General features: G+C 66.3%; 47 protein-coding genes (1 of these 47 running past the window's edge). 29 read left to right on the top strand and 18 right to left on the bottom strand.

From position 1 onward, the window contains the following. The 5 genes from VGK32_01590 to egtD form a co-directional block, all read left to right on the top strand. Nucleotides 1-1,823: multicopper oxidase domain-containing protein (locus tag VGK32_01590; protein ID HEY3380425.1), on the top strand; the 1,823-nt coding region annotated here is incomplete at its 5' end. A 25-nt stretch (nt 1,824-1,848) separates the two neighbouring features. Then, nucleotides 1,849-3,747, top strand: a complete 1,899-nt coding sequence (locus tag VGK32_01595) for an efflux RND transporter periplasmic adaptor subunit (protein ID HEY3380426.1) — start codon at nt 1,849-1,851, stop codon at nt 3,745-3,747. Nucleotides 3,748-4,004: 257 nt separating this feature from the next. Beyond that, nucleotides 4,005-6,770, top strand: coding sequence for a PKD domain-containing protein (locus VGK32_01600; protein ID HEY3380427.1), 2,766 nt, complete (start codon nt 4,005-4,007; stop codon nt 6,768-6,770). A 182-nt stretch (nt 6,771-6,952) separates the two neighbouring features. Beyond that, nucleotides 6,953-8,170, top strand: a complete 1,218-nt coding sequence (locus tag VGK32_01605) for an SUMF1/EgtB/PvdO family nonheme iron enzyme (GenBank protein HEY3380428.1) — start codon at nt 6,953-6,955, stop codon at nt 8,168-8,170. 25 nt (nt 8,171-8,195) lie between these two features. Further along, the gene (gene egtD / locus VGK32_01610) at nt 8,196-9,185 is read left to right on the top strand and encodes an L-histidine N(alpha)-methyltransferase (GenBank protein HEY3380429.1); all 990 of its coding nucleotides are present in this window, start codon (nt 8,196-8,198) and stop codon (nt 9,183-9,185) included. A 271-nt stretch (nt 9,186-9,456) separates the two neighbouring features. Here egtD and VGK32_01615 read toward each other — a convergent pair whose 3' ends face one another. From VGK32_01615 to VGK32_01635, 5 genes are all read right to left on the bottom strand, one after another. After that, nucleotides 9,457-9,729 (bottom strand): UBP-type zinc finger domain-containing protein, encoded by a 273-nt coding sequence (locus tag VGK32_01615; GenBank protein ID HEY3380430.1) that lies wholly within the window; start codon nt 9,727-9,729, stop codon nt 9,457-9,459. A 2-nt stretch (nt 9,730-9,731) separates the two neighbouring features. Next, on the bottom strand, nt 9,732-10,667 hold the full coding sequence (locus VGK32_01620) for a DUF5996 family protein (protein ID HEY3380431.1): 936 nt from the start codon (nt 10,665-10,667) through the stop codon (nt 9,732-9,734). A gap of 214 nt (nt 10,668-10,881) precedes the next feature. Next, on the bottom strand, nt 10,882-13,968 hold the full coding sequence (locus VGK32_01625) for an efflux RND transporter permease subunit (protein HEY3380432.1): 3,087 nt from the start codon (nt 13,966-13,968) through the stop codon (nt 10,882-10,884). A gap of 15 nt (nt 13,969-13,983) precedes the next feature. Then, nucleotides 13,984-15,606, bottom strand: coding sequence for an efflux RND transporter periplasmic adaptor subunit (locus VGK32_01630; GenBank protein HEY3380433.1), 1,623 nt, complete (start codon nt 15,604-15,606; stop codon nt 13,984-13,986). A 393-nt stretch (nt 15,607-15,999) separates the two neighbouring features. After that, nucleotides 16,000-16,473 (bottom strand): hypothetical protein, encoded by a 474-nt coding sequence (locus VGK32_01635; protein ID HEY3380434.1) that lies wholly within the window; start codon nt 16,471-16,473, stop codon nt 16,000-16,002. A 352-nt stretch (nt 16,474-16,825) separates the two neighbouring features. On the opposite strand from VGK32_01635, the gene VGK32_01640 reads away from it, so the two are divergent. From VGK32_01640 to VGK32_01650, 3 genes are read left to right on the top strand one after another with little or no spacing between them, the layout of a single operon-like run. After that, nucleotides 16,826-17,893: a hypothetical protein gene (locus VGK32_01640; protein ID HEY3380435.1), complete on the top strand. Its 1,068-nt coding sequence runs from the start codon at nt 16,826-16,828 to the stop codon at nt 17,891-17,893. 14 nt (nt 17,894-17,907) lie between these two features. Further along, on the top strand, nt 17,908-18,813 hold the full coding sequence (locus tag VGK32_01645; GenBank protein HEY3380436.1) for a pirin family protein: 906 nt from the start codon (nt 17,908-17,910) through the stop codon (nt 18,811-18,813). A gap of 19 nt (nt 18,814-18,832) precedes the next feature. Continuing rightward, on the top strand, nt 18,833-19,099 hold the full coding sequence (locus VGK32_01650; GenBank protein HEY3380437.1) for a hypothetical protein: 267 nt from the start codon (nt 18,833-18,835) through the stop codon (nt 19,097-19,099). Between the two features lie 7 nt (nt 19,100-19,106). Here the strand turns inward: VGK32_01650 and asnS are convergent, their stop codons facing one another. Next, nucleotides 19,107-20,495, bottom strand: coding sequence for an asparagine--tRNA ligase (gene asnS, locus VGK32_01655; protein HEY3380438.1), 1,389 nt, complete (start codon nt 20,493-20,495; stop codon nt 19,107-19,109). Between the two features lie 159 nt (nt 20,496-20,654). Between asnS and VGK32_01660 the strand changes: the two genes are divergently transcribed. The 3 genes from VGK32_01660 to VGK32_01670 are packed head-to-tail and all read left to right on the top strand — an operon-like array spanning nt 20,655 to nt 27,482. Then, complete coding sequence (locus VGK32_01660) at nt 20,655-22,976, top strand: alkaline phosphatase family protein (protein HEY3380439.1); 2,322 nt, start codon at nt 20,655-20,657, stop codon at nt 22,974-22,976. A 7-nt stretch (nt 22,977-22,983) separates the two neighbouring features. Further along, nucleotides 22,984-25,233, top strand: a complete 2,250-nt coding sequence (locus VGK32_01665) for a sulfatase-like hydrolase/transferase (GenBank protein ID HEY3380440.1) — start codon at nt 22,984-22,986, stop codon at nt 25,231-25,233. Nucleotides 25,234-25,262: 29 nt separating this feature from the next. Then, nucleotides 25,263-27,482, top strand: a complete 2,220-nt coding sequence (locus tag VGK32_01670) for a sulfatase-like hydrolase/transferase (protein HEY3380441.1) — start codon at nt 25,263-25,265, stop codon at nt 27,480-27,482. On the opposite strand, the gene VGK32_01675 is transcribed toward VGK32_01670, so the two are convergent. Next, complete coding sequence (locus VGK32_01675) at nt 27,479-30,304, bottom strand: carboxypeptidase regulatory-like domain-containing protein (protein ID HEY3380442.1); 2,826 nt, start codon at nt 30,302-30,304, stop codon at nt 27,479-27,481. The two genes, VGK32_01670 and VGK32_01675, sit on opposite strands and share 4 nt — an antisense overlap. A gap of 382 nt (nt 30,305-30,686) precedes the next feature. Between VGK32_01675 and VGK32_01680 the strand changes: the two genes are divergently transcribed. Continuing rightward, entirely contained in the window at nt 30,687-31,769 is a 1,083-nt protein-coding gene (locus tag VGK32_01680) for an ATP-dependent 6-phosphofructokinase (protein ID HEY3380443.1), read from the top strand. Nucleotides 31,770-31,834: 65 nt separating this feature from the next. On the opposite strand, the gene frr is transcribed toward VGK32_01680, so the two are convergent. From frr to rplM, 6 genes are all read right to left on the bottom strand, one after another. Next, entirely contained in the window at nt 31,835-32,404 is a 570-nt protein-coding gene (frr, locus tag VGK32_01685; GenBank protein HEY3380444.1) for a ribosome recycling factor, read from the bottom strand. 142 nt (nt 32,405-32,546) lie between these two features. Beyond that, nucleotides 32,547-33,278, bottom strand: a complete 732-nt coding sequence (gene pyrH / locus VGK32_01690) for a UMP kinase (protein ID HEY3380445.1) — start codon at nt 33,276-33,278, stop codon at nt 32,547-32,549. Between the two features lie 326 nt (nt 33,279-33,604). Further along, entirely contained in the window at nt 33,605-34,237 is a 633-nt protein-coding gene (locus VGK32_01695; protein HEY3380446.1) for a translation elongation factor Ts, read from the bottom strand. A gap of 121 nt (nt 34,238-34,358) precedes the next feature. Further along, nucleotides 34,359-35,144, bottom strand: a complete 786-nt coding sequence (rpsB, locus tag VGK32_01700) for a 30S ribosomal protein S2 (GenBank protein ID HEY3380447.1) — start codon at nt 35,142-35,144, stop codon at nt 34,359-34,361. A 46-nt stretch (nt 35,145-35,190) separates the two neighbouring features. Further along, entirely contained in the window at nt 35,191-35,583 is a 393-nt protein-coding gene (gene rpsI, locus VGK32_01705; protein HEY3380448.1) for a 30S ribosomal protein S9, read from the bottom strand. Between the two features lies 1 nt (nt 35,584). Continuing rightward, the gene (rplM, locus tag VGK32_01710; GenBank protein ID HEY3380449.1) at nt 35,585-36,016 is read right to left on the bottom strand and encodes a 50S ribosomal protein L13; all 432 of its coding nucleotides are present in this window, start codon (nt 36,014-36,016) and stop codon (nt 35,585-35,587) included. 382 nt (nt 36,017-36,398) lie between these two features. Between rplM and pilM the strand changes: the two genes are divergently transcribed. The 17 genes from pilM to VGK32_01795 all read left to right on the top strand — a co-directional run bounded on the left by pilM (nt 36,399) and on the right by VGK32_01795 (nt 53,947). Further along, on the top strand, nt 36,399-37,457 hold the full coding sequence (pilM, locus tag VGK32_01715; GenBank protein HEY3380450.1) for a type IV pilus assembly protein PilM: 1,059 nt from the start codon (nt 36,399-36,401) through the stop codon (nt 37,455-37,457). Beyond that, a complete protein-coding gene (locus VGK32_01720; protein HEY3380451.1) occupies nt 37,454-38,059 on the top strand; it encodes a PilN domain-containing protein in 606 nt (201 codons plus the stop codon). The genes pilM and VGK32_01720 overlap by 4 nt, the downstream gene beginning before the upstream one ends. A gap of 94 nt (nt 38,060-38,153) precedes the next feature. After that, nucleotides 38,154-38,786, top strand: a complete 633-nt coding sequence (gene pilO, locus VGK32_01725) for a type 4a pilus biogenesis protein PilO (GenBank protein HEY3380452.1) — start codon at nt 38,154-38,156, stop codon at nt 38,784-38,786. Between the two features lie 11 nt (nt 38,787-38,797). Then, entirely contained in the window at nt 38,798-39,328 is a 531-nt protein-coding gene (locus tag VGK32_01730; GenBank protein ID HEY3380453.1) for a hypothetical protein, read from the top strand. Then, nucleotides 39,329-41,740 (top strand): type IV pilus secretin PilQ, encoded by a 2,412-nt coding sequence (gene pilQ / locus VGK32_01735; GenBank protein ID HEY3380454.1) that lies wholly within the window; start codon nt 39,329-39,331, stop codon nt 41,738-41,740. A 33-nt stretch (nt 41,741-41,773) separates the two neighbouring features. Continuing rightward, the gene (locus VGK32_01740) at nt 41,774-42,415 is read left to right on the top strand and encodes a hypothetical protein (GenBank protein HEY3380455.1); all 642 of its coding nucleotides are present in this window, start codon (nt 41,774-41,776) and stop codon (nt 42,413-42,415) included. 81 nt (nt 42,416-42,496) lie between these two features. Then, on the top strand, nt 42,497-43,522 hold the full coding sequence (locus VGK32_01745; protein ID HEY3380456.1) for a PKD domain-containing protein: 1,026 nt from the start codon (nt 42,497-42,499) through the stop codon (nt 43,520-43,522). Nucleotides 43,523-43,546: 24 nt separating this feature from the next. After that, nucleotides 43,547-44,287, top strand: coding sequence for a tetratricopeptide repeat protein (locus VGK32_01750; GenBank protein ID HEY3380457.1), 741 nt, complete (start codon nt 43,547-43,549; stop codon nt 44,285-44,287). Nucleotides 44,288-44,351: 64 nt separating this feature from the next. Beyond that, nucleotides 44,352-45,500, top strand: a complete 1,149-nt coding sequence (locus VGK32_01755; GenBank protein ID HEY3380458.1) for a Xaa-Pro peptidase family protein — start codon at nt 44,352-44,354, stop codon at nt 45,498-45,500. Further along, entirely contained in the window at nt 45,500-45,973 is a 474-nt protein-coding gene (gene accB / locus VGK32_01760; protein HEY3380459.1) for an acetyl-CoA carboxylase biotin carboxyl carrier protein, read from the top strand. Before VGK32_01755 ends, accB begins: the two co-directional genes overlap by 1 nt. Nucleotides 45,974-45,986: 13 nt before the next feature. Next, complete coding sequence (accC, locus tag VGK32_01765) at nt 45,987-47,360, top strand: acetyl-CoA carboxylase biotin carboxylase subunit (GenBank protein HEY3380460.1); 1,374 nt, start codon at nt 45,987-45,989, stop codon at nt 47,358-47,360. 22 nt (nt 47,361-47,382) lie between these two features. Beyond that, nucleotides 47,383-48,036, top strand: a complete 654-nt coding sequence (gene thiE, locus VGK32_01770; GenBank protein HEY3380461.1) for a thiamine phosphate synthase — start codon at nt 47,383-47,385, stop codon at nt 48,034-48,036. 4 nt (nt 48,037-48,040) lie between these two features. Continuing rightward, nucleotides 48,041-49,423, top strand: coding sequence for a hypothetical protein (locus VGK32_01775; GenBank protein HEY3380462.1), 1,383 nt, complete (start codon nt 48,041-48,043; stop codon nt 49,421-49,423). A 136-nt stretch (nt 49,424-49,559) separates the two neighbouring features. After that, on the top strand, nt 49,560-50,576 hold the full coding sequence (locus tag VGK32_01780) for a TrkA family potassium uptake protein (GenBank protein HEY3380463.1): 1,017 nt from the start codon (nt 49,560-49,562) through the stop codon (nt 50,574-50,576). A 57-nt stretch (nt 50,577-50,633) separates the two neighbouring features. Further along, nucleotides 50,634-51,557: a bifunctional 5,10-methylenetetrahydrofolate dehydrogenase/5,10-methenyltetrahydrofolate cyclohydrolase gene (locus VGK32_01785; GenBank protein HEY3380464.1), complete on the top strand. Its 924-nt coding sequence runs from the start codon at nt 50,634-50,636 to the stop codon at nt 51,555-51,557. Further along, nucleotides 51,539-52,162, top strand: coding sequence for a dephospho-CoA kinase (gene coaE / locus VGK32_01790; protein ID HEY3380465.1), 624 nt, complete (start codon nt 51,539-51,541; stop codon nt 52,160-52,162). Before VGK32_01785 ends, coaE begins: the two co-directional genes overlap by 19 nt. Nucleotides 52,163-52,261: 99 nt before the next feature. Further along, nucleotides 52,262-53,947: an amino acid permease gene (locus VGK32_01795; protein ID HEY3380466.1), complete on the top strand. Its 1,686-nt coding sequence runs from the start codon at nt 52,262-52,264 to the stop codon at nt 53,945-53,947. 77 nt (nt 53,948-54,024) lie between these two features. Here the strand turns inward: VGK32_01795 and VGK32_01800 are convergent, their stop codons facing one another. The 5 genes in view from VGK32_01800 to VGK32_01820 are tightly spaced (at most 52 nt apart) and all read right to left on the bottom strand, a layout consistent with a single transcriptional unit that may run on beyond the window. Beyond that, a complete protein-coding gene (locus VGK32_01800; GenBank protein HEY3380467.1) occupies nt 54,025-55,248 on the bottom strand; it encodes a tetratricopeptide repeat protein in 1,224 nt (407 codons plus the stop codon). After that, nucleotides 55,245-55,793: an HAD hydrolase family protein gene (locus tag VGK32_01805; protein ID HEY3380468.1), complete on the bottom strand. Its 549-nt coding sequence runs from the start codon at nt 55,791-55,793 to the stop codon at nt 55,245-55,247. Before VGK32_01805 ends, VGK32_01800 begins: the two co-directional genes overlap by 4 nt. After that, nucleotides 55,793-56,764 (bottom strand): KpsF/GutQ family sugar-phosphate isomerase, encoded by a 972-nt coding sequence (locus tag VGK32_01810; GenBank protein ID HEY3380469.1) that lies wholly within the window; start codon nt 56,762-56,764, stop codon nt 55,793-55,795. The genes VGK32_01805 and VGK32_01810 overlap by 1 nt, the downstream gene beginning before the upstream one ends. Nucleotides 56,765-56,789: 25 nt before the next feature. After that, nucleotides 56,790-57,614, bottom strand: a complete 825-nt coding sequence (gene kdsA, locus VGK32_01815; GenBank protein ID HEY3380470.1) for a 3-deoxy-8-phosphooctulonate synthase — start codon at nt 57,612-57,614, stop codon at nt 56,790-56,792. Nucleotides 57,615-57,666: 52 nt separating this feature from the next. Continuing rightward, a protein-coding gene (locus VGK32_01820; protein HEY3380471.1) for an EamA family transporter crosses the window boundary here: on the bottom strand, nt 57,667-57,671 show its 3' portion. The gene runs 931 nt beyond the window's last position; the window shows 5 of its 936 coding nt (coding positions 932-936); the start codon falls outside the window, past its right edge — the gene reads right to left on this strand; the stop codon is at nt 57,667-57,669.

Genomic DNA, 57,671 nt, shown 5'->3' on the forward strand with positions numbered 1-57,671 from the left:
CCGTCCACCTGCACGGGGGGTTCATTCCGTGGGTGAGTGATGGCGGCCCGTTCCATTGGTTCGACGCCCAGGGCAACGAAGGCCTGTCGCGCGTGGCCTGGCTTCCGATATCCCCAGGCGATCCGCGCTACGTCCGAGGTCCGAAGGCCAACAACCTCTCGAAGGACTACTGGTACCCGAACGACCAGAGCATGCGCCTGATGTGGTACCACGACCACGCGGTCGGCATCACTCGCCTCAACGCGTATGCCGGGCTTGCGACCGGATACCTGCTCCAGGACGCGTGGGAACAGGCCCTGATCAAGATCGGTGCGATTCCGGCCATGGACCGGCTCGTGCCGCTGATCATCCAGGACAAGACCTTCATCGGCCCGGAGGGCAATCCCGATGGTGGCCGGGGAAGGCCTGGTGACCTGTGGTACCCAAACCTGTATGAGAAGAACTCCGTCGGACCGTCGGGCCGCTGGGACTGGGGCGGGGACAGCTTTCCGGGTACGTTCAGCACCGATCCGCCGAACCCCTCTTGCGTGCCCGAGTTCTTCGCGGACACCCCGGTCATCAACGGGATGGCGTATCCGTACCTCGAGCTCGAACCGCGCCGCTATCGGTTCCTGTTCCTGAACGGCTCGCAGGCGCGCTTCCTGAACCTGCAGCTCTACTTCGCGCGGTCGATGGACACGAACAACCCGGCATCGGGGGAACCGGACCTGAAGCACACCAAGGGGATTCCGGCGTTCGTCCAGATTGGCGCCGAGGGCGGCTTCCTGCCGGCGCCGGTCGTGTTCCCGAACGATCCCCCGATGCAGATGGCGTTCGATACCGACCCGACGAGCCCCACCAACGGGAACGCCACACAGTACAACCTGTTGATGGCGCCCGCCGAGCGTGCCGACGTGATCGTCGACTTCTCGAAGGTCAAGCCGGGCTCGGTGATGGTCCTCTACAGTGATGCGCCGGCGCCATTCCCGGGCGGCGATCCTCGGAACGACTACTTTACGGGCGATCCGGACTACACCAGCGCCGCGGCGAATAAGGACGGCCTCGCCGGCGGGGCGGCGACCACCCTCGACGGGGCTGGGCCGAACACCCGTACGTTGATGCAGATTCGAATCGTGCCGCGCGTCGGCGCGGCCGACCCGGTCCTGCCGCTACCCCTGCTGCCGCCGATGGATCCCCCTCCGCTCATCAGGCCCGGCCATGTTCCCGCGTGGGTATCGAATCCGAATCTCAAGAATGAGCCCCCCGCCCGTGTCGATGTCGTCCGTGATCTCACGCTCAACGAGTACTTCGACGAGTATGGCCGCCTGATCCAGATGCTCGGCACCACAGAACCGACGGGGGTGGACGGCGGCGGAGCGCGACTCTATGGCGCCGAGTATTTCGACCCAACGTCGCTCCAAAGCGCCGCGTTCCAGTCGCCGACGGTCGGCGCCGTAGAAGTGTGGCGGATCTTCAACACGACGGGAGACACCCACCCGATGCACTTCCACCTGGTGAACCTCCAGGTGATCTCGCGGCAGGCGTTCGACGAGGGCGCGTTCATGAAGACCGGAGCCATCACTTTCATCGGGCCGGCAAGGCCCGCGGATCCGAACGAGCGCGGCTGGAAGGAAACGATCCGGATGAACCCTGCCGAGTGCATCACGCTCATCACCCGGTTCAGCCTGCCGGCCGACCCGGTCGTCGATCACAGGCGCGTGACGGTGCCCTACAGTCCGCGATTCGAGGTGATGGGCATCAAGGGGTACGAGTACGTGTGGCACTGCCACATCCTGGAGCACGAGGAGCACGACATGATGCACTCGCTCCTCGTGACCAGGTAGCGCGGGGTCTGCCAGGAGTGAACCGATGAGAAAGGCTGCTGCCTTTTCACTGGTGTGCGTCGTGGCCGGCCTGGCCTTCGTGGCGGGTTCCTGGGTGACGTGGCACATGTCCGCCCGGGGACGGGAGCCCGGACGAGCGCGGACGGTCCTGTATTGGGTGGATCCGATGCACCCGTCCTACAAGTCCGACAAGCCGGGCATCGCTCCCGATTGCGGCATGCAGCTCGAGCCGGTGTACGCCGACGAGCGCTCCGCAGTCGGGGGCCGAGTGTTGCCGCCCAACGCGATTCAGGTGTCCGTCGATCGGCAGCAGTTGATTGGCGTAAGGCTCGGCCATGCGGAACCGGCGCCGACTGCACGCACGGCGACCACAGTCGGACGGGTGGCGGTGGATGAGACGCGCGTCTTTCGCGTGGCGACGGGGGTGGATGGCCTCGTCCACGACGTCGCGCCGGTCTCCACGACGAACCTCGTCCACAAAGACGAACTGCTGCTGCGCATCACCGCTCGCGACATTCTCACGGCCGAACAGAGCTTCTTCTACGGCCTGGCGGCGGTCGAGCGGTACCAGAAGGAAGGATCCGCGGGGCCGGATCAGATGAAGATCGCTGAGGCACAAGTGAAATCCGGCGCCGATTCACTTGCTGCCTATGGCGTCGGCGCACGCCAGATCGAGGACCTGCGCCGCACGAGAGTGCCGACGACCGACGTGGACATCCGGTCTCCTGTGACGGGCTTCGTCCTCTCGCGCACGGTATTCTCCAACCAGCGCTACGACCGGGGCGCGGAACTGTTTCGCATGGCCGATCTTCGACGAGTGTGGGTGCTGGCCGACGTCTTCGCCAACGAGGCGACCGCGTTGAGACCGGGCATGGCTGTGCGCCTCATCCTGCCCTATGGCGGCGGCCGGCGCCTCCACGGGCGCGTGGCCAATGCACTGCCGGCCTTCGATACCGCCTCCCGCACATTCAAGGTTCGGATCGAGGTCGACAATCCTGACTACCTCCTGCGGCCGGACATGTTCGTGGACGTGCAATTCGACGTCGCCCTGTCACCTGGTCTCACGGTTCCGGCCGACGCGGTGGTGGATTCCGGCGCGCGCGCGACGGTCTTCGTGGACCGAGGCAATGGGTACTTCGAGCCACGGACGGTCGAAACCGGTTGGCGGGACGGCAATCGCGTCCAGGTGCTGAGCGGCCTGACCGAGACGGACGCCATCGTCGTGTCGGGCAATTTTCTGCTCGATTCCGAATCGAGGATGCGAGCGGCAACGACCGGGGTGAACCCCGCGACGAGTCAGATCGACCCGGTGTGCGGCATGTCCGTGGATCCCGAGCGCGCTCGCGGTGCCGGGCAGACGCTCTCGCACGCCGGCCGCATGTACTACTTCTGCTCCCGCCAGTGCCGGGAGCGATTCGAGACGAACCCAGGCTCGTACACGTCGGAACACGATCACCTTCTGCCGTCATCGGCGCCGCGCCAGGTCGACGGTTCTCGACGGTCGCCGCCGATTGGTCGAAAGACCGAGCCGGCATCCACCGCGCCGGCTGGGATGGCGCAGCAAGACACGGTCGACGCGGGAATCGGTGCGCCCGCCAATGCGGTGATGATGGCGCAGGAGAAGGAAACGGAGCGGCCGGCTGCCTTCGATCATCAACAATACGCGCCGAAGAACAGGCTGCTTCGCCGTTCACATGTCGGGGCGTCATCCTCGATGGTTGAGGCGAAAGCCGACAGCGTCGCGTCAGCCGGGATCGCCGAAGACAACGTGCAACTCGACGTCGCGTGCGCTGCCATCGTCAACAAGATGGAGGCCTCGAGCAAAGGGCTCTTCGCGGTCTACAAGGACAAGACCTACTATTTCTCGAACGCTGACTGCAAGACCCGGTTCGACAAGGAGCCCGAGAAGTTCATCGGCAGGTGAGCGTCGGGTTCGACGACGAAGTCGTTACACGGTTTCTCCCAGGGGCGTGTCGCGTCGTCTCTCGCTCGATGACGGATTGTGCCTGGTTCCCGCCCAATCGTCGCCTCGACGGTTTCGGCGCCCGCCGGCCCGGGCCTTGCTCTCGCTCCAATCCTCGACACACGTTGCCCCCCCAAGTGACATCGAACAGCGCGAGGTCGCCGGTACACCGGTGCCACGGTTCACGAGTATCCCGACCTCTGCCGAGAAGGGGCTTGATGATGGTCCATCGATTCCGTCTGTTGCAGCGGCCGCGAATGACGCTCATTGCCCTGGCGATCCTGGCTGGTGTCTTTGTGGCCGGGGCGCCGCGAATCTCCGGGCAGGCCGGCACGACCGGCTGGAAGGTCGTTGCCTGGAACAACCTCGGCATGCACTGCATGGATGCCGATTTCAGCGTATTCGCCATCCTTCCCCCGTACAACACGATCCAGGCCCAGGTGATCGACGCGGCCGGCAATCTGGTGACGAGCCAGGCCGGCGTGAACCTGAGCTATCAGGGCATCGCGGATCCTACGGGGTCCATCAACACCACCTCGGCGGGCAAGACCAACTTCTGGTCGTTCGTCGCTCCGATGTTCGGCGTGACCCTGCCGGCAGACGTCGGCCTGCTCAACCACAACATGCCCGGGCTGGCCAACACTGCGCAGCCAATGGTTTTCGACCCGGCATTCAACTGGTTCATCGCCGAGGGCATCCCGATCACGCCCTACGACAATGCCGGCGCCAAGAATCCCTACCCGCTGATGAAGGTGACGGCGAGCGACGCGGCCGGCGCGCCGCTCGCGTCAACGAACATCGTGTTGCCGGTCTCCGATGAGATGGACTGCTCAGCGTGTCACTCTTCGGCCTCTGGCCCCGCGGCGCGTCCACGGGCCGGCTGGGTGAATCTCGCGGACGCGCAGCGCGACTATCGCTTCAACATCTTGCGGCTGCACGACGACCGGCAGCTTGGCAATCCAGCCTTCCTCAGCGCGCTTGCTGCCAAGGGCTACCGAAGCACCGGCCTGGAAGCCACTGCATCGGGAGGCAGGGCGATCCTGTGCGCCGCGTGTCACAAGTCGGAAGCACTGGTGGGCAGTGGCATGACCGGGATTCCGCCGCTCACGACTGCCGTCCATGCCCTGCACGCCAGGGTCGTGGATCCGACGAACAACTTCACGCTCGACTCGAGCAGCAACCGGTCGGCATGCTATCGGTGCCACCCAGGGTCGGTGACGCGGTGTCTGCGTGGGGTGATGGGCAACAGCGTGGCCGCGGACGGCACGATGGCGATTCAGTGCCAGAACTGCCACGGCCCGCTGAGCGCGGTCGGCAATCCCAACCGCACGGGTTGGTTTCAGGAGCCGACCTGCCAGAACTGCCACACCGGCACCGCCGTCTCGAACAGCGGGCAGATCCGGTTCACGTCGGCGTTCGGCTCGACTGGCTTGCCGCGAGCGGCGGCCGATCCGACCTTCGCCACCGTCGCCAACGCTCCTGCCGCCGGGCTGAGCCTCTACCGTTTCTCGGCTGGCCACGGCGGCCTGCAGTGCTCGGCGTGCCACGGATCGACGCACGCGGAATATCCGTCCGCCCACCCGAACGACAACCTTCAGAGTGTGGCACTTCAGGGACACGTGGGCACGATTGCCGAATGCACGGCGTGCCACCAGACGACGCCGACGACGACCAATGGCGGTCCGCACGGAATGCACGCGGTGGGGCAGGTCTGGATCTCCGGCCACCCGGATGCCGTCAACAATGGCGGGCAGTGCCAGGCGTGCCATGGCGCGGACTACCGGGGGACGGTGCTGTCGCGTGCGTTCGGCCCGCGAACGCTGACGACGTCGTTCGGCACGAAGACACTGTTCCGCGGTGCGCAGGTGAGCTGCTACATGTGCCACAACGGGCCCGGGGGAGGCGATTCGAATCCCAACCGGCCACCGGTGGCGGGCAACCTCTCGGCCTCGACCAGCGTCGGTGCGGCGGTCGCCATACCGTTGGCCGCGACCGATCCGGACGGCAACGCGCTCACTCTGCGAATCGTCTCTCAGCCGACGAACGGGACGGTCGGGCTTTCGGGCACGGTGGCGACATACTTCCCGTACGTCGGGTTCTCGGGTGCCGACACGTTCACCTACGCTGCCTGGGATGGATCGATTGACTCGAACCTGGCCACTGTGACGGTCCAGGTGGGCAGTGGAACAGGCGGGTGCTCGGTGGCGACAACGGCGTCTGCGCCCGGCACCGCGGCCGCTGGTGTGGCGGTGTCGTTCACCGGATCCGCAACGACGTCGGGGTGCACGGGTACCCTGACCTACGCGTGGAACTTCGGTGACGGCAGCGCGCTGTCCACGGCGCAGAGCCCGACCCATGTCTACGCCATCGCGGGTCCTTACACCTGGACGATGACGGCGTCGGACGGCGGGGTCTCGAGCGCTAAAACCGGCACCATCGTGGTGAGCGCCAGCGCACCCGCGTGTTCTCTGACCACGACGGCCTCGGCGCCGGCAACGGCTACCGTTCTGTCACCCGTGTCGTTCGGCGCAACGGCGACCGCCACCAACTGCACAGGCACCGTGGCGTATGACTGGGACTTCGGCGATGGCGCCGCGCACTCCACCTCGCGCTCGCCGAGCCACACGTACTCGTCCGCGCGCACGTTCCAGTGGACGATGACCGCGTCGGTTGCGAGGGTGTCGAGCGCGAAGCGCGGCTCGATTGTCGTCACGAGTACGGCCGACTCCGCGCCGCAGATCTCGACGGTCACGGCGTTGTCGGATCCGTTCCGGATTCGGATCGACGGCGCGAACTTCCAACCGGGCGTCCGCGTGTTCATCGGCGGCAGCACCGTCGCCTCGGCGGACGTTCACCGGGTGAGTTCCACGCGGATCGACCTCAGCGGCGAGGGGGTGTCCAGCCGCTTCCCGCGGGCAACCCCGGTCTCGATCAGAGTGGTGAATCCGGACGGGCGGTCCGCGACCACCAGCTTCGCCAGGTGACAGACAGCGAGGTGGCGCCGGTGTCCGATGTGATCCCGGCGCCGACCCTCGAGAACCGATTCGGTTTCGGACGAGTTGCGGAGGGCCGGGGGTCGTGGGCGCCGGCCAATCGCGTTGATCTACTTGGCGCCGATCTTGCTTCGGATAGCTCCGGGCTTCCCTGAGAACAGAAAGGCGCCGAGATGCTCGCAGCCATTGATCGAACGCTTGAGCTCCATCGGGCACGGCGACTCACAGATTCCTTGTTCGCCGAAGTCCAGCCTGAAGCCCTCTATGACCGTGGGATCCCTGAGCGTCACCGCGTGCTGTTCTACCTCGGCCATCTCGAGGCGTTCGACTGGAACCAGATTGGCCGCGCGGCGCTGAGCCTCCCACCCGTGAGCGAGTCGCTCGATCAACTCTTCGCGTTTGGCATCGACCCTCCCCCCGGCCAGTTACCGACGGATCGACCGGAGGACTGGCCGACGGTCGGGCAGACGCTCGACTACGCGAAGCGGGTCCGTGCCCACGTCGATGCCGTCATCGAACAGGCGCCTGACGTGGCGGCCAGCATCGCCGTCGAACACCGTTTGATGCACGCGGAGACGTTTGCCTACATTCTGCACAACCTGCCGCTCGACCGACGGGTTGCGGCACCAGCGGTCGTCGCGACATCTCGTGCCTCTTCGCCGATCCCCCGATTCATCGAGATTCCTGCCGGCACTGCCACGCTCGGGCGGGCTTCGGGCACAGGGTTCGGCTGGGACAACGAGTTCGGCGCCCACTCCGAACGGGTACCGGCCTTCTCGATCGGCAAGCACAAAGTGACCAACGGCGACTACCTGGCGTTTGTCGAGGACGGCGGGCCGGTGCCCCATTACTGGTTGCGCGCCGGGCTCGGGTGGAAGTACCGCGCTTTCGCGAGTGAGCTGCCGCTTCCGCTCGACTGGCCGGTGTATGCGAGCCACAACCTGGCCGCTGCATACGCGGCGTGGGCCGGCAAGCGACTGCCGACCGAAGCCCAGTTTCAGCGGGCAGCGTTCGGCACGCCTGATGGTGACTGGCGCCGCTACCCGTGGGGCGATCAGCCGCCCGATCATGGTGGCCGTGGGAACTTCGACTTCGACCGCCGTGATCCGGTTTCGGTGACCGCCACTCCCCAAGGAGACTCCGCCTTTGGCGTGTCGCAGTTGGTCGGCAACGGCTGGGAGTGGACGCGGAGCGTGTTCGCGCCATTCCCGGGGTTCGAGCCGTTCCCCTCGTACCCCGGCTACTCGGCCAACTTCTTCGACGACGGCCACTTCGTCCTGAAGGGGGCCGCGCCGGTCACCGACCGCGCGCTGATCCGCGCCACGTTCCGCAACTGGTTCCGGCCGCACTATGCGTATGCCTACACGACCTTCCGCCTCGTTGAAGACTGACCCGTCCGACGACCTCGTACGCCCCGTGGACGCAGTGGCCCACGCGATGGAGGCCGCGCGCCTTGCGGCGTTCACGTTTGAGGTGCACGCGGGCCTCCGCCAGCGTCAGAAGACGCTTCCCTGTAAGTACCTGTACGACGATGTCGGGAGCGCACTGTTCGACGCAATCACCCATCTGCCAGAGTACGGCGTGACGCGAGCCGAGGAGGGCCTGCTGGTCGAGCAGGCGCCACGAATCGTGGAAGCGCTCGTGCCCGGCGTGATGGTGGCGGAACTCGGAAGCGGCAGCGGCCGGAAGACCACGACGATCCTGGATGCGATCCTGCGCTACCAGCGGGAAGTGGCCTACTACCCGATCGACATCTCGGCGGGCGCGCTCGAAGCCTGCCGGCTCCGAATCGGCGCCACGCAGGGCGTTCGCGTTCACGGGGTTGAAGGTCAGTACCTCGAAGGGTTGCAGCGTCTGGACGCGGGCCGCGAGGCATGGCCGCCGGCGCTCGTCCTGTTCCTTGGCAGCAACATCGGGAATTTCGGCCGGGCCGAGGCACTCACATTTCTTGCGGGCGTGCGGCGCCAGCTGAGGGCCGGTGACGCGCTGCTCGTCGGCGCGGATCTGCGCAAGCCTGTCGCGCGGCTGCTCGCGGCCTACGACGATCCGATCGGTGTGACCGCCGCGTTCAACCTGAATCTCCTGGCGCGGATCAACCGCGAGCTGGGCGCTGATTTCGATCTGCGCCGGTTCCGCCACGAAGCACGGTGGTGCGAAACGGAGTCGCGGGTGGAGATGCACCTGCGGTCACTCGAGGATCAAGTGGTGACGATCGGCCAGACCGGTGTGCGAATTCCGTTCCTGGCGGGCGAGAGCATCTGGACCGAATCGTCGTACAAGTTCGAGCCGGAAGAACTCGACGCGCTGGCGCGGTCCGCCGGCTTCTCGCCGGTCTCCCGCTGGACGAGCGGCGGGTGGACGTTTGCCGAGAGCCTTTGGGTCGTCACTGCGACCGGCGACGAGTGATTGAACATAGAGACCGCGGTGACCCGTCCAGACGTCTTGAACGGCCAACGTCGTGGCGAGTGAGTGAAGTTCTGTGACGTCTGTCCGCCCGTTCAAGATGTCTACGCCCCACGTTTCGCGGGGCCAGCCAACAGCGTGTCTGGTGCTGGCGGGGCATCCCGGTTGGCGGCGTTGCTCCTCCCTCACATACTCCCAGTATGCTCGGTCGTCGCGCCTTGCCAGCCGGGCGCCGCGCTCCGGGACTTCGGCAACGAACCACTGTTTCGGGACACTAGTATTCCGCGAACGTCTCGTCCGGATAGCAGTAGAGCCAGCGTTCACCCGATTCCGCCGATGCGACGACGGGATGGTTGCTGGCGCGCGCATGCGTGCTGGCGTGTCGCTTGGGCGAGGAGTCGCAGCACAGTGTCGCACCGCACGCCTGGCAGGTTCGCAGGTGCACCCAGGAACTGCCCGCCTTCACGCATTCGTCACATTGATGGCGGCTCGCCGCGCGGACCGTCGTAATGCCCTCGATGTGAGCGCAGACGTCTTGGCTGGGCATGTTCAGATCTCCGTTACCGGGCGCTCGAGGCCCGCTCGGTCCCACCGGGCGAGGTCGGCTGCCGCTTGGTATGTGCTCTCGAGGAACTGCGTGAGCACCGCATCGGGATGTCGCGCGGTCCGGACCGCATCGTAGGGGAGGAGGAACTCGGAGAGCTCGCGCGAGTAGTACGCCTCCGTTGGAAGAACCGCTACGTCCTTCAGTCCTGCCGGCTCAGGGGCGGCATACGCATAGAACGCGGCGTCTGGCACAGACCCACCGCCAGGCCAGAAACCATGGCTGATCACCTCGTGCGAGTAGGCTTCTCGCGTGATCGGATCCGCGCCGGGGCGTTCGGGAGCGGGCCGCCCCGAGAATCTGGTCACGGCGAGATCGAAACTTCCCCAGAAGAAGTGAACCGGGCTGCATTTGCCGATGAAACGCGCGCGGAACGCCTCGAAGACGCGATGGCTCCGGAGGAGAATCCGCCAGAAGCGGTTCGCGGCGTCAGGATCGTAGGACGCGTGGACGGTGTCCAGTTCGAAGTGAATCGGTGATGGAACTTCGACCGGCACCGGCCAGATGTCCGCTGCAATATCCATCTCGGCCAGCAGCGACCGCGTGTGCCGGTAGAACTCGGCAACCGAGCGGGGGCGCAGTTCGAGACTTCGCGTCACGCCGTCGGAGCGTTGCACGACCAACGCATGATCGACGAAGTCGAAGTGCATCCAGAACGCGCCCGTGTCGCGGGCATCCGCGCTCGTCGGCGCAAGAGCACACGGCATGATCGGCGTGGCCAGCCCCCGCGGCGTCACGTGCAGCGTCGCATTCCAGAAGTGATTGAGGGGTGGCGTGAGCGCCAGACAGATTTTGCCAACCACCTGCGTCCATATGTGGAGCGTGTCACACGTGTCCTTCCAGGCGACCAGCGGCAAGTCCGGCCAGGCAGCGTCGGGCATGGACCATCCCCCAGCAGGCGTGATCGGCCTGCACTGATGTTGCGTGACTCGGCGGATACTCCAGGCTACGGCCGATGGCCGACCGGACGCAAGCTCAGCGCCTCGGCCTGCAACCAAGGCCGCGCGCGACCTTCGGTGCGGGCAGCCGATTGTGCCCGCGCGGCGCTGAGTCCTGCGAGCACAACGACGCCGCGGCACTCGTGCATCGAAGGACTCAGGAGGCGGCCAGCTGTGGCGACGGCTTCTTCGCCGTCTTTCGGTGCGCCAGCCACTCCTGGAAGTGCTCCAGGTAGATGTAGTAGATCGGGGTGATGTAGAGGGTGAGTGTCTGCGATACCAGCATGCCGCCTACCACCGCCAGGCCGAGCGGGCGCCGCGCCTCGGACCCTGCGCCCCAGCCCAGCGCGATCGGCAGCGTGCCCATCAGCGCCGACATCGTCGTCATCATGATCGGGCGGAATCGGACCCGGCACGCTTCGTAGATGGCTTCAGCCGGGCTCAGGTTCTCGCGGCGCCGCGCCTCGATGGCGAAGTCGATCATCATGATGCCGTTCTTCTTCACCAGGCCGACCAGCATGATGATGCCGACGAAGGCGTAGATATTCAGGTCGTGTTTGAACAACAGCAGCGTGAGCAACGCGCCGAACCCGGCCGCGGGAAGCCCGGACAGGATCGTGAGCGGGTGGATGAAGCTCTCGTAGAGGATGCCGAGCACCACGTAGATCACGAAAATCGCGAGCGCCAGCACCCAGCCGAGACCGGTCATCGACTCCTGAAATGCCTGTGCTGTCCCCTGGAAGCTTCCTGAGATCGTGGCGGGCAGCGTGTTGCGGGCCACGTCTTGAACCCGCGCCACCGCGTCGCCAAGCGCAACGCCCGGTCTGAGGTTGAACGACAGGGTGACCGACGGCAACTGCCCGGTATGGTTGACCGACAGCGGCCCGACCGTCTGGCGCGTCGCGACGACGGTTGACAATGGGACCAGCTTGCCGGCGTTCGACTGGACGTAGAGCAGCGAGAGGGCGGCCGGATCGCGCTGGTACTTTGGGGCCACCTGCATGATCACCTGGTACTGATCGTCCGGTGCGAATATCTGCGAGACCTGCCGCGAGCCATACGCGGAGGTCAACGCCAATTCGACCTGATCGACGGTGAGGCCGAGCGCCGCGATCTGATCACGGTTGAGGTCGACGTTGATCTGAGGGTTGCGGAGCTGCAGGTCGGACGTCACGTCCTCGATTCCGTCGACCGTGCGGAGCGCCGCTTCGAACCGGGGCGCGGACCGGTACAGCTCGGCAGTGTCTGGATCCTGGAGAGTGTATTGGTACTGGCTGCGCGTCATCATGCCGCCGATGCGGATAGCCGGTGGGTTCGTCAGGAACACGCGGACGCCGGTGATCCGGGCGAGCTTCGGGCGCAGCGCCTCGATGACCCGATCGGCGTCGAGCGGCCGCTGGTTGCGTGGCTTCAGGTCGACATTCAACCGCCCGCCAGACCCGAACACGTTCGCGGTGTATCCGGCGACATTCGGGTCGTTCGCGAGGACGTTCATCACTTCCTTCACGCGAGCGACCGTCGCTTCGAAACCGAGGCCCTGGAGCGTCTCGATCTGTCCGCTCAACTGACCGGTGTCCACGCTGGGGATGAATCCCATCGGGATGATTGTGAAGAGATAGACGGTGCCGCCGAGCAGGAGCGCCGAGACGAGCATCGTGGCGCCCTTGAACCGAATCGTCTGCCCGAGCGACCACGAGTAGCCTCGCAGCCAGGCGTCGAATCCTCGCTCCATGAGGTTGTAGAAGCGCCCGTGCCGGATGGCGTGCGGCGCCTTCAGGAACCGGCTGCAGAGCATGGGCGTGAGCGTGAGCGACACGAGTCCGGACACGAGAATCGCCGCACCAATCGTCACCGCGAACTCGCGCATCAGTCGGCCGACAACGCCACCCATGAACAGCACCGGGATGAAGACGGCGGCGAGCGACAGCGTCATCGACACGATGGTGAACGCGATCTCCTTCGAGCCGTCGAGGGCAGCCTGCAGCCGCGGCTTGCCCATCTCCATGTGCCGGACGACGTTCTCGAGCATGACGATGGCGTCGTCCACGACGAAGCCGACCGAGAGCGTCAGCGCCATCAACGACAGGTTGTCGAGGCTGAAATCGAGCGCGTACATCACCGCAAACGTGCCGACGATTGAGAAGGGCAGCGCGAGGCTGGGGATGATCGTCGCCGAGACGTTGCGGAGGAACAGGAAGATCACCAGCACGACGAGGCAGACCGTCAGCTGGAGCGTGAACTTCACGTCGTCCACCGACTCGCGGATCGGCACGGCGCGATCGCTCCGGATCCGCAACTGTACCGACGCGGGAAGCTGCTGCTCGAGCTGCGGGAGCAGCGCCTTGATGCGATCGACGACTTCGACCGTATTGGTTCCCGGCTGTCGCTGGATGGCCAGGTAAATGGTGCGGGCGCCGTTGTACCACCCCGCATTGCGCTCGTTCTCGACCCCGGCGTAGACGTTCGCGATCTCGTTCAGACGCACCGGGCTGCCGTTCCGCCAGGCGACGACGATTCCGTTGTAGGAACCGGCATCCAGCAGTTGGCCGGCCGCCTGGATTACGTAATTGCGGTCCGGGCCATAGAGCGTCCCGGTTGGCCGGTTGACGTTCGATGACGAGATGGCTTGCGCCACCTGGTCGATTCCAATCTGCCGTGACGCGAGCTGCATCGGATCGACGTCCACGCGCACGGCGAACTTCTGCGATCCGAACACGTTCACCTGCGCCACTCCGGTGACCATCGACAGGCGCTGCGCAAGGAGGTTCTGCGCGTACCGATCGAGCTGCGCCAGGGGCAGCGTGGGGGAGCTCAGCGTCAAGAACAGGACCGGGGAGTCGGCCGGATTGACCTTCTGAAACGAGGGCGGCGAGGGCATCCCGGGCGGCAGCTGGCGCTGGGCGCGCGCGATCATCGACTGAACGTCCTGCGCCGCCGCGTCGATGGATCGGCTCAGGTCGAACTGCAGCGTGATGCTGGTGCTCCCCTGCGAGTTGCTCGAGTTGATGGAACTCACGCCCGCGATCGTGGAGAACTGCTTCTCGAGCGGCGTCGCGACCGATGCCGCCATCGTCTCCGGGCTCGCACCAGGCAGATTCGCGTTGACCTGGATCGTCGGGAAATCCACGGTGGGGAGGTCGTTCACCGGCAACAGCCGGTAGCCCATTGCGCCGAAGATGAGGATCGAGAGCACCAGGAGTGTCGTCGCCACGGGACGACGGATGAAAGGTTCCGCGAGATTCATGATGTCGTCCTCACCCTACCGATCGCCCTGCCGGCCGCCGGTGCTGCCACTCTGGCCTCCACTGCGACCGGCTCCCGGGCCGCGGCCAGCGGCGGCCTCTCCCCGTTCCGCGATCCGGGCTCCCGGCGTCAGACGCAGCTGTCCGTCGGTCACCACGACCTCGCCCGCCGAGACTCCAGTGGCGATGACCACCTGGTCGCCCTGTTGCCGCTCGACCGTGACCGGTCGCATCTCGACCGTACGGTCCGGCTTCACGACGTAGACGAACTGGCCATCCTGGGAGGCCTGCACGGCGGTGGCGGGCACGACGAGGGCGTCGAGGTCGGTCGTCAGGTCGAGAACCACCTGGACGAATGCGCCCGGCCACAACTGGCTGCCGCTGTTCGGGAAGGTACCCTTGAGACGGATCATTCCGGTCGTCGGGTCCACGTTGTTGTCGATGAAGCTGACGATGCCGCGCGCCGGGGCCTGTGGTGGAGCCGCGGATGCGGCGTCCGGAGGCACCGCGACAGAAGCGCTCGGCTTGGGGCCGGCGGTTCCGGGCGGCGCCCGCGCCCCCTGGTTTGCTCCCGCCCGCACGACCGCGCTGACGGGCAATGGCTTTTTGGCCTGATAGAGGCGGATGTCCCCGAGGTAGCGCCCCGGGACCGAGAAGGTCACGTAGACCGGCGACAGCTGGTTGATGACGATGAGGGCGATCGTGTCATTGGCGCGGACGAGATCTCCCACGTGCGCTCCGAGCGCACCGGTTCGTCCACCGATGGGTGCCCTGATGTCTGCGAACTGCATGCTCAGCCGCGCGTTCTCGACCGCGGCCGTGTCGGCCGCAACCGTTCCGGTCAGGGCCGCCGCGCTGGCGCGCTGACTTTCGTACTGGTCGCGGGGAAGCAGCCCTCGCTTGAAGAGACTCTCGACGCGTCCCTGCTGATCCACCGCGTTGCGAAGCGTGGCGGTGTCTCGTGCCAGGACCGCCTCGGCCTGCTGAAGGGCGGCCTGGAATGGCCGCGGATCGAGGCTGAACAGCGGCTGTCCCTTCCGGACGTTCTGCCCTTCAGCGAAATGGATGGCGCTCAGCTGACCCGTGACCTGTGCCCGGATCTGTACGCTGTTTATGGCCTCCACGGTGCCGACTGCCGGCAGCGTGACCGGCATTGGCTTCTGTTCGACGCGCGCCGTCACGACGGGTACGGGCGCGCCGGCGCCTCGGCCGGTCGTCGGGGCGGAAGCGCTCGTGCCGGACGGAGACGAGCAGGCTGTCAACGATAGAGCGAGTGCGATCAAGGCGGCAAGGTGACGGATTGGCATCGGCATCGCTAGTTGATTGCGAGCAGGCCGTTGATGAACGCCGGCCCGGATTGAGAACCACAGATGAGAATCGAGTATCGCAGATCGAGACAAGTACAGCTGCATCCTGCCAGTTGTTACGACACTCCCCGAGGAACGCTTACCCCTATTCCCCCTCCCGTGGGGTCGTTGGTCGAAGGACATCTTCCAATCTTCACACACTCCTGGCCTTTCGGGGAGTGCTGGCGAGCCTTTCTCGTCGATCCGGCCAGGGACACGAACGGCGGGTTGGTGACGAACGCGCGCCTGGTGTGCTGAAGTGCACAGACTGCGCCCCCTCGACGCCCCTATCATTCGTGCGTTAGGGACTGCGCAGCGACGACACGCAGTCGGCGAGGGACTGTGAGGCAATCATGTCTGAACTGAATGGCGACAAGGCGAGATTCCAGCGCCTGCGAAAGGCAGGGCTGCTGCGACGTCTGCGGGCTCGAGCAGGCCACGCCGCGGCGAAGCTCCAGGCGGCGGCGGCTCAACCCGGGTCGGACAATACGCAGTCAGGCGGAGTTCGAGGACGAGTCGGGACACTTCTGCCGGAAGAGCACCTGGGACCTATCGGCTGAGCGGCCTCGTGGTCCGGGTCCGCCTGTGGCAGCCGTGCCGGGAAGATCAGTCGTCCTCGGAAGGCACCTTTGTGGCGGCACAACAGCGCCGGGCACCCACGCGGGCGCCCGGCGCGGCGAGCGATACCTATCGCTTGGGGATCCCGGCCGCGAACCATGCACCTCTCGCGTTGACGATGAGCAAGACTGGCTTGCCGCATGGATCGGGCGGCGTAGGCGTCAGCATGTCGTTGATGTGGAAGTCGCCGTTGTCATCGAGCGGGACGACGCCTGTCTTGGAGACCGATGTTCCGCAGAAGAGCCACGCACTGACGTTTTGGTTCCCGTTGGTGCCGATGCCATCCCCGCCCGCGAGCAGCAGGCCCCGACCGTCGACCGTGACCCGCCCGTCGGTCCTGACGGTCGCGTTCAGCCCCTCTATCACCCAGGGAAACCCCCCAGGTGGCACGCCCAGGATCGAGTTGAGCACTGGAGCGCCGTTGCCATCGATCTTCGCGACCGGGTCGACGCCAATTCCCCGGTCGAAGCGCACCAAGGTGTCGTCCGCCGTGACTGGCGCTGCGCACAGCACCACGATCGCCCACAGGACATACCGCTTCATCATGAACCTCCTGAACGCCATCCGTGAATCGGCCGATTGTTGTTCTCGAGCCGGCAATGGGGGCCGGCCGGTACGGACTCTTCGCCGGCACACGGAGCCGGCCACTATGACGAATGGGGAGTCGCCACGGCTCGAAGATATAGGGCGGTCAATCTCCAACTGAACCGTTGAAGGCGAGGCGCTCGAGTCGGGCAGGGGGCACCACGGCCTTCGCAACCCGGGAGATGCACCGCGTCAGACCGGTCGTTGCGACGAAGCGGCCTGGCCGGATGGCCTGGACGGGATCCACCGAGCGCTACTGGCCGCGCACCCATGAGTTGCCATACGATGCGCAAGACGAGGGGAGAGTCGGATGGCAACGACCCGGTGGATACTCCTGCTGGCGGCACTGCTCGTGGCGGCCGCCGAATCCGCGCGTCCATCACCGCGAGCGTCGCGCCTGCCGGAATCGATCGAGCGGTTTCTCGCGTCCGTCGTCCGGCCGACGTCGGCGGAGCGGGATCTGCTGCTTCGTGGCTCGCCAATCGCCAAGCTCCTCGAGTCCGACCCTGGCCTGGAGGTGGCCGTCTTCGGCGCGATCTGGATCAAGGCCGCGCCCGCCAAGTACGTCGCGGCCGTGAAGGACATCGAGAGGTTCGAGCGCGGTGGCGCTTTCAGGATCACCAGGAGGATTAGCGCTCCACCACGGCTCGAGGACTTTGCTGAGATGACCTTGCCCGAGGAAGATGTCCGGGATTTGAAGGCCTGTCGCGTCGGGGACTGCCAGGTCAAGCTGGGCCAGAGCCAGATTGAGAGGTTCCGGGCCAGCGTCGATTGGACGAAGCCCACGGCGAAGGCTGATGCGGAACGTGTGTTCCGACAGATCGCGTTCGAGTCCGTGGCGGGGTATCTCGAGGGTGGCAACGGCCGGCTCGCCGTGTACCGCGACCACTTGCGGCCCGCGTCAGTGGCGTCGGAGTTCGAGTCGATGCTCGAGCGCATGCCGTCGCTCGCGGAGTCGCTGCCTTCTGTCCGCCAGTACCTCCTCGGCTACCCCAACGCCGTACTCCCGGGATCGGTGGATTTCCTGTACTGGCAGGAAACGACATTCGGCCTCAAGCCGACAATTCGCATCAGCCACGTGGTGATCGAGGAGAGTGAGAAGGAAACCGTCGTCGCGTCGAAGATGCTGTACGCCAGTCACTACTTCTGCACCGGCCTCGAACTGCGGGTCCTGGTTCCGGATCCCGCCCGCGGTTCTGGCTTCTGGTTCATCAATGTGAATCGCAGCCGGTCCGACGGCCTGAGCGGCTTCACGGGCCGACTGATCCGGGGGCGGGTGCGAAGCGGGGTTGCCGACGGCCTCCTCTCGGCCTTGACGGCCACGAAGATCAGGCTCGAGTCGCAAACGCCCCAAGGCGCTTCGTCTCTGCTACATTGAGAGAGGGAGGCTCCATGTCGATACGACCCACCAGGAGGATTGTCCGATCGACGCCGGCGATCGAGGGCGCGGGCGTGCGCCTGCGGCGCGCGTTCGGATTCGGCAGCACGGAGGAGACCGATCCGTTCCTGCTGCTCGACGACTTGCGGAACGACAATCCCGCCGACTACCTCGCGGGGTTCCCGTGGCACCCGCATCGCGGAATCGAGACCATCACCTACATGCTGGCCGGGACGGTCGAGCACGGTGACAGCCTGGGCAACAAGGGACGCCTCGCAGCCGGCGACGTGCAATGGATGACCGCCGGCAGCGGCATCATGCATCAGGAGATGCCGAAGGGCGACGAGCGGGGCCGCATGCACGGCTTCCAGCTCTGGGCGAACCTGCCTGCGTCGCTGAAGATGACCACACCCCGCTACCAGGACGTCGCCGCCCGCGACATCCCCGAAGTTGTGGACGACGACGGCACCCGTGTGCGTGTGGTGTGCGGGGAATTCTGGGGGAAGAAGGGCCCGGTCGAGGGCATCGCGGCGGATCCCCGCTATGTGGACGTCTCGGTGCCGCCCGGTCGGACCAGGCGGCTGGCCGTCGAGCGATCCCGAAACGTGTTCGCGTACGTCTTCGAGGGCTCGGGCGCGTTTCGCGACGCGTCGGAGCCGCGCGCCGTGCGGAACGAGCTGGCCGGGGTGGTGCGGGCGAGCGAGGGCGGGGAGGCGGACAACCGCTCACTTGTCCTGTTCGACAGCGGCGACGAGGTCGTGGTACAGGCGGGCGATGAGGGCATCCGGTTCCTGCTCGTGTCGGGCAGGCCGCTCGAGGAGCCGGTCGCATGGTACGGACCGATTGTGATGAACACCGAGGAGGAACTGCGGCAGGCGTTCGCCGATCTCAAGAACGGGACGTTCATCAAGTCGCGTTGAAGCGGGCTACACTGTCACCATGCCCTGCTTCTTCATCGTCGCGGCGCTCGCGGCCCCACGCGCAGTCGTGGTGGTGTTGTGGCTGTTCACGCACTGGTTCCGGGGAATCTTCAGCACGTCGCTGTGGCCGATTGTCGGGTTCATCTTCCTCCCGACAACCATGCTGTGGTACACGGCGGTCCAGCACTGGTTTGGCGGCCAGTGGACATTGTGGCCGATTGTCGGCCTCGTGGTGGCGCTGACGATCGATATGTCGCCGGCCGGCGGGCGCCGGAAGAGAAAGTAGTCCGCGATTAGAACTCCGCGCTCTTTGGTGCCCGCGGGAACGGGATGACGTCGCGAATGTTGGCGAGGCCCGTCACGTAGTTGATCGCCCGCTCGAAGCCGAGGCCGAATCCGGCGTGCGGAACCGTGCCGTACCGCCGCAGGTCGCGGTACCACCAGTACGTCCGCTTGTCGAGGCCCATCGCGTCGATACGTGAATCGAGGACGTCGAGCCGTTCCTCGCGCTGGCTGCCGCCGATGATCTCGCCGATGCCCGGTGCCAGCACATCCATCGCGGCCACCGTGCGGCCGTCATCGTTCAGGCGCATGTAGAACGCCTTGATCTCCTTTGGATAATCGGTCACGACCACCGGCCGGCCGACGAGTTCCTCCGTGAGGTACCGTTCGTGCTCGGATTGCATGTCGATGCCCCAGCGAACCGGGTATTCGAACGGCCTCCCCGACTTTTCGAGCGCCGCGATCGCGTCGGTATACGTCATCCGTTCGAAGCTGGACTTCACGAACGTTTCGAGGCGCGTGATGCACGTCTTGTCGACCCGTTCGGCGAAGAACGCCATGTCGTCAGCGCGCTCGGTCAGCACGGCCTGGAAGATGTACCGGAGGAACTCCTCCGCGAGCGTCGCGTTGTCGTTCAGATCGGCAAACGCGATCTCCGGTTCGATCATCCAGAACTCAGCCAGGTGGCGACTGGTGTTGGAGTTCTCCGCGCGGAAGGTCGGACCGAACGTGTACACGCGGGTCAGGGCCAGGCAGTAGGTCTCGACGTTCAACTGGCCGGACACGGTGAGATACGCCGGCTTGCCGAAGAAGTCCTGGGTGAAGTCGATCGCGCCGTCCCCGGTGCGTGGGAGGTTCATGAAGTCGAGCGTCGAGAGACGGAACATCTCCCCGGCGCCTTCGGCATCACTGGCCGTGATGATGGGCGTGTGGATCCAGTAGAAGCCGCGCTCGTGGTAGAAGCGATGGATGGCCTGAGCCATGCAGTTGCGGACCCGTGCCACGGCGCCGAAGGTATTGGTACGCGGCCGCAGGTGCGCGACCTCCCGCAGATACTCGTAGGTATGCCGCTTGGGGGAGATCGGATAGGTGTCGGGGTCGTCCACCCATCCGACCACGTGCACGGCCGCAGCCCGGATCTCGAACGTCTGCCCCTTGCCCTCGGACGTCACGAGCGTGCCATCGACCTCGACGGAACAGCCCGCGGTCAGCCGCAGGATATCGGCCTGGTAGTTCGGCAGCGCGCTCGGGATGACCACCTGGATGGGATTGAAGCACGACCCGTCGTGCACGTGCAGGAACGACAGCCCCGCCTTTGAATCGCGGCGGGTGCGCACCCACCCCTTCACCGTGACGTCGGTTCCGGCGGGGACGGTGCCGTTGAGAAGGGCGGAAATCATCTGCCAGGCCATCGAGGCACTCCTTGATCCTCCGATCATACCGGGGCGCGAGCCAGACGCGATCGACTTCAACCACCGGCGGGCGCCCGACCGGACCCTTCATCCTATCCCAAAGGGCGACGACTTGACCCCCTGCATGCCCACCGGTAGGCTGATGGCATGTGCGGGTTCGACCGGGTCGCTCGTTCGGTCCGTCTCGCCCTCCTGGCGCTCGCCTGGGGCCTCGCACTGTCCGGCAGCGGTGCGACGGACCAGTCGGGGGCCGCTCCCACGGGCGATCGAATCGCGATCTTTGGTGTGGATGCGGCCGACTGGCGTGTCATCGACAAACTGGTCGCCCAGGGTCGCCTGCCCACGTTCGCCCGGCTCCAGTTGGTCGCGTCGCGCGGCCTACTGAGATCCGACCCGCCGCTCCTGTCCCCCATCATCTGGACCACGATCGCGACGGGCCGACTCCCCGAAGATCACGGCGTGCTCGACTTCATGGTGGACCTGCCGGGAGGTGGGCAGGCCCCGGTCAGTGGCGGTGCGAGGCGTGTCAAGGCGCTCTGGGAGATCTGGTCGAATGCGGGACGCCGGGTGCTGGTCGCCGGATGGTGGGCGACGTGGCCGGCGGACCACGTGCGCGGCCTGATGGTGAGTGACCGTGCGGCATCGCCGCATCGACGCGCGGCAGGCCCCCCGGACGCCGGCGTCGTCTACCCCCCCGAGGCGTGGGAGCGTCTGCGCACGGGTGTCGTGCCAGCCGACGCAATCGATTACCCCGAATTGTCGCGCCTGCTTCCAGTGACCCGAGCCGCCTTCGACCGCGCCGTGGCCGCCGACCGAGCGTCGACCGCGGCGCTCTATCAGGATCCGATCGCCCACTTCCGCGCGGCGATCGCCGCGACCAGGACCTACCGCACGCTGAGCACCGCGGCGATCCCCGAGGTGCGGCCCGATCTCTGGGCTGCCTACTACGAAATCGTCGATACGGCTTCGCACCTGTTCATCAAGGATTCCACTCGAGGAGACCGCGCAATCTCCGCGGCGTACGCGGAGGTCGATCAGGCGCTCGCGCAGACGGCGCGCGCGCTCGATCCGGACACGCTGGTCATCGTGGTGTCGGACCACGGTTTTCAACCAGCGGATGCCGGCATCCGCGAGGACCCGGCCGACCTCACGAGCGGTGCGTCGGCGTGGCATCGGCCCTACGGCATCATCGCTGCCACCACGGCTGGTGCGCTCACCGGCACGCGGCCGCCGCCGGGTTTCTCACGGCTCGGGACGGTGTCGCCGCTCGACATCGCGCCGACAGTGCTCGCGCGGGCACGGCTGCCGCTGGCCGCCGATATGCCCGGTCGCGTCATCCCGGCGCTCGCGCCCTCGTCTCCGGGCCCGGCTCGCGTCGGCTCCTACGGTGCGCACGATGTGTCGGCCGTCCCAGAGGGAGCGGGAAAGGCCGGCGCGCAGGCTGAGTTCGACCGACTGCGCGCACTTGGGTACGTGACCGGGCCGGCGGCGGCGACATCCCTTGCGCGGGTCAACCTCGGCGAGATCCTCTATCGCAGGGGCGACGCACGGGGCGCCGCACGGGAACTCGAAGCCGTCTTGCGAGTCAGTCCGCTGAACGAGCACGCCTCGATGTGGCTCGCGCGCAGCTACGCCGCGCTCGGCCGTGGCGACGATGCGCTGCGGGTCTACGATCGACTTATACACGCGAGCAGCACGACAGCGTCCGACATCGACCCGATCGTGTTCCTCGCGGCGACCGACTCCGATCTCGCCGCGAAACGCGTAACAGCCGCGGCCGTCCGGCTGACGCACGTGCCCGACTCGCTCGCGCGCACGCCGGAGGTGCTCGTCGCGCGGGGGGCCGTGGCGCAGGCAGAAGGAAACGCGGCGGTGGCCGAGCGCAGCTATCGCGCGGCGCTCGAGGTCGCGCCGTCCGACACGACGGCGCTCGAGCGGCTGATGGATCTGCTGCTTGGCGCACGCCGGTTCGACGATGCGATAGGGCTGACGGGGCGGGCAGCCAGGTCATATCCGTCGTCACCGACGCACCTGTCACTGGCCGGCGAAGCCTGCCTGGCTGTGAAGCGCTATCGCGAGGCGGAGCGCTGGTTCGAATCAGCGCTGGCCCTCGTGCCCGACGCCGAGTCGGTGTCTCTCGAACTCGCCCGCACGAGGCTGCTCGATAGACGGCCGGATGCCGCGCTCGAGGCGCTGCGTGAGGCGCGCCCCTCTCGCGAACGTGACATGCTTCGGGGTGGAGCGTTCTCGGCAAAGGGCGAGTGGGGCGCGGCGATTGGCGCGTACGAACTCGCGCTCGCCGCGTCGGCGCCCACGACCGATCTGTTGAACGCCCTCGGGTACGCACAGATCAAGGCCGGCCGGCCGGCCGATGGCGTGCGTACGATCGAGCGATCGCTGGCGATCGACGAAACGCAGATCGAGATGCGGACGCTGCTCGATGAAGCCAGACGACAGCTGAGGAAGTAGTTCCAGGATGGCCCATCGTGATCGCCACACCGCCGCCACGGCGCCGCCTGCCCCCACTCGGCGCCGATTGGGTTCTGTCATCCTCGCGATCGTGGCGATTGCCGCGGCGTCGTCCGCGTGGATCTGGTGGCCGCGAGGGACGGTTGCCGACCAGGCATCGGTCTCACATCCCGACGTCCTCCTGGTCACCATCGACACCTTGCGCGCAGATCACGTGGGCTGCTACGGGTATCGTGATGCAGCAACCCCGGTATTGGACGGGCTGGCGTCACGAGGGGTCCGGTTCGTGAACGCCGTCGCCCACGTACCGCTCACGCTGCCTTCACACGCGTCGATCCTCACCGGCGTGACGCCGCTCCGCCACGGAGTTCGCAACAACTCCGGGTTCGTACTCGGTTCGGCTCTGCCCACGCTTGCCGGGGAGTTCAGCCGGGCCGGCTATCTCTCCGCTGCGTTCGTGTCCGGGTTTCCCGTGCATCACCGGTTCGGCCTCGGCCGCGGCTTCGCGACCTACGACGATCGGTTTCCACGTGGCGACGATCCGACACGCCCGGGCTACGTCGAGCGTCGCGCGGACCAGACGGTTGCGGCGGTCGTCGAGTGGCTCGGGAAGACGGCCGCAGACAGGGACCGTCCGATCTTCCTGTGGCTGCACTTGTTCGATCCGCATGCCCCCTACGATCCACCGGAGCCGTTCAAGTCCCATTTCCACGGCCGCGGGTACGACGGCGAGATTGCCTTCACCGACCAGCAACTCGGCGTCCTGCTGGACAAGTGGTCGCGCCTCCGGCCTCGACGTGCGCCGGTGGTGCTGGTCACGGCCGACCACGGAGAGGGACTGGGTGAGCACGATGAACCCACACACGGCCTCTTCGTCTACGACTCCACGATCCGGGTTCCGTTCATTGTCTCGGGGCCCGGGGTTGCCCGCGGCGGAGTGCCCGCCACGCTCGCGCGTGGCATCGATATCGTCCCGACCCTGTTGGATCTCGCTGGCCTGCCGTCGATGCCTGGCATCGACGGACGCAGCCTCCGCCCGTCGTGGATGGGGAAGACACTCGTCGACGAGCCGGCGTATGTCGAATCGCTCTTTGGCCGCCTCAGCTTCGGCTGGGCTCCGCTGTATGGTTGGCGCGAACGCGACATGATGTTCGTCGAAGCCCCCGAGGCTGAGGTCTACGACCTGGTTGGGGATCCCCGACAACTCCGCAACCTGGCGGCCGAGCGCGCGGACGACGCGGCGCGCATGCGGAGGGCGGTGATGGCGGCGATCGGCAATTCCGCGTCGTTCGTCCAGACGACCCAGACGGCGGCCGACTCGGCGGAGCGGCTGAGGAGCCTCGGCTACGTCAGCGGTGGCGCGATTGCGCATCCGTCGCTACGCGATCCGAAGACGCTCGCGCAGGTGGCGGTTCGGATCGAGAACGCGATGGCGATTGAACGTGCGGACCCGCGGGAGGCTGTTCGAGTGCTTCGCGAGATTCTCCGCGCGGACCCCGCCAACCCGCTCGCACGACGTCATCTGGCCGTCGCGTTGATCGCCGCCGAGCATTTCGACGAGGCCATCGCCGAGATGAGGAGGCTGATCGGAGATGGCGATGACAGCGCCGAGACACTGACGCTGCTCGGCGACGGTCTCCGCCGCGCGGGGCGACTTTCCGAGTCGCTGGACACGCTGTCGCGCGCGGCCGCGCGGGACCCGCTGGTGCCAGACGCCTTCAACGCGCAAGGCAAGGTGCTGACGGCCATGGGCCGGATCTCGGACGCACAGACAGTGTTCGCGCGTGCTCGGTCGTTGGTGCCCGACGATCCTGAGGCGCTGGCCGGGCTGTCGGACGTCGCGCTGAAGAACGGTGACCTGGCTGGCGCGAAGGCCATTCTCGACGCCCTGGTCTCCCGTGACCCGGCAGATGCGGACGCGTGCTTCAAGCTCGGCGTCGTACTGGTCCGGATTGGGGAGCCAGACAGGGCCATGGGTCTCCTGCGGAGCGTTGTCGAACGGCAGCCGGGAAATGTCGACGCGGTCGTCGCGTTCGGTGGGCTGCTGGCGAAGACCGGACACCCCGCCGATGCGGTGCCCTACTTCGAGCGCGCCATCCGGGCGGGTGCGAAGAGTCCAATTGTGTGGAACAGCCTGGCGATGGCGCGTCTGGAAACCGGCAACGAGGCGGGTGCCGCCGAGGCGCTGCGTCAGTCGTTGCGCAGCAAGCCCGATCAACCGGACATCACGGCCCTGCTGCAGCGACTGGGCCGGTAATCGGCATCGTGGGGAGGCGAGGCGCGCCGATGCTCAGCCGCACTGTGAATCGCACCCGATCGGGTCGAGCTCATCCCGACGCTGCGGCGCGGACCTGGCGGTGGCCGCTCGTCGCGCTGCTCGGGATCGGCGCGTTGAGCGTGATCGGCGTGGCCCCGTGGCTCGTGCCCATTCTCCAACCGGGGAGCGGGCGGGCCTCCACCCCGTCTGCGTCCCGATTGAACGTGCTCCTCGTGACGCTCGACACCACCAGGGCGGATCATCTCGGGTGCTACGGCTTCGCCCGCGCACGCACGCGTCATCTTGACCAACTCGCGGCTGAGGGCGTGCGCTTCGAGTACGCGTTCAGTCCGGCGCCGATCACGCTGCCGGCGCATGCCTCGATCCTGACGGGCCTCTACCCGTTCCATCACGGCGTCCGCAACAACGGCAACTTCTACCTGGGCGAGCGCTTCGACACGCTCGCGACGGTCCTTCACGCGCGCGGCTACCGAACGGCGGCGTTCGTCAGTTCCTTCATCCTCGACCGCCGCTACGGGTTGGCGCGCGGATTCGATCTCTACGACGACAAGCAGGAAGGAGCCAGCACCCAGGTGATCAGCCTCGAGGCAGAGCGCCGCGGCGACCGGACCGCTCTCGCGCTCACCGCCTGGCTGGACGCGTTCGCACGCCAGGCCGACGGCTCACCGTTCTTCGCCTGGCTGCACCTGTACGATCCCCACGAGCCCTACCACCCGCCACCGCCGTTTCGCGAGGCGTTTGCCGATGCGCCGTACGACGGAGAGATCGCGTTCGACGACGCGGTGATCGCGTCGGTGATGGAGCGGCTGGACCAGCTTGGCTTGAGGGACCGCACGCTCGTCGCGATCATCGGCGACCACGGCGAGAGTCTCGGCGATCACGGCGAGGAGACGCACTCGATGTTCGTCTACGAGAGCGCGATCCGCGTGCCGTTCATCCTGTGGAGACCGGGCCTCCTTCCGCCTGCACGCGTGGTGAGCACCCAGGTTCGCGCGACCGATCTGGCGCCGACGATCCTCGATGTGGTGGGTGCGCCAGCGCTGAAGACGGACGATGGCCGGAGCCTGCGACCGCTCATCGAGGGACGGGACCCTGCTGCCGCGCCGGTCGTGTACGCCGAGACCTTCCTGCCGCAGTTCTATATGAGCTGGGCGCCGCTGCGCGCGGTGCGCGACGAACGGTGGAAGTACATCGAGGCGCCCCGGCCGGAACTGTACGACCTCGCGACGGATGCCGCCGAGTCCCAGAACCGGATCGGCGAACGCGCCCAGGCGGCGCAGGCGCTGAAGCAGCAACTCGACCGGCTGACCGGCGGCGTGGGCGGGGAGATGACGCCCGCGCGAATGGACCGCGAGGCTCTCGAGAAACTGGCGTCGCTCGGCTACGTCGGGGCTGGGGCGGAACCGGTGGTCGACGCGGTGCGACAGCAGAAGGCGGATCCGAAGGACATGATTGCCGTCTTCAACCGGCTGCGTCGCGCCAACAGCGCGGTGCGCGAGCGCCGGTTCGCCGACGCGCTTCCCATTCTGCGAGACGTACTCGCGCAGGACCCGGCAAACGCGTTCGCCCAACTCGTGCTCGGCAGCGCTCACATGGGCATGGGGGAGTACCGCCAGGCGATCGCCCAGTACCGCCGATACCTCGAACTCGTGCCGACGAGCGCGTATGCACACCACTGGATCGCCATCTGCGCACTCCGGATGGGAGACCAGGGCAGCGCCCTTCGCGAGGCCGAGGCCACGCTCGCCATCGACGCCCGCTTCACCGACGCGCGCATCATGAAGGGGGGTATTCTGGCGTCGCGCGGAGAGTACGTCGGAGCGCTCGTCGAACTCCGAGCGGCCGTTGCCGCCGATCCGGCGAAGCCGATGATACGGCTCGATCTGGCGAAGGTGCTGGCCGAGGCGGGGCAGAGTCTCGACGCACAGATCGAGTACGAGACGCTGCTCAAGCTGCAACCCGACTACGAGCCGGCGCTGACAGGGTTGGGCGTGCTGTACGCCAAGCGGGGACGGATGGACGATGCGGCGTCGGCGCTGCAGCGGGCGGTCGAACTCCAGCCCGGTGACAACGAAGCGCGCTTCAATCTGGGATTGATCTACGAGCGGCAGGGGAAGTCGGCGGACGCGCGTGCCGAATACGCGCGGATCGCCGCTTCCCCTGATGCCACCGTGCAGGCGCGAACCGAAGCCCGACGCCGGATCAACGCCTTGCGCCCTGGGACCTAGAACTTGAACCTGATGCCGAATTCCGCCTGTCGATTGCTGTTCGGCACGATCTGAGTCGCGGTGCCGAAGCCCGCCAGCGGGGACGTGCCACGGCCCCACACGTTGTTGTAGCCGAAGGCGGTATCACCGCTGAGGTTGATGCGGTCGGTCAGGTTGAACACCTCGAAGAGCACTTCGACCGACCGGCCTTTCGCGAACCTGAAGTACTTGGCGACACGAGCATCCCACGTCGCGAAGCTGGGTCCGCGGAACGAGTTGCGTCCAAACGCCCGTCCCGTCGTCGGATCGATCGCGCGGATCGCGTTTCTCTGGCCCGACAGTCCCTGGACCGGGTTGACGGGCTTGCCCGTGTTCGCCTGGATCGAACTCGAGACCTGGAACCCGCCCGGCAATTGGAACACGCCGCCCAAGGTGAACCGATGCCGCACGTCGTTCGGCATGGGGCCCCAGTCACCTTCCCAGTTGGTGTTGCTGAGGTCACCCGGGTACGACCCGAAGTCGTTGGCGATGTTCATGCCCTTGGTGAGCGAGTAGGTGGTGATGAGCTCGGCCTGTTTCATCCGAACTTTGCCCGTCACGTACAGGCCGTCGATCTTGGAATGACCCCGGTTTCCTTCGACGTTGATCCGGCCCCACAACGGCTGGAACGTGCCAGCCGGCGACAGGTCCGTGTTCCGGTTGAGCGACGTGTCGATCGTCCACCGGTGGATCTCGCGTTCGCCGAGCGCGTGGATGTAGTCGACGTCGAGCGAGACGTTCCGGTTGAGACTGTGCGAGAACCCGACGTTGAACTGCTGCGAGTACGGCTGCTTGAGGTTGGGCGCGGTCAGCCGCATGATCTGGCCCGCGAACGTCGGGTCGATGAACGAATTGCGAATCGCATCCCGATTGGCCGCGTAGTGGGCGGCCGTGAACGGCGCGGGTGACGCCGACACGAAGAACAGCGGCGTCCGCACGTCGTTCCATTTCTCGTACAACGTGATGTTCTGGAAGATCTCGTCGTAGTAGATGCCCCAACCCCCACGGACCACGGTTCGTCCATCGCCCCTGACATCCCACGCAAATCCCACGCGCGGCCCGAAGTCCTTGAGGTCCTGCTTGCGCTCGGTCTGGTACCCCAGAGTCTTCAACGTGCGCAGCACCGGGGTGTCGAAGTTGTTCTGGTACGGGCCCGCCTGCATCTCCCACCGCAGCCCCATGTTGACCGTGAAGTTGCTCCGGGGCTTCCAGTCGTCCTGGAAGTAGGCCGCGACGTACGTCCAGTCGTCGTTCGCCTCGTTCTGCCCGGCCGAGCCGGTGAACGTGTCGGCGATGGCGTTCAAGTAGGCGTTGATGCTGTTGCCCGGGAGCCGGCTCGCGAAGTTGAACGAGCCGTACAGACTCGGCGTGAAGAACCCGCCGTAGTGCGATCGGATCAGCTCACCCCCAACCTTGAAGTCGTGGTCGCCAGCCCAGCCTTCCTTGCGGAACGAGAAGTCGTCCTTCACCTGGATCCGTTTCTGGATGGTCTCCTGCGGCGTGTTGAGGTTGGCGCCAAATGTGAAATCCGGCGTCGCGATCCCAGGCTTGGTGTTGTCCTCGGCGAGGATGTTGTTGTCGAAGAACTGGTACAAGACCACGAACTCGTTCAATTTCGAGTTGCCCAACACCGTGGCGTTCTTGCCGATGATCGAGTGGATCAGGTTGGTGTTCGTGGCGCCGGCCGACTTGAGCGTGCTGCCGCCGATGAAGTCGTGGTCGCGCCGCTGATTCTCGAGGGCGTACCGCACCAGCAGGTGGTTGTTGGGGGTCAACTGGAGGTCCGTCTTGGCGGTCAGCAGGTGATCGCGGAACGGTCGCAGTTGCGGCCCTTCCTCCGAAGGCAGCACGTGATTGGTGAAGACCGTCGCGTAGTCCTGCCGGCGGTTGTACTCGTAGGACAGGAAGAAGAAGGCCTTGTCCTTGGCCAGCGGGCCGCCGATCGTGGCGCCGGTCTGCTGCTGGCTGAACGGCTGCCTGCCGGCACCCGACTGCTGCTCGAAATACGTCTCCGAATTCAGCTTCTCGTTTCGTGCAAACAGGAACGCGGACCCGCGCATTTCGTTCGTCCCGCTCTTGGTGATGACGTTCACCAGACCGCCGGTCGACCGGCCAAATTCGGCGCTGTAGCGCTGCGTCGTGACCTTGTATTCCTGGATGGCGTCGGCGCTGAACTGCTGCAGCAGGCCGCGGACGACGCCGTCGTTGTTGTCGCCACCGTCCACGCTGATGTTCACCGATCGGCCGGTCAGGCCGCCGTAGCTGATACCACCCACCTCGGTCTTCGTCGGGTCGTAGTAGTTCGAGGGCCGGGTGCCTGGAACGAGCAACGACAGATCCTGGAACTTCCGCCCGTTCAGCGGCATGTTCTCAACCATCGTCGTCGTGATGACCTGGCCGACGTCGGACCGGGTCGTCTGCACCAGTGGCGCTTCACCGGTGACCACGACGGTTTCCGAGAGGTTGCCCACCTTCATCGTGAAGTCGACGTTCACCTTGGATCCGATCTGCACGGTGACGCCCTTGCGGACCTGGATCGAGAACCCCTGGATCTCAGCGGTGAGGTCCCACGTGCCGGCCGACAGCGACTCGAGGTGGAAACTGCCCGTCGACCCGCTCGTTGTCGACCGTGTGCGGCCGGTATCCACGTTCTTGGCCGTGACCGTGACACCTGGCATTCCGCCCTTCTGCTCATCGAACACGCGGCCATCGACCGAGCCGGTGTCGGTTTGCGCGTAGAGCGGTAACACGGAGGTGGCCAGGACTAACGCAAGCGAGAGGGTGACCAGTCTGGCGACTCGCATTCGAACCTCCTTGGCGAACAGTGGGAGACGTCCGAAAAACGGCAACCGAACCCTGGGATCCCGGCGAACGAGCACGACAGATGCGAGAGGGAGTGTCTTGACTGTAGCAAACGTAGGGCCATCCGGCAAGGTGTATCGCCAATGCTACAAGCAACACAACGTCCATTTATTCAGTTGTTTACAGGAATTGAATCCGCGACCGTCGCGCGCCGGGGCGCCAAGGATCCAACTTCTGCGAGAGCTAATGCAGAATCTTGGATGCCAGATGCGGTTTCACCCAATGGACCGGAATTGGAGCCAGATTGTCCAGTGCTCTCGGCCGAGTTCGCACAGCCGTGCGCGCGGTGTTGGTGTATGCTCAACGGCCGAGGTGAACGCGGATATGCCCGACGTCAAACGTGTTGGCGTGCTGACAGGCGGCGGAGACGCTCCCGGTCTGAACGCAGTCATCAGGGCGGTCGTCAAAGGCGCGTACAACCAGGGCATCGAGTGCGTGGGCCTCGAGGACAGCTTCGATGGACTCATTCAGCCGAACCGGTCGAGAACCCTCACGCCGAAGGACGTCACCGGGATCCTGCGCATCGGCGGCACCATCCTCGGCACCAGCAACCGCGGCGACCCTTTTGCCTATCCCGTTGCGACCCCCGAGGGGACGGTCGACTACTCCTCACGCGTCGTGGACACGTTCCACGCACTCGCGCTCGATGCGCTCATCGTGATTGGTGGCGACGGAACACTGGCGATCGCACACCAGTTCTTCCGCCGAGGCATCCCGCTGGTCGGCGTTCCGAAGACGATCGACAACGACATCGTCGGGACGACGAGCACGTTCGGGTTCGACAGTGCGGTGAGCTTCGCGACCGATGCCATCGATCGCCTGCACACCACCGCCGAAGCGCATCACCGCATCATCGTCGTCGAGGTGATGGGGCGCTATGCCGGGTGGATCGCACTGCGGGCGGGCATCGGTGGAGGAGCAGACGTCATCCTCATTCCGGAGATTCCGTTCGACCTCGAGAAGACCGCGGCGAAGATCAGAGAGCGCGACCAGTGGGGCGCACGGTTCAGCATCGTGGTGATCGCAGAGGGCGCCAAGCCGATCGGCGGGGGAGTCATGGTGAAGACCGCGGCCAAGAGCGGATACGTCGAGCGGCTGGGCGGGATCGGGAACTTCGTCGGGGCGGAACTCGAGCGCCTGACCGGGAAGGAGACGCGCGTCGTCGTTCTCGGACATCTGCAACGCGGCGGAGCGCCGACGCCGGCCGATCGCGTGCTGGCGACGCGGTTCGGTGCGAAGGCGGTCGAACTCGTGCGCAACAACCAGTTCGGGATGATGGTGGCCAACCGGCCGCCGGACATCGTGCCGGTGCCCTTCCAGGACGTCGTGGGGCGGATGAAGACCGTGCCGCTCGACAGCGACCTGATCGGCACGGCACGGGCGATGGGAGTGGGGTTTGGGGACTAGAACAGAAGCCAGGAGCCAGGATTCAGGAGTCAGGGCCACCCCCGAATCCTGAATCCCGGATCCCGCTATCTGGTGAGCAGTTCCGCGTCCTTCTTCTTCTGCAGTTCGTCGATCTGCTTGATCTCGAGGTCGGTGGTCTTCTGCACGTCCTCGAGGCCGCGCTTCTCGTCGTCTTCCGAGACCTTCTTGTCCTTTGCCAACTTCTTCAGGCGCTCGTTGGCGTCGCGGCGGACGACGCGCACGGCGTTGCGCGCCTCCTCGGCCATCTTGTGGACGTGACGCGAGAGTTCCTTGCGTCGCTCGTCGGTGAGCGCGGGGATCGGGATGCGGACGACTTTGCCATCGTTGTTGGGGTTCAGGCCGAGGTCCGACGCGCGGATCGCCTTTTCGATGGCCCCCATCAAGGTCGGATCGAATGGCTGTGCGACGATCATCGTCGGCTCGGGTACCGAGAGCGACGCCACCTGGTTGAGGGGCATCCGTGTGCCGTAGGCATCAACGTGGACCGAATCGAGGATTCCGGTCGTCGCGCGGCCCGTCCGCACTCCGGCCAGTTCGTGCCGCAGATGCTCGATGGCGGCGGTCATCCGTTTCTTCACTTCCGCGTTCAGACTCTTCAGATCGTTCACATCCATGTGTCAACTCCGACAGATGAGTGTGTTGCGAGACTGCCGACCGAGCAGGTCCAGCGACCTGCCCCACAGGAAACCCAGAACCACGAGCGAGTAATTACAAGCCAGTACCCGAGAGCACAGGGCCGGGTATCCACCATTTCCGCTATTCTGCCGTGACCATCGACCCGACGCGTTCGCCCATCACGGCGCGTTTCAGGTGTCCGTGCGTGCGCAGATTGAAGACGATGATCGGCATCTTGTTGTCCTTGCAGAGCGAGATGGCCGTGGCATCCATCACCTGCAGGCCGCGAACGACAACGTCGAGGTAGGAGATCGTCTCGAAGCGCTCAGCGTCGGGGTATTTCATCGGGTCGGCGGCGTAGATGCCGTCCACCTTGGTGGCCTTCATCAGCACGTCGGCCTTGATCTCCATGGCGCGAAGCGCCGCGGCGGTGTCGGTGGTGAAGTAGGGGTTCCCGGTGCCGGCGGCGAAAATGACAACCCGGCGCTTTTCCAGGTGTCGGACTGCGCGCCGGCGGATGAACGGTTCGGCGATGGCGCGCATCTCGATTGCCGTCTCGGTTCGCGTGACAACGCCTTCGTGTTCGAGTGCATCCTGCAGCGCGAGCGCGTTGATGCACGTCGCGAGCATTCCCATGTAGTCGGCGGTGGCGCGGTCCATGCCGCGCGCACTGGCCGCGACGCCCCTGAAGATGTTCCCGCCGCCGATGACGAGAGCCACCTCGACGCCGAGCGCCTGGACTTCGGCCACTTCCTTGGCGATACGTCCTGCAACGGCCGGGTCGATGCCGAACGACTGCTCACCCATGAGCGCTTCGCCCGATAGTTTGAGGAGGATGCGGCGGAAGGCGGGGTGACCGGAGGAGGAATCCATAGAGTGGCGATTATATAACGTGCCGGCGAGAAAAGTGCCAAGTGCGACGTGCTGAGTGCTACGTGCGCGGGAAAGGGCTCGGTCCGACGTGCGAAGTGCGGAGGATGGTGTCGGGATCGAAGTGGAGAGTCCGAAGGGGATGGCTGGAGAATCACGTGAGTGGGGAAGTGCGTGGCGGTGGCGAACTCCCAATGCGCAAAATGCCAGGAACAGCCGGGAAGAGCCGGCGGCACCTGGCATTTCGCACTTTCCATCGCACTGGGCACCGTGCACCTTCCGGCGCACGGTGCCCACAGCACATCGCACCCAGCACTTCTGTCCGATCGCTACTCGGCCACGTCTCCGAGCTTGAAGCGCGCGAACCGGGCCACCGTGATGTTCTCGCCGGTCTTCGCGACGGCGGCGGCGATCATCTGGGAGACCTTGAGGGAGCCGTCGCGGACCGACAGCTGGTCCATCAGGCAGACGCGCTCGTAGAAGCTGCCGAGTTTGCCCTCGATGATCTTCTCGATCACGTTGGCAGGCTTCCCGGACTCGGCGAGCTGGGCGCGGAAGATCTCCTTCTCCTTCTCGACCTCGGCAGCCGGCACCTGTTCGCGGGTCACGAACGTCGGATCGGCGGCGGCGACCTGCATCGCGAGTTCCTTGACGAGGGTCTTGAAGTCGTCGGTCTTGGCGACGAAGTCGGACTCGCAGTTCACCTCGACGAGGACGCCGAGTTTCGCGAAGCCGAAGGGCCCCGCCGCGTCGGCCACCGGCATGTGGACGTACGTGCCCACCGCGCCTTGCTTGGTCGCGCGGCCCGAACGGGTCGCGGCCTTGGCGAGCCCCCGCTTGCGGAGGACCGTGATGGCCTCTTCGATGTCACCCTTGGCCTCGGTGAGGGCCGTCTTGCACTCCATCATGCCCGCGCCGGTCTTGTCGCGCAGGGCCTTGACCTGTTCTGCTGTGATTGCCATGACGTGTTCTCCCGTCGGGTCGGGCGTGACACCGCCCTGCCCGGTCGCGCTCGTACAAAAAAATCGTAGGGGCGGGTGTGCGACCCGCCCCTACGCGGTAGATCACCCGACCCGGTCGAGTCTAGGCGGACGCCGGTGTTGGCGTGTGCTCGGGGCGGGGACGCCGAGTGCTGCGCATTCCGCGCTGGGCCTCGGCTGCCGCCTCCGCATCCCCTGCCGCTTCGGCGTGGACCGCCTCGCGGAAGCCGCGACCCGTGACGATGGCGTCGGCCAGGCGCGAAGCGAAGAGTCGAATCGCGCGCAGGGCGTCATCGTTGCCGGGAATCACGAAGTCGACCTCGTCCGGGTCGCTGTTGGTGTCGACGACCCCGATGACCGGGATCTTCAACTTCCGGGCTTCGTCAACGGCGATCTTCTCCTTGTGGGTGTCCACGACGAAGATCGCGTCGGGAAGCTTGGCCATCAGCCGGATGCCGTCGAGGTTCTTCTGGAGCTTGCGCTTCTCCTTCTCGATCCGCGCAATCTCCTTCTTCGACAGCGTCTCGTAGCGACCGTCGGTCGCCATCGCCTCGAGTTCGCGCAGCCGTCCGAGGCTGCGCTGAATCGTGGTGAAGTTGGTCAAGAGGCCGCCGAGCCAGCGTTGGTTCACGAAGAACATCCCGCTGCGCTGCGCCTCTTCCGCAATGGCGTCCTGTGCCTGCCGCTTCGTGCCGACGAACAGGACCGTGCCGCCGTCCGATGCGAGACGGGTCACGAACTCTTCGGCCTCCCGGAACAGCTTCGCCGTCTTCCCGAGGTCGATGATGTAGATGCCGTTCCGTTCGCCGAAGATGAACTCCTTCATCTTCGGATTCCAGCGTTTCGTCTGGTGGCCGAAGTGAACCCCCGCCTCCAGCAGCTCTTTCATCGCGATCCCGGCCAAGCGCCCTCCACGTCCTGATGGAAACCGACAGTTAACGTTTGCTGAACTGGAAACGCTTGCGCGCGCCAGCCATGCCGTACTTCTTGCGCTCCTTGGCGCGCGCGTCGCGCGTCAGGAGGCCTTCCTTCTTGAGCCGCCCACGCAGCTCCAAGTTGTACTCACACAGGGCCCGGGCAATGCCCAGGCGGATCGCGCCGGCCTGTCCCGACACGCCGCCGCCCGCCACCGTCGCCAGGATGTCGAACTTGTCAGCGGTCTCGGTGAGCAGCAGGGGTTGGCGAACCTGAACGCGTAGCGACTCGGTCGGGAAGAACTCCTCGAACGCGCGACGGTTGACGCTGATGCCGCCCTTGCCTGGCCGGAGGAAGACCCGCGCGGCCGAAGTCTTGCGGCGGCCGGTGCCGTAATACTGAATGACTGCCACGTTAAGCTACCTTGAACTGGGTTGGTTTCTGCGCGGTATGCGGATGGTCCGAACCGCGGTAGACCTTCAGCTTGCGATACATGGCGTCGCCGAGCTTGGATTTCGGCAACATCCCCCGAATCGCCTGTTCGACCAGCCGCACCGGATTCTTCTGCCGGACGTCTTTCGCTCGTTCTTCGCGCAATCCACCCTCAAAGCCGCTGTGATGGCGATAGAGTTTCTGCGCTTCCTTCCGCCCGGTCAGCTTCACCTGCGCGGCGTTGATCACGATGACATGGTCGCCGGTGTCCAGGAACTGCGTGTAAGTCGCCTTGTGCTTGCCCTGGAGCAGCTTTGCCGCGGCCGTCGCGATGCGACCGAGGACCTTGTCCCCGGCGTCAATCACGTGCCACTGTCTTTCGATCGTCTTCGCACTTGCCGTAAACGTACGCATTGAACCGTTCCCTGTGGGTGTCTTTGAAACGACGGCAAACCAAAATGATAGCCAGCTTGGAGAATTCTGTCAACGGACAACGCCGAACACACGGCGAGGAAGAAGCCGGGACCCATCACGGCGCGCCTTTCTTGTCACCCCCACTGTCCGACTTCAGACCACAGCCCGATAATACGAGTGCGAAACGGGTCGATGCGCTGACGGTTCCGTGATCGGTCAGTCGACACGGCGCACAGGATGCACGGCTCGGGTTCGGTAGAGCTGGCAGTTTCGGCCAGTTTTCGCTGGGCGCCGGTCGTTTCGGGCCGGAAATCGATTGGCATCCGGCTTGCGCTACGGTCGGCGTTACCGGGCCCCGTGATTCGCAGGAGGGAACACAGGCGTGTTTCGCAGATCAAAAGCCGTCGTTGGCCTCGACATCGGGTCGAGTGCCGTCAAAGCCGTGGAGCTCCGGCCGTCGGGCCGCAGCTACAACGTCGTGGCCTTCGGCACCGAGCCGATCCCGGGAGACACCATCGTGGACGGCGCCATCATCGACGCCGGCGCGGTGGCCGACGCGATCCGCCGCCTCCTGGACACCGCCAAGATCAAGACGCGCGACGTGGTCGCCTCCCTCTCCGGCAATTCGGTCATCGTGAAGAAGATCACGCTGCCCGTGATGACCGAGGCGGAACTCTCGGAGTCGATCCAGTGGGAGGCCGAGCAGTACATCCCGTTCGACATCCAGGACGTCAACCTCGACTACCAGATCCTCTCGGCGCCGACGGCCGATCAGCGGGGCAGCATGGAAGTGCTGCTCGTCGCGGCGAAGAAGGAGAAGATCAGCGACTACACCGACGTCATCAAGCAGGCCGGCCGGGTACCGGTCATCGTGGATGTCGACGCGTTTGCGGTGCAGAACGCCTTCGAAGCCAACTACGACAATGAGCCGGGCGCGGTCATCGCCCTCCTGAATGCCGGCGCCAGCGGCGTGAACATCAACATCGTCAGCGGCGAGCAGTCGCTGTTCACCCGTGACATCTCGATGGGCGGCAACGCCTTCACCGAAGCGATCCAGAAAGAGCTGGGACTGCCCTTCGACAGCGCGGAGCGCGTCAAGAAGGGCGAGCCGGTGGACGGGACGATGCCCGAGGATGTCGCGCCGATCCTGCGGACGGTCACCGAGAACCTCCTGCTCGAGATCCAGAAGACCTTTGACTTCTTCAAGGCCACCGCGGCGTCCGAGCGGATTGATCGGATTCTCGTGAGCGGCGGCACCTCGCGCGTTGACGGTTTCGCCGCGCAACTGGCCGAGCGGTTCACGACGCAGGTCGAGTTGTTCGACCCGTTCCGGAAGATCCAGGTCGACGCGAAGAAACTCAAGATCGAGCACCTGCCGGACGTGGCGCCGACGTTGGCCGTCGCGGTGGGGCTGGCGCTCAGACGGGCGGGCGACCGATGATCCGAATCAACCTCATCGCCATCGAGCGCGAACGTACCAAGCGGCGGTCGTCAGCACCCGCTGCCGTCGGCACCGCCGGCGGTGTCGCGGTCACGCAGCTCAGGATTACCCTGGCGTGCAGCCTGATCCTGGTGCTGACCGGCCTGGGCGTCGGCTGGTGGTACTGGTCCCTCGCGCGGCAGAGTGCCCGCGTCGAGGAGGACATTCTCACCAGCCAGAAGGAGACAGCGCGCCTCCGGTCGCTCATCGTGCAGGTGCAGCAGTACGAAGCGCGGCGGGTGCAGCTCAAACAGCGCGTCGGGCTCATCGAAGAACTGCGGAAAGGGCAGGCCGGACCGGTCCACCTGCTCGACGAGATCTCCCGCAGCCTGCCCGACATGCTCTGGTTGTCGGAGGTCAAGCAGCAGGGCGCGGATCTGACGATCACGGGCCGCTGCACGACGCTCACGGCGCTCTCGGATTTCGTGGATAACCTGAAACTCGGCGGGTACTTCAAGCCCGTGGAGATTCTCGACAGCCAGGTTGACCCGTCGCAACGGATGTCAGGCGTCGATCTCATTCGCTTCTCGGTGAAGGCGACCTTTACGCCGCCTGCGGGGTAGCGGACCGCAGGGACAGGCTGGCCTGCACGAGAATCGCGGACTCCGGGGGGGCTCATAAAGCCGCAGGGCCGTTGCCCCGATAGAAAGGCGAGACGTGGCTGGGACACTGAGCAAGCTGCCGTGGTACGGACAGATCGGAGCCTTCGTCGCCCTGTCCGTGGCGGGCTTTGGGGCCTTCTTCTACCTGTACGTCACGCCGATGCAGGCGGGAATGGCGCAGCGCCAGCGGAAACTCGATGCGTTGCAGGTGGACATCCGGAAGAGCCAGGTCATCGCGCAGCGTCTCCCGCAGTTCCGGGCCGAGGTCGCGGACCTCGAGAACCGGCTCGAAACCCTGAAGAACGTGCTGCCGGAGGAGAAGGACATGGGCGACATGCTGCGGCGTCTCCAGACGCTCGCCGTCCAGTCGAACCTCACCATCCGCAGCTTCAAGCCCACGGCGACGCCGGTGACCAAGCAGTTGCACGCGGAGGTCCCCATCAACCTGCAACTCGACGGCGCGTACCACAATCTGGGCATCTTCTTCGATCGGGTGAGCAAGTTCCCCCGGATCATCCACATCAGCGACATCGATATCAAGGCCAAGGACAAGCAGGAACCGGATTCGACGATCACCGCCGACTGCGTCGCCACCACCTTCGTCCTGCTCGAGAACAAGCAGGTCGTAAGGCCGGCGCCGGGGCCGGGCGGGGTGAGGCCGACGCCGGGGGCCGGGGGGCCACGGTGAGCGAGGCGCCCATGAAATGCGTGTGTTCGATCGTGCTGGCAGCGGCCACCCTCGTCGCGGTGGGCGCGGCCGGGCAAGTGGCGCAGAAGCCGAAGCCTCCGGCGCGGCCGCCGGCCGCGGGGGCATCCGCCGTGAAGCCGGTTGACGCACCTCGGCCCAAGGTGGCCACGGCTCCAGCCCCCAAGCCCCCCGAGACGTACAGTTACAGGGCCGAAGGGCGACGCGATCCCTTCGTGAGTCTGATGAACCGAGGCGGCGACACCCGCCAGAACCGGAAGGGCGACGGGATCGCCGGGCTGTATGCGAGTGAGGTCGTGCTGAGGGGCATCATGCAGAGCCGGGGCACCTACCTGGCAATCGTGCAGGGGCCCGACGGCAGGCGCCCGTACATCGTCCACACCAACGATCGATTCGCGGACGGCGTGGTGAAGGCGATTTCCGCCGACAGCATGCTCATCCTCCAAGAGGTGAACGACCCACTGTCGCTCACCAAGCAACGGGAGATCCGCAAGACGCTGCGGGCGGTCGAAGAGGTCAAGTAGATGCGGCACAACTGGATTGTCCGGACATGGGCGAGATGCGGGCGTGCACACCCGACGACCGGTCATCGCACTGGCGCCTGGGCGGGGCTGGCGGTGGTACTGGCGGCCAGCATGGTGGTGGCCGGGTTTGCCGCGGTTGAGACCGCGCCGCCCCGGGCGCGCCTCAGTACGATCTCGGCAACGCTGGGCGGGCGCGGGGCGTCGGTGCTCATTGAGTCCTCGGCGCCCGTCGCCTACGTGACGGCGCGTCCCGATCCGCTGACGGTGCTCGTTGACCTGCGGAACGTCACGTCAGCAGGAGCGGTGAACCGGGTCACCTCGTCGCGCGTGGGGCCGGTGGCCGCCGTGACGTTCGAGGACGTCAAGGCGACCGACGGAGCGGCCATCACGCGTGTCCGCGTGCTGCTCGCCACGCCCGCGCAGCATCGCGTGCACAGCGACCGGAACGTGATCCAGGTGGATGTCGTGCCCGACGACGAAACCGTGCCGGCGGCGGAGAAGCCGCGGGCAGCCGTTGCGCCTCTCTCCGCAGCCACGGCGACCCCAGCCACGCGCCTCGAGGCCATCCGCGCAAACGCGGGCGCGCGCGGCGTCGAAGTGACGCTCGCCGGCAACGGTACGCTGCTCGCCTCGTCCCCGGAGGTCACCCGCGCGGCTCCGTACCGGCTGGTGCTCGACTTCGAGGGCGTGGCGTCGAAGGTTCCGGCAGTCACGCCCATCGCCCGTAGCGCTATCCGGCGCGTGCGGGTGGCGACGCACAGCGTGACTCCGCGTGTGACTCGCGTGGTCTTCGACCTCGCGCGCGAAGTGCCGTACACACTGCAGCCCGCAGGGAACGAACTGAAGGTTCTGTTCGTCGAGCATCCTGACGCGCCCGCATCGATGGCCCCTGCCGCTCCAGCCGTCGCGCCGGTGACGGTGCCAGCGTCGGTCCCGGCCAGGGGGGCTGGCGCCGAGGCGGCCGAGGCGGCGAAGAGGACCGACCCGCAGCCGCCGCCTGCCAAGCCGGCGCCGGCGACCGTTGCTCCGGCAGCGGCTCCGCAGGTTGCGGCGCCACCGCAGACACCGCCTCCGACGACGGTCGTGCCCTCGTCGCCCTCGACGCAGCCGGCGCAGACCGCGCAGGTCGGATCGGGGTCGGGCGCGCGGCAGTACACCGGACACCCGATCAGCCTCGACTTCCAGGGTGCAGACCTGCGGTCGGTGCTGCGGACGTTCTCGGAGATCAGCGCGCTGAACATGGTGATCGATCCCCAGGTCCAGGGGACCGTGGACGTCGCGCTGCGCGACGTGCCGTGGGACCAGGCGCTCGACATCATCCTTCGTGCGAACAAGCTCGGGTACGTCGTCGACGGGACGGTCGTCCGCATCGCGCCGCTCGCCGCCCTCTCGGACGAGGAAGGCGCGCGCCGCAAGCTGTCCGACGAGCAGGCACTGTCGGGCGAGTTGAAGGTCATGACGCACGCACTCAGCTACGCGAAAGCCGAGGATCTCAAGACACTGATCGAGAGGAGCGCGTTGACCAAGCGGGGCGACGTCCAGGTGGATCCGCGCACGAACACCCTGATCATCCGCGACCTGCCGAACGGCCTCGAGACCGTCAGCGCGTTGGTGGCCACGCTCGACAAGCCGCAGCCGCAGGTGGAGATCGAGGCGCGCATCGTCCAAACCACTCGTGATTTCGCGCGGTCGATCGGCGTGCAGTGGGGGATTGGCGGGCGGATGGCGCCGCAGTTGGCGAACACCACGTCGCTGGCGTTCCCGAACAGCGTGAGCGTGGGCGGTCGCACCGGGGGCGTCCAGGCTGGCGTGGGAGACACGACGGCCGTCGGGACGGCGGTGAATCTGGGCGTATCGGCGGCGTCGAGCGCCATCGGCATCGCGCTCGGTTCGGTGAATGGCGCCTTCAACCTCGATGTGGCGTTGTCCGCGCTCGAGACGAGCGGCAAGGGTCGCATCCTCTCCACGCCGCGCGTGTCCACGCAGAACAACCAGGAAGCCGAGGTGATGCAGGGCACGCAGATTCCCATTCAGACGATCGCCAACAACACCGTGACCGTGACGTTCAAGGACGCCGCGCTGTCGCTCAAGGTCACACCGCAGATTACCGCGTCGAACACCGTCATCCTCAAGATCCTGCTCGAGAACGCGACGGCGGACTTCAGTCGCGCGGTTGGGCCGAGCGCGATTCCCCCGATCGACACGCAGCGGGCGACCAGCACGGTGCTCGTCAAGGACGGCGAAACGACGGTCATCGGCGGGATTTACGTGAGTCAGGAACAGGCGTCGCTCGACAAGACGCCAGGCGCGTCGCGGATTCCGCTGCTCGGCTGGTTGTTCAGACGGGACGCGATCCACGATCAGAGTCGCGAGTTGCTGATCTTCATCACGCCACGGATTGCCAAGCTGTAGGCGGTACCAGGACGGGCGAGCGAGGGCACTGAGATGAATTGGACACGTGATCGACACATGGCCGGAGCGGCGGCGCTCGCACTTGCGATGCTCGCCTCCACTTCGTGCGGCGACGCCGTGCGGCAGGGACGGGCCTCGAGCTATCTGGTCGTCGACCAGCTCACGGCCGCTTCCGGGGCCAAGCCCAGCCTGTTCAGCAACGTTCTCGAATCGGACGTCGTCACCCTGGTCAAGGCCACGGTGGGCACCCAGACGGTGCTGGTCCCAACCGTGTTCGAGGATCTGGGGCAGGTCCAGCTTCACATCGCGATGAAGGACCCGGGGGGCACGGTACCCAGCAACCCGTCGACCGTGAACCAGATCACGCTCGATCGGTACGAAGTGACGTTCGTGCGTTCGGATGGACGGGCCACGCCTGGCGTCGACGTGCCGGCGGCGTTCTTCGGGGCGATTACCGGGACCGTAACGGCCACGCCCACGGCGTTCACCTTCGTGCTCGTGCGGGCGCAGGCCAAGCTCGAGGCGCCGCTGATGGCGATGAGGAACGGCGGCGGCAACGTCGTGCTCTCGACGATCGCACAGGTCACCGTGTACGGGCACGACCAGGCGGGCAATACCGTGTCGCTGACCGGGTCGATGAGCGTGAACTTCGCCGACTGGGGCGATCCCGGCTAGGGATGGGGTAGGGGAGCCTGGGGCCCGGAGCCGGAGCCCTATTCGAGACGGCCCTCGGAACGACAGCACGGGGCAGAGCATATGGTGAGAGCATTCCGCACGTTCGCACTCCTCACGACGGTCGCGGCGCTGGCGACGGCCTGCTCGGTCAAGAGCACGACCGAGCCGGCACTGTCCGGGCCGTCGGAACTCAGCCTGTCGCTGACGCTGCAGGCCAATCCCGACGTGATCACGCAGGATGGCGCGTCGCAGTCACAGATCGTCGTGCTGGCACGGGACGCGAGCGCGCAGCCGCTGCGAAACGTGTCGGTCCGAGTCGAGATCACGCAAGGCGGGAAGATCGCCGACTACGGGACGCTCTCGACCCGCACCGTCGTGACGGGGAGCGATGGTCGCGCCGTGCTCACGTACACGGCGCCGGCCGCGCCGGCGCAATCGGTGGACACCGGAGCGAACATCATCACGTTGATGGTGACACCGATCAACGGCAACTACGCGAATGCCATGCCGCGTACGGTCGATATCCGGCTCGTGCCGCCTGGCGTGATCATCCCACCGTCCGACCTGGTCCCCGGCTTCACATTCAGCCCGACAGCGCCCAAGGAGCGGGATAGTGTGATCTTCACCGCACCGTTCTGCACCGCGACCGGTCAGACGGGGTGCACGACCGGATCGGTGGTCTCCTTCGAGTGGAGGTTCGGCGACGGCGCCACCGGGTTCGGGCAGACGGTCACGCACGCCTTCGACATCGGTTCGTGGCCTGTGACGCTGACGATCAAGGATGCCAATCAGCGCGCCGCATCCGTGATGCAGGTCGTCACGATCGGCGCCGGCGAAGTTCCCAAGCCGGCGTTCGAGTTCTCGCCGGCCGGGCCTGTTGTCAACCAGAACGTGTTCTTCAACGGCTCGGCTTCGACGGCTGCGAACACGAGAACCATCGTGGACTACGAGTGGAATTTCGGCGACGGCACCGTGAAGCACGGCGTGACGCAGGTGCACTCGTTCGACGCCAAAGGGACCTACACTGTGACACTGAAGGTCACCGACGATGCCGGCCGCTACGGTGTGGTGTCGAGGACGGTGTCGGTGGTGGTTCCTGCGCCGTAGTGCGGTGCATCGTCCCGATGAGGTGTGACTGTGCCTGACAGCCCGCGCATCGAGGAACTGAGACGCCGGGTCCAGCGGGACCCGGCGTCCATCGCCTTCGCACAACTGGCGGAGGAGTATCGGCGCGCAGGCCGGTCCGCAGATGCGGTCGAGACGTGTCGCGCGGGACTCTCGCACCACCCGGATTACCTGTCGGCGCGCGTGACCCTGGGGCGAGCGCTCATCGAAACGGGCGACCTGACGACCGCCGAGAGCGAGTTGGAGCGCGTACTGGCCGCCGCGCCGGAGAACCTCGCCGCCCTGAAGGGCCTGGCGGAAATTCATCACCGCACAGGCGACCTGCCGAAGGCGCTCGAGTACTACCGCAGTGCGCTCGGATTCGCCCCGCACGATCCCGATCTCGAGCATCTCATCGAGAAGATCGAGAAGGAACTCGAGCCGAACCAGCCACTCCCCGTCGTGGAGCGTGGGCTCTCGTTCGAGGAAGCCATGGGCGAATTCGCGGCCTTCGGCGCCGAACCACGGCCCGCCGATCCGGCTCGAACGCCGGGCCAGGCACTCGACGACGACCGCACGGGGCCCATCACCGTGATTCCCGAGTCTGGCCCTTCCCTTGCCGATCCCGCTGAACCCGCCGTGCCCCCCGCACCGTCGCTGGCTTCGGTCGAGCCGATAGTGGGGCTCGCGTCTGTACCCGCGCGTCAGATCGAGACGCTCGAGCGGTGGCTGGACGTCATTCTCGCCGAACGCGATCGCCGCGTATAATTTCGCCTGTTGCACCCGACATGCCCCGAGGGGCCGCCCGGAGGCAGCGGACGCTCGTCCCTCAATGACTTTCGCACCCTCGACCCTGCTCACGTCGCGCCGCCTACGCCTGGCGCTGGCTCTCGAGACGTCCGGCTGTGACGCCCTCGTCGTGACGCATCTTCCCAACCTGTTCTACCTGACGAACTTCGCCGGCAGCGCAGGCGCGGCGATCGTCTCGCCAGCCGGGCTGACTCTCGTGCTGGACGCGCGGTACGTGGCGGAGGCCGAACACCTGCGCGATTCCGAGCACGGTCCTCGAGACGCGAGGCTCGTCCGCGTCGAGAGCAGCTACGATCAGACGATCGCCGGTGTGCTGCGCGGCATCGGAGCGTGTCGCGCCGGGTTCGAAGCGGACCACCTGGCATTTGGCCGGCACGCCCGGCTGCGGACCGGACTGGGAGCCGGGACCGAACTCGTGCCGACATCAGGCCTCGTCGAGCGACTGCGCCAGCTCAAGGACGCGCACGAGATCGCCGCGCTTCGGACGGCCGCACGCCTGGTATCGCGCGTGGCGCTCGCGGTGGTCAGCCATGTGAAGGCGGGACTGCGAGAACGGGATCTCGCGGCGCTCATCGACTGCGAGATGCGTCGGGCGGGGTTTTCACGGCCGGCATTTGATACGATTGTAGGCTCGGGTCCAAACGGCGCACTCCCACACGCCACGGCGAGCGAACGGATCCTCCGCGCTGGGGACCTCGTCGTGCTGGACTTTGGTGGTGTGCGCGACGGATACTGCGCGGACCTCACGCGCACGGTGAGCATCGGGCCGGCCGCCGAGGAACAGCGCCGCATCTACCAGGCGGTGCTGGAGGCGCAGGCCGCGGCGCTCGCGTCGGTCCGTTCCGGGGTGACGACCGGCGAGATCGACCGGGCGGCGCGCGATGTGCTCGAATCCCGCGGGTTGGGAGCCGGCTTCGTGCACGGCACCGGACACGGGCTGGGCATCGAGGTCCACGAGTTGCCGAGCCTCACGCCGATCCGGGCGGAGGACAGGGCGGGAGATCCCCCGCGGCCGTGGGCGGTGCCGGTCGAACCCGGGATGGTGTTCACGGTTGAACCGGGCACGTATCTGCCCGGGTGGGGTGGTGTCCGAATCGAAGACGACGTGCTGGTGACCAACGAGGGCTGCGAGGTGCTGACCGGTGCACCGCGCGAGTTGATCGAGCGCTGATGACCATGATGAAAATCGACGAGATCAGACAGATTCTCGATCTGGTGCGGGAGCACGAGCTCAGCGAACTGGAACTCGAGAGTGACGGCGTGCGCATCCGGATCAAGAAGGGCGGCCAGGCCATCGTCCAGGCGGCGGCGATACCCGTCGGTGTGCCAACCGCGCCGGCCGGCCCGACCCTGGTTGCGACGGCTGCGGCGGAACAGCCGTCGCCGGAAATCGAGATCGACAGCGAGCTGGCGATCGTCAAATCGCCAATCGTCGGCACGTTCTACCGCGCGCCCGAACCGAACGCACCGCCCTTCGTCCAGCCGGGCGACAGCGTGAAGAATGGGCAAACGCTGTGCATCATCGAAGCCATGAAGATGATGAACAACATCGACTCCGAGTACGCGGGCACGGTGGTGAAGGTCTACGCGGAGAACGGACAACCCGTGCAGTACGGCGAACGGCTGTTCGCGATCAAGCGTTGAGGGCTGTGGCTGAATGTTCAAGAAAATCCTGATCGCCAATCGTGGCGAGATCGCGCTGCGCGTCATCTATGCCTGCCGGGAAATGGGCATCAAGACGGTGGCCGTGTACTCCGAGGCGGACGAGAACTCGCTGCACGTCCGGTTCGCGGACGAGGACGTCTGCATTGGTCCACCGAGGGCCGCCGAGAGCTACCTGAGCGTGCCGGCGGTGATCAGCGCGGCCGAGGTGACCGGCGCGGACGCCATCCACCCGGGCTACGGGTTCCTGTCGGAGAGCGCGTATCTGGCCGAAGTCTGTGAAGCGTGCCACATCAAGTTCATCGGGCCCGACCCGCGTGTCATCCGGCTCATGGGCGACAAGGCGCGCGCCCGCCGCGTGATGAAGAAGGCTGGCGTGCCGGTGCTGCCGGGCAGTGAGGGCATCGTCGAGAGCGAAGAGAAGGCGCTGAAGATCGCCAAGGACATCGGATACCCGGTGCTGGTGAAGGCGACGGCCGGCGGGGGCGGTCGCGGGATGCGGGTGGCGGCCGGGCCGGGCGAATTCGGGCAGGCGTTCAAGACGGCGCAGCGCGAGGCGGAAGCGGCGTTTGGCGTCAAGGACGTCTACATCGAGAAATACGTCGAGTCGCCGCGTCACATCGAGTTTCAGATCCTCGGGGACCACCACGGCAACGTCGTCCATCTGGGCGAGCGCGAGTGCTCGATTCAGCGGCGCCACCAGAAGCTCATCGAGGAGTCGCCCTCTCCGGCGCTCAGCGAGAAGCTGCGGCGCAAAATGGGCGGTATCGTCGTCGACGCGGCCAAGGCCGTGCAGTACGCGAACGCCGGCACGTTCGAATTCCTGTTGGATCCGCAGGGCCGGTTCTACTTCATGGAGGCGAATACCCGCTTGCAGGTCGAACACGGCGTGACGGAGCTCGTGACCGGCGTCGATATCGTGAAAGAACAGATTCGCGTGGCGGCGGGGGAGCGACTGTCGTTCCGGCAGAGCGAGGTCACCTTCACCGGACACGCGATCGAGTGCCGCATCAACGCCGAATGTCCGGACACCTTCATCCCGTCGCCCGGCGTCATCCGCGTATTCGCCATGCCGGGCGGCCCCGGAGTTCGCATCGACACGGCCGCGCACTCCGAGTGCACGATATCGCCGTACTACGACTCGATGCTGGCGAAGGTGATGGCGCACGGCCGGGACCGCCAGGAGGCAATCGCCCGCATGCGTCGTACGCTCGAGATGACCGTCATCGAAGGCATCAAGACGAATGTGGCGATGCACCTGAAGATCCTGGCGGAGCCCGACTTCGTCGCTGGTCGCCTCAGCACGGCGTTCATGAACCGCTTCATGACGACGCCGGCCACCGGCCGGCCCCTCGCCGAAGCGGTGTAGATCTGGCGCATGTAGCCGTCCTGTGCACCTGCCTGCCCTTTACGCCATCGTGGACGCCGAGGTTGCCAACCGGCGCGGGTGGACCGTGCCGGAGCTGGCCAGGGCCTATCTGGCCGGCGGGGCCAGGTTGCTGCAAGTGCGCGCCAAGCGGGCGGGTGGCGCCGAATTCCTGGAGTGGTGCGAGGCCGTCGTGGCCGACGCGCGGGCGCTCGGAGCGACGGTGATCGTCAACGACCGCGCCGATGTCGCAGCGATGGCGGGTGCGGATGGTGTCCACCTCGGGCAAAACGATCTCGGCGTGAGCGACGTGCGCCGGGTGTACCCGTCAATCCGCGTGGTCGGGCTGTCCACGCATAGCGAGCAGCAAATCGCTGCGGCCTTCGAGCAACCAGCGAGCTACACGGCCGTCGGGCCAATCTTCGCGACCCGAACGAAGGCCACGGGCTACGACGCGGTGGGGCTGCACCTCGTGCGCTCGGCTGTCGCCGCCGCGCGCAGCCGGGGCGAAGGGGGGATCGGCCGGCCGATCGTCGCGATCGGCGGCATCACCCTCGAGCGGGCCGAACGCGTCTTATCCGCCGGGGCGCACTCGGTCGCCGTGATCTCCGATTTGTTGTCGACCGGCGATCCGGAGGCCCGAGTGCGAGCGTACGTCGAGCGGCTCACGACGGCCTGACAGCATGCGAACGCCCGCGCGTCCCCTCATCCGCCCCGCCGTCGCGGCCCTGCTTGGGCTCGCGGCGCTGCTGATCCCGCGGTCGTTCGTACGACCTCCGGCTTCCCGTCCCGAGCGCCAGTCCTCCATCACGATCAAGGGTGCCAGCGGTGGCAAGCCCCGGTTCGTGTTCGCCGGAGTCCAGGTCCCACACGCGGATCGCGAACTCGACGTGACGGCCAGCGTGCTGGCCGACGTGCTCTGGGCCGACCTGACATTCGAGGACGTATTCGATCTCTCACCGCGGCTGCAGGGTGCCGAGGCGGCGGTGGTCTCCAGGCCGAGCGACGGCCCAGGGATCGATGGCTGGGTGGCGCGTTGGCGTGCCGCGGGAGCGGACGGTGTGGTGTCCGGCGAGGTACACCGTGACGGCGCCGCGCTGCGGTTCGATCTGCGGATCGACGACGTGCGGAGCGCGCAACTGGCGTTCGGACGGGAATACATCGGTGCGATGGCCAATCCGCGGCGGTTCGCGCACGTGGCCGCCGACGAGATTCTGGGCGCACAGGCGGGGATCGTCGGTGTCGCGCACTCCCGCCTTGCCTTCGTGTCGGACCGGTCCGGCGGCTTCAAGGAACCGACGGGGTCGCTCCGTCGCGTCAAGGAAATCTTCATCGCCGACTACGACGGGGCGAACGAGCGCCGGCTGACGGTGGACGGCGATCTCGACCTGACACCCAGTTGGTCGCCCGATGGCCGGGCGGTCGCCTACACGTCGTACCGGCGGGGGTATCAGGACATCTTCGTCAGTGCTGTCGAGGATCGGCGTCAGACGGCGCCGACCGGCGCGCGAGGAAAGAACTGGCTGCCCGCCTGGTCACCCGACGGGACCCGCATGGCGTTCACCTCGAACCGCGACGGCAACGAAGAAATCTACGTGATGTCCGCCGATGGCCGTGACGTCCGCCGGTTGACGCGCGACTGGGCCATCAGTACCTCACCTGCGTGGTCACCCGACGGCACGCAGATCGCATTCACCTCGAACCGGACCGGTTCGCCGCAGATTTGGGTGATGGGGGCGGACGGATCGAATCCTCGAGCGGTGACCACCGAGAAGTACTGCGACCGGCCGAGCTGGTCGCCCGGTCCGGTGAACGAGATTGTCTACGTCTCGCGCACGAACACCGGGTTCGACATCAAGGTCATCGAACTGGCCACGGGCGCCATCCGCCAGCTGACCGCCGGCCGCCAGAACGAGAGTCCGGTGTTCGGGCCGAACGGACGGCACATCGCCTTCACCTCGAGTCGCTCGGGCACCCAGCAGATCTGGATGATGACGCGGACAGGCGGGGACCTGCGGCAGATGACCCGGCTCGGGAACAACTCGATGGTGTCGTGGTCCCGGTAGCGCCCCGTCCCGGATCCCGCCTATAATGCCCGAGTTCGCGCCGCCAGACCGGTTCGGTCGACCGTGGGGCGGCTGATCACCGGCTGGAAGCACGGCCGCGGGCGGGCGCCGGAGGCAGCGGGCCAACAGGCCGACGATGACAACGACGGGAGATCGCGCGCTTCGGAGCCGTCAACTCCAACTGGCGATCGCCCTGCTCGCCCTGGTGCTGGCCGCGGGCACCATCGGCTACACGCTCATCGAGGGCTGGAGCGTCTGGGACGCGCTGTTCACGACGGTCGTCAGCGTGACGACGGTCGGATCGAGCAAGCTCGAACGGCTCTCGCCGGCCGGACAGGTCTTCACCGTCCTCCTGTTGATTGTTGGCGTCGGAACGGCGTTCTACGCCTTCACGCTGGTCGCGGCCGGCGTCATCGAGTCGCGGCTGCATCCGAGGAACCAGGAGCGGCGCCGGGCGCGTATGATTGACGCTCTCACCGATCACTTCATCCTCTGCGGCGCCGGCCGCATCGGCCTCATCATCGCGGAGGAGTTCCGACGGCAGAAGGTGAAGTTCGTCGTGATCGATCGCGATCGAGAGGCCGTGCAGGCTGTTCTCGACCGCGGCGACGTGGCGATCGAAGCCGACGCCAGCCGCGAAGACATCCTCAAGAAGATCAGGATCGACAAGGCACGCGGCCTGATTGCGGCACTCGGTACCGACGCCGAAAATGTGTACGCGATCCTGACGGCCCGCGGTCTGCGGCCCGACCTCTACGTCATTGCGAGGGCGGACTCGGAGGACGCGGGGCGCAAGCTGCTGCGCGCGGGCGCCAACCGTGTGATCTCGCCGTACCAAATCGGTGCCACGCAGATGGCGCAGACGGCGCTGCGTCCGGCTGTCGTCGATTTCGTCGAGCTGGCGACGAGCTCGGAGAATCTCGAGTTGGCCATGGAGCAGATCAGCATCGGCGCCACATCCGGCCTTGCCAGTCGAACCATCGTGGATGCCAACCTCCGCCAGCGGTTCGGCGTGATCGTCGTCGGCATTCAGCGAGACAACGGCCGTATGGAGTTCAACCCGGCGCCAGACGCCGTCATGCGATCCGGCGACCAGCTCGTCGTCCTCGGCCGGCCCGAACAACTGAAGGGGCTGGAGGTGGCCGCGCAGTAGAGGCCGGACCGGGGAAGAGGCAGGGACCCAGGAGTGTGAGGTGCGATGTCTGCTCGCATGCTTGACGGTACGGCGCTGGCGAAACAGATTCGGGCGGAACTGGCGCCCCGCGTCCAGGCGTTCATGGCGTCGCAGGGCCGGCCGCCGGGATTGGGCATCGTACTCGTCGGCGATGACGCAGGATCGGAGATCTACGTCCGGAACAAGCTGAAGTCGGCGGGCGAGACCGGGCTGCGGGCCAACGTGTTCCGTCTGCCAGCGACCGCGGTGCTCGACGATGTCCTGCGCGTGGTCGTCGAGCTGAACGCGAGTGGCCTGCACGACGGGATCCTGGTGCAGTCGCCGCTGCCGGCGGCCATGGGCGCGGACGCCGAGCAGATGGTGTTCGATGCGATCGATCCGGCGAAGGACGTGGATGGCTTCCATCCTGACAACGTCGGACGCCTCGTCCAGAAGCGCCCGAGACTGGTGGCGTGTACGCCGCTCGGCGTGGTCGCGTTGCTCGAGCGGTCCGGCATTGCCATCGACGGCGCACGTGCCGTCGTCATCGGGCGCAGCGATATCGTGGGCAAGCCGGTTGCGCTGTTGCTGCTGCACCGCAACGCCACGGTGACCATCTGCCACTCGAGGACGCGCGACCTCGCGGCGCTGTGTGCGACAGCCGACATTCTGGTGTCGGCGATCGGTCGGGCCGGATTCGTCACGCCCGGGTTCGTCAAGCCCGGCGCGACGGTTGTGGATGTGGGCATCAGTCGCCTCGCAGATGCCGCGGCCGTTGGCCGGCTGTATCCAGAGGGCCACCCGCGCCGTGCCGACTTCGAGCGCCGCGGGTCGCTGGTCGTCGGGGACGTCCATCCTGGAGTGGCAGACGTGGCGGGGGCGATGACTCCGGTGCCTGGAGGAGTCGGCCCGCTGACCATTGCCATGCTGCTCGCGAATACGCTGACAGCCGCAGAGGCCGGATGCTCAGGTTCGCGCTGACCGGTGGCATCGCCACCGGCAAGAGCTACGTCCGGGAGCGTGTCGCAGCCCGCGGGGTACCGACCGTGGACGCGGATGCAGTCGTCCACGCGCTCCTCTCCGCTGATTTGGATCTCATTGCCGAGGTCGCGCACCGATTCGGCCCACGGGTCTTGCTCCAGGACGGCGGGGTGGACCGCAGGGCCCTGGGCGCCGTGGTCTTCCATGACGCGTCCGCCCGCCGCGATCTCGAGGCGATCGTGCATCCCCGCGTCTTCGACCGAATTGCCGGGTGGATGTCGTCCCAGGCGCGGGCGGGCTCCCGCTGGGTTCTGGCCGACATCCCCCTGCTGTTCGAGACCGGGCGAGACCAAGAGTTCGACCGCATCATTGTCGTGGCCTGCGCCCCCGAGGAACAGGTGCGGCGCATCGTGCGGCGCGACGGGCTGAGCGAATCGGCCGCGCGAGCGCGGCTGAGCGCCCAGTGGCCGATCGCGGACAAGGTCCTCCGGGCGAATGACGTAGTGGACACTGGAGGCACGTTCGAAGAGACGGACCGACAGGTGGACGCCGTCTGCCGGGAGGTCGACGAAGTCACACGCAGCATCGAGCCTTTCAGCCTATAATGCCCTTCGCGCACGCGCGCCGGTGCCGCCGTGCTGCCCGGCGAGCCCCTCCGGGAAACGTCACCCTTTCTCTTCAGATCTGGTTCGGAGGCGCATCACATGGCAGGTTTGTTTATCAAGAAGGACCTGGCGAAGCTCATCGCCGACGCCAACGATCCGCTCGCCGGCGAAGCCGCTCACGGCGCACACGCGGGAGGGCAGCTCAAACGGACGCTGACGGCGTTCAACCTCACGATGCTGGGCATCGGCGCCATCATCGGCGCCGGCATCTTCTCTCTGACCGGAACCGCCTCGGCCAACTACGCCGGCCCGGGCATCGTGTACAGCTTCATGATCGGCGGCGTGCTCTGCGCGCTCGCGGGGGTCTGCTACGCCGAGATGGCGTCGATGATCCCGGTCGCCGGCTCCGCCTACGCCTACAGCTACGCCACGATGGGCGAGTTCATCGCCTGGATCATCGGCTGGGACCTGATCCTCGAATACGCGTTCGGTGCGGTGACGGTCAGCGCCTCGTGGTCCGGCTACTTCCTCAGCCTGATCCACAAGACGCTCGGCCTCCCCGTCTCGGACACGATGATGCGCTTCACGAAGGGGCCGTGGGAGCAGGTTCTGCTCAGCGACGGCGTCACCAGGGCGTTCGGGCTCTGGAACATCCCCGCGTCCTTCATCGGCTTGCTCGTCGCCGCGATCCTCTACCGGGGCATGCGTGAGAGTGCGTTCGTCAACAACCTGATCGTGATCGTCAAGGTCACGATCGTCCTCGTGTTCATCGGCCTGGGCATCAGCCTCATTTCCCCGGACAACCTGTTCGTGAACAAGGCCGCGACCGGTCTGTTCGCCCTCGTGCCCGCCAAGGAGATGATCACGCTGAACGGGAACCAGGTGAACGCGTATGGATGGGGCCTGAACGGGGTGCTCACCGGCGCCGGCGTGGTGTTCTTTGCCTACATAGGATTTGATGCGGTCTCAACCACCGCCCAGGAAGCCAAGAACCCGAAACGCGACTTGCCCATCGGGATTCTGGGTTCGCTCGTCATCTGTACCATTCTCTACATCCTGGTGGCCGTCACCCTCACCGGCGTCGTGAACTTCAAGGAACTGGGCGTGCCGGATCCGATCGCGGTGGGTATCGACCGGATCGTCGCCTTGCGCGGCTGGTCTCCGGTGTCCCAGAAGGTCTTCACCTTCTTCATCAAGCTGGGCGCGCTGTCCGGCCTCACCTCCGTCATCCTCGTCATGATGATGGGGCAGACGCGGATCTTCTACGCCATGAGCAAGGACGGGCTGCTGCCCTGGTTCGGCGCCGTCCACAAGGAGCACGGAACCCCGTATATTGCGACGACGCTGACGGGCCTTTTCGTGGCCTTCTGCGGCGGCGTGATGCCGATGAGCCTGGTGGGCGAGTTGGTGTCGATCGGGACCCTGCTGGCCTTCGTGCTGGTCTGCGTCGGCGTGCCGCTCTTGCGCGTCGCCAGCCCGGAGATCGAGCGGCCGTTCAAGGTTCCGGGCGGTTCGGCGGGCGCCTGGATCGTCGGCATCACTGGCGCTGCGGCGTGCCTCTACGTGATGTGGGGGCTGCCGAAGGATACCTGGTTGCGGCTCATCCTCTGGCTGGAGATTGGCCTGTTGATCTACGGCGGATTCGGCTGGCGCCGGAGCCGGCTGGCCAACCCCCAGGAGACGCCGGCCCGCGCGAGGATGCACATGCCGATCCTGGTGACGGCGATCGTCGCCTTGATCCCGACGATCATCTTCGCCGTCAGGGTCTTCGGCAAGGGGCAATAGCGAAGCTGTGGCTACGCTGCCTGGGCTTCCCTGTGTGGTGGGGGAGCCCGGGCGCGCGGTCGGTCCTGGCTGCCCACCTACTCCTCGGCTTCCTCTGGGTCCTTTGCCGGCGCGATCCTCTCCTCCAGGAACGTGTTCCATTCGTGACAGTGCGGGCAATGCCAGAGGAGTTCGGTGCTCCGGTAGCGGCACCGTATGCAGACGTGGGGATCGAGGTAGAAGATCGAGTGGCCGGTCAGCTCGACGTAGCGATCGACGAGGGCCGGATCGAGGGTGAGTTCCTGCAACGTCTTCCAGGTCGCTTCGTGAATGGCGAGGCCGTGCGGGTTGTGTGCGAGCGCTTCGAACAGCAGTTCCAGTGCCTCGGCCGGCTTGCCGCGGGCCGTCAGGTGCCGGGCGACCGCCACTCGCGCCCGCCAGTCCTGGGCATTGGCCGCGATGAGGCGACGGCACAGCTCGGGGAATCGGAGCGGTGTGCCGAGCTTCGTGTAGCAGTTCTCCAGGCGTTCGAAGACCAGGTGGGCGCGGTCGGGCGCGACGGTGACGACACGTTCCCAGGTTGTGGCGGCCTGGGCGGCGTGGCCCTGGGCGAACTGCACATCCCCAAGGTGTATGTACGCCGGCACCGTGCGCGGGTCGAGGCCGATCGCGGCCGTGAATCGAGCGACGGCAACCTTCTCATCGGATTGCTTCAGCGCCTCGACACCCAGTTCGTTCTCGAGGAACGCGAGGATCTCGTTGTTCCGTGCCTGGTCGCCGCGTCGCGCCACCTTCGTCAGCCGCCGGCGGATCTCGTACGCCTCCTGCCACTGGTGTTGTTCCTCGTGCAGCTTCTGCAGGTTGACCAGCGCGTACTCGTTCTCGGGGTCGAGGCGGAGCACCTCGTTGAACGCTTCGAGCGCACGGTCCACGAACCCGCCGCGCTTGAAATCGAGGCCCAGACAGAGCAGCGAATACGCGTGCTCGAGGCGCGTCAGCTTCGGTCGCTGGAGGAGTCCCTGGTGCACCTGGATCGACCGCCCGACCTGCCCCTTCTCGCGGTAGAGGTTGCCGAGAATCATGTCGATCTCGAGCGCATCGCCGTCCACCGTCGCGGCCTTGGTCAACTCCTCGATCGCCAGATCCGCCTGGTTGGAGACGAGAAAATTCAGGCCGAGCATGTAGTGGGGCGTGGCGCGGGCCTTCCGACGATCGAACCATCGGCCGTCGTGCAGCTTGTAGCGTTCCCACGCCTTGCCGATGGTGAGGCCGGCCAGCAGGGCGATTAGCGCGGCGAGCAGCGGCGCGTAGTCGGCCATCATTGGGCGTCCTCCGGAAGGTAGCGCCGCATCAGGTCGTCCCAACGCCCCTGGCCGCGCAGGAGGATTTCGACCAGCTCGCGGGCGGCCCCATGGCCGCCGCGCTGGCCGCTGATCCAGTCCACGCGCGACCGCACCTCGTCCACGGCGTCTGCCGGGCAGGCCGAGAGGCCGACGCGGCGGAGAACCGGCAAGTCGAGCAGATCGTCACCCATGAAGGCGACCTGCCCATCGTCGAGGTGTTCCTGCTCGAGGAGCTCCGAGTACATGTCCAGCTTGTTGCCGGCGTCCTGCCGGACGATTCGAATGCCGAGTTGCGCGGCACGAACGGTGGTCGCCGCCGACTGCCTGGCGGAGAGAAGACCTGTGGCCAGGCCAGCCCGGTGCGCCCACACGATAGCCGTGCCGTCCCGGATGCTGAACTGCTTCGACTCGCTGCCGTCCGATTGGATCAGGATGCGGCCGTCGGTGAGAACACCGTCCACGTCGAAGAGCACCAGGCGAATGCGCGCGGCCTTCTCGGCCAGCGTTCGTTGATCGCAAGGCATCAGAACATTTCGGTCCGCCACAGGTCGTGCAGATGGACGACACCCTCCACCCGACGATCTGGCGCGGTGACGACGACGGAGGTGATCTTGCGCTGTTCCATCAAATTCAGTGCCTCGACCGCGAGCATCGTCCGCGCGACGGTCACCGGGTGCTCGGTCATCACGTCGCCGGACACCTGATCCAGTATCTGCCGGCCGCTCATGTGGCGCCGCAGGTCGCCGTCCGTGATGATACCGGCGAGGCGTCCTTCGGCGTCCACCACGCACGTCATGCCCAGGCCCTTGCGCGACATCTCGTAGATGACGTCGCGCATTGTCGTCTGCAGGTCGACGCTCGGCACGTCCGCTCCCGCGTGCATGATCTGCTCGAGACGCATCAGCCGCTTGCCGAGCTTGCCGCCCGGGTGCAGGCCTGCGAAATCCTCCTGACGGAAGCCCTTGCGCACCAGGAGCGCCATCGCGAGGGCGTCGCCGAGCGCGAGCGCCGCCGTGGTGCTGGCCGTGGGCGCGAGATTCAGCGGACAGGCTTCTTCATTGACACGGCAGTCGAGGGTGACGTCCGCAATCTGGCCGAGTGTCGATGTCGGGTCGCCGGTGACGGCCACCAATCGGGCGCCGATCCGCCGAATCATCTCCAGCAGCCTGACGATTTCCTCCGTCTCGCCACTGTAGGACAACGCCACCACCACGTCGTCCGCCTGGAGGGCGCCGAGGTCGCCGTGGATGGCTTCGGCCGGGTGCAGGAAGAACGCCGGGGTGCCGGTGCTCGACAACGTCGCGCCAATCTTGCGCGCGATGATTCCCGACTTGCCCATGCCGGTCACGATGACGCGCCCCCGGCAGTCGAAGAGCAGCTGGACCGCCCGGGCGAAGTGATGGTCGAGCCGGTCCACGAGGGCGAGGATCGCGTCCGCCTCGGTCCGCAGCACCTGCCGCGCCAGTTCGATGTCGGTCACGGGATCGGTCGTCACCACGGAAACCCTCTATGTTCTGCGCTCACGCGTGCTTGACGATGGCGTCGATGCGGGTCAGCCGATCGAGCAGTCGGTCGAGCAGGTCCAGGCGCAGCGCGTTCTGCGCGTCGCTTCGCGCCTTCGACGGGTCGTCGTGTACCTCGAGGAAGACGCCGTCCACGCCCGCTGCGACACCGGCCGAGCCGAGCGGCTCGATGTACTCAGCGAGCCCCGCTGTCACCCCGTCGCCGCCGCCGGGGAGCTGGAGGCTGTGGGTGATGTCGAAGATCACCGGGTAGCCGAGGTCCCTCAGCATCGGAAACGCGCGCATGTCCACCACGAGGTTGTTGTAGCCAAACGCCGTGCCCCGCTCGGTCAGCAGTACCCGCGTGTTGCCCGAGTCGGTCACTTTCGCGATGGCGTGGCGCATGTCGCGGGGCGCCAGGAACTGACCCTTCTTGATGTTCACAACTCGGCCCGTGTTCGCCGCGGCCACGAGCAAATCGGTCTGGCGGCACAGGAACGCCGGTATCTGCAGCACGTCCGCCACTTCGGCCGCCGGAGCGGCGTGCGAGGGCTCGTGGATGTCGGTCAGGATTGGGACGCCGACGTCCGCCTTGATTCGGCCGAGGATGCGCAGGCCGTCATGGAGTCCGGGACCACGAAACGACGCGATCGACGTGCGATTGGCCTTGTCGTACGAGGCTTTGAAGATGAAGGGCACCTGGCGCCGCGACGCGATCTCGCGCAGGGAGAACGCCAACTCCCGCGCGTGTCCTTCGCTCTCGATCACGCAAGGGCCGGCGACGAGCACGATCGGCCTTCCGCCGCCCGCGCACACGCGTCCAATCTCAACAGTCTTCGTCACGCCCGACATTATACAGCCCTGGGCTGCCGCGCCAGTTCGAGGGCGGTCCGCATCATC

The sequence above is a fragment of the Vicinamibacterales bacterium genome (genome assembly GCA_036504215.1).
Classification (GTDB): domain Bacteria; phylum Acidobacteriota; class Vicinamibacteria; order Vicinamibacterales; family Fen-181; genus FEN-299.

Bases quoted from the DNA above. Each gene is read 5' to 3' on its own strand.
- VGK32_01605 (HEY3380428.1), top strand. From the start codon at position 6,953: ATGCTCGCAGCCATTGATCGAACGCTTGAGCTCCATCGGGCACGGCGA.
- VGK32_01780 (HEY3380463.1), top strand. From the start codon at position 49,560: ATGACAACGACGGGAGATCGCGCGCTTCGGAGCCGTCAACTCCAACTG.
- VGK32_01680 (HEY3380443.1), top strand. From the start codon at position 30,687: ATGCCCGACGTCAAACGTGTTGGCGTGCTGACAGGCGGCGGAGACGCT.
- VGK32_01620 (HEY3380431.1), bottom strand. From the start codon at position 10,667: ATGCCCGACGCTGCCTGGCCGGACTTGCCGCTGGTCGCCTGGAAGGAC.
- VGK32_01670 (HEY3380441.1), top strand. From the start codon at position 25,263: ATGCTCAGCCGCACTGTGAATCGCACCCGATCGGGTCGAGCTCATCCC.
- frr (HEY3380444.1), bottom strand. From the start codon at position 32,404: ATGGATGTGAACGATCTGAAGAGTCTGAACGCGGAAGTGAAGAAACGG.
- VGK32_01625 (HEY3380432.1), bottom strand. From the start codon at position 13,968: ATGAATCTCGCGGAACCTTTCATCCGTCGTCCCGTGGCGACGACACTC.
- VGK32_01630 (HEY3380433.1), bottom strand. From the start codon at position 15,606: ATGATAGGGGCGTCGAGGGGGCGCAGTCTGTGCACTTCAGCACACCAG.
- VGK32_01775 (HEY3380462.1), top strand. From the start codon at position 48,041: ATGCGAACGCCCGCGCGTCCCCTCATCCGCCCCGCCGTCGCGGCCCTG.
- rplM (HEY3380449.1), bottom strand. From the start codon at position 36,016: ATGCGTACGTTTACGGCAAGTGCGAAGACGATCGAAAGACAGTGGCAC.
- accB (HEY3380459.1), top strand. From the start codon at position 45,500: ATGACCATGATGAAAATCGACGAGATCAGACAGATTCTCGATCTGGTG.
- VGK32_01745 (HEY3380456.1), top strand. From the start codon at position 42,497: ATGGTGAGAGCATTCCGCACGTTCGCACTCCTCACGACGGTCGCGGCG.
- VGK32_01640 (HEY3380435.1), top strand. From the start codon at position 16,826: ATGGCAACGACCCGGTGGATACTCCTGCTGGCGGCACTGCTCGTGGCG.
- VGK32_01600 (HEY3380427.1), top strand. From the start codon at position 4,005: ATGATGGTCCATCGATTCCGTCTGTTGCAGCGGCCGCGAATGACGCTC.
- VGK32_01645 (HEY3380436.1), top strand. From the start codon at position 17,908: ATGTCGATACGACCCACCAGGAGGATTGTCCGATCGACGCCGGCGATC.
- VGK32_01755 (HEY3380458.1), top strand. From the start codon at position 44,352: ATGACTTTCGCACCCTCGACCCTGCTCACGTCGCGCCGCCTACGCCTG.
- asnS (HEY3380438.1), bottom strand. From the start codon at position 20,495: ATGATTTCCGCCCTTCTCAACGGCACCGTCCCCGCCGGAACCGACGTC.
- VGK32_01805 (HEY3380468.1), bottom strand. From the start codon at position 55,793: ATGCCTTGCGATCAACGAACGCTGGCCGAGAAGGCCGCGCGCATTCGC.
- VGK32_01650 (HEY3380437.1), top strand. From the start codon at position 18,833: ATGCCCTGCTTCTTCATCGTCGCGGCGCTCGCGGCCCCACGCGCAGTC.
- VGK32_01785 (HEY3380464.1), top strand. From the start codon at position 50,634: ATGCTTGACGGTACGGCGCTGGCGAAACAGATTCGGGCGGAACTGGCG.
- VGK32_01665 (HEY3380440.1), top strand. From the start codon at position 22,984: ATGGCCCATCGTGATCGCCACACCGCCGCCACGGCGCCGCCTGCCCCC.
- pyrH (HEY3380445.1), bottom strand. From the start codon at position 33,278: ATGGATTCCTCCTCCGGTCACCCCGCCTTCCGCCGCATCCTCCTCAAA.
- VGK32_01595 (HEY3380426.1), top strand. From the start codon at position 1,849: ATGAGAAAGGCTGCTGCCTTTTCACTGGTGTGCGTCGTGGCCGGCCTG.
- VGK32_01695 (HEY3380446.1), bottom strand. From the start codon at position 34,237: ATGGCAATCACAGCAGAACAGGTCAAGGCCCTGCGCGACAAGACCGGC.
- VGK32_01800 (HEY3380467.1), bottom strand. From the start codon at position 55,248: ATGATGGCCGACTACGCGCCGCTGCTCGCCGCGCTAATCGCCCTGCTG.
- VGK32_01635 (HEY3380434.1), bottom strand. From the start codon at position 16,473: ATGAAGCGGTATGTCCTGTGGGCGATCGTGGTGCTGTGCGCAGCGCCA.
- accC (HEY3380460.1), top strand. From the start codon at position 45,987: ATGTTCAAGAAAATCCTGATCGCCAATCGTGGCGAGATCGCGCTGCGC.
- VGK32_01740 (HEY3380455.1), top strand. From the start codon at position 41,774: ATGAATTGGACACGTGATCGACACATGGCCGGAGCGGCGGCGCTCGCA.
- VGK32_01675 (HEY3380442.1), bottom strand. From the start codon at position 30,304: ATGCGAGTCGCCAGACTGGTCACCCTCTCGCTTGCGTTAGTCCTGGCC.
- VGK32_01795 (HEY3380466.1), top strand. From the start codon at position 52,262: ATGGCAGGTTTGTTTATCAAGAAGGACCTGGCGAAGCTCATCGCCGAC.
- coaE (HEY3380465.1), top strand. From the start codon at position 51,539: ATGCTCAGGTTCGCGCTGACCGGTGGCATCGCCACCGGCAAGAGCTAC.
- rpsB (HEY3380447.1), bottom strand. From the start codon at position 35,144: ATGAAAGAGCTGCTGGAGGCGGGGGTTCACTTCGGCCACCAGACGAAA.
- VGK32_01660 (HEY3380439.1), top strand. From the start codon at position 20,655: ATGTGCGGGTTCGACCGGGTCGCTCGTTCGGTCCGTCTCGCCCTCCTG.
- pilQ (HEY3380454.1), top strand. From the start codon at position 39,329: ATGCGGCACAACTGGATTGTCCGGACATGGGCGAGATGCGGGCGTGCA.
- VGK32_01720 (HEY3380451.1), top strand. From the start codon at position 37,454: ATGATCCGAATCAACCTCATCGCCATCGAGCGCGAACGTACCAAGCGG.
- VGK32_01615 (HEY3380430.1), bottom strand. From the start codon at position 9,729: ATGCCCAGCCAAGACGTCTGCGCTCACATCGAGGGCATTACGACGGTC.
- VGK32_01730 (HEY3380453.1), top strand. From the start codon at position 38,798: ATGAAATGCGTGTGTTCGATCGTGCTGGCAGCGGCCACCCTCGTCGCG.